Raw genomic sequence first — 57,671 nt, 5'->3', positions numbered from 1 at the left:
TCTCCTCGATCGCCGGCATCGCGGGCAACCGTGGGCAGACCAACTACGGCGCCTCCAAGGCCGGCGTCATCGGCCTGGTCGATGCCTACAAGTCGATCCTCGGCGAGAAGGGCATCACCATCAACGCCGTCGCCCCGGGCTTCATCGAGACCAAGATGACCGCGGCGATCCCTCTCGCCACCCGCGAGGCGGGCCGTCTGATGAGCTCGCTTCAGCAGGGTGGACAGACCGTCGACGTCGCCGAAACCGTTGCCTACTTTGCCAATCCGGCCAGCAACGCCATCACCGGCAACGTGGTGCGGGTGTGCGGCCAGGGCTTCCTGGGGGCGTGATGACCAAGACCATCACGCTGCCTGCGGCGCCGTCGACCGCCGACATCTACTCCAAGGCCGTGACCGCGATGCTCCCGGTGATCGGGAAGTCCGGGTCGGTACGACCCGACGCACCACTGCCCGATCGCCGCTACCGGCTGGAGAACGTCCGCGTCGACGCCGAGCGCCTGCTCGCCTACACGCGGGCCACCGGCCAGCAGTTCGGGCCGACCCTGCCGATCACCTACCCGTTCGTGCTGCAGTTCCCGCTCGCCATGAAGATCATGACCGACGGTGACTTCCCGTTCGGCGCAGTCGGTTCGGTACATCTGGAGAACAGCATCCACCGGCTGCGCCCGATCGGCATCGACGAGCCGCTCACCATCGAGAACCACGCCGAGAACCTGCGCGAGCATCGCAAAGGCCTTCTCGTCGACATGATCTCGGAGATCAGCGTCGGCTCCGAACTGGTGACCCGGCAGGTCGCGACCTTCCTCAAGCAGCAGCGCACCAGCCTGTCCGACGATCCACGTGGACCGGCACCTCGGGAGCAGGCGCCACCCCCGCCGGATGCGGTGCTGTCGGTGGATCTCGGTAAGATCCGCGAGTACGCGGCCGCCTCGGGGGATCGCAACCCGATCCATATGGGCGATCTCACGGCCAAGGCGTTCGGGTTCCCGAAGGCGATCGCACACGGAATGTGGAGTGCCGCAGCCGCAGTCGCCAACGTGGAGGCACAGCTTCCCGACGACGTCGCCTATGCGGTGCGGTGGGGCAAGCCGATTCTGTTGCCCGCCAAGGTGAATCTTTATGTTCACCGCCTCGACGGCGCCGGCGCGGGCAGCGGGCAGAGCCTGCCGGGCAACTTCGATCTGTCGATCCTCAACCGGCGCAAGGGATATCCACATCTGACCGCGACGACGCGACACGAGTGAGGGGTTCCCGCGTGCCGACATGCGGGGGATGTCGGCACGCGGTGTTCGCCCCCGCAGAAGCACTCGAGAGACATGGGACACAATGAATTTTGACACCACACGCGGAACCCGAGGCCGTCGCCAACCGACCGGCCCGCTGTTCCGGCTGATGAATTTCGTGGTGGGCAAACGAATCCGTAAGACGGGCGAACTCGGCGGCAGCAAGGCACTGATCCTGTCCACCGTCGGCGCCAAGACCGGCAAGGAACGCACCAACCCGTTGAGCTGGTTCGACGACGGCAGTGGCGGGTGGCTGATCATCGCATCGGCCGCAGGCGCCACCGGAAACCCCGGCTGGTATCACAACATTCGGCAGAATCCGGACCGGATCCGCATCGAGGTCGACGGCCGCACCGTTGCGGTGGATGCCGAGCAACTCACCGGCGAGGAACGCGCACTCGCCTGGAAGGTCATCGGCGCCAGTCCGCGGTTCGCGGGCTATCAGGCCAAGACCGACCGCGTGATGCCGATCATCCGCCTTACCGAGAAGAACTGATCGGACTCACTGCAGCGGCGTGTGCACGCCGACGCCCTTGAGGCCGCGCCAGGTGATGCCGACCAGCAGGTCGGTGGCGGTCTCGAGGTCGACGTCACCCTCGCTCATCCGGTCGGCGACGGCCTCGCCGGCGCCGACCAGTGCGACGGCGGTGAGTTCGAAATCGATGTCCTTGGCGCCCTCGACGGTGGTACCGCGACGGATCAGTTCGGCGACCATCTCGACGACCTGACGGCGGCTGGTGCTGACCGTGTCGGCGAAGGTCGCACTGCCGACGGCCACGCGGTAGAGGACGCGCCAGGATTCGCGGTGCTGGTCAACAAACCGGAGGAATTCGCGGACCACTGTGCGGGCCTGTTCGCTTTGCCTCAGCTTGGGGTCGAAGCCCGCCGACATCGCGTCGATGAAGCGTCCGGATTCGCGGGCGATACATGCACTGAACAGCTCTTCCTTCGAGCCGTAGTAGAGGTACAGCATGGGTTTGCTGATCTGCGCGTGCGCCGCGATGGAATCCATCGACGTGTCGCGATAGCCGTTCTCCGCGAATACCGTCACCGCGGCGTCGAGCATCTGCTGCTCCCGCACCGCACGTGGCAGCCGCTTTGTACCGCCGGCCATGCTGGTCACTCCTCTACTTCGATCACACCACCCGGATGGCGGATCGAACCATCTTACCGCTCGGTAAGATCACGTGTGACCGGCATCCCGCTTTCGGGGCCCAATTCCACAACCCGTACCAGGTTAAGGCACGCGGGATGGGCCCTGGGGGCGCCCCACCGATGGCATCCGATCTACGTCGGCCCGACGGCTACTCAGCAAGACAATTGGCCCTTGGCCCGCAGGATCCGCACGACCGATGCGTTGACCTTCTGCTCGGAAAGACGTCCGGATTTCACCGCGGCCTCGAGGTGATCGAGCACGCTCGGAACCGCGTCGGTGGTGATCCAGAGCGCGATGTCGCCACCGGCCGCGAGGAAACGTTGCACTGCGACATTGATCGGGAATTGCTGGTTGATGGCGCCCATGCCGGACAGGTCGTCGGAGAACACGACGCCGTTGAACGGCGGACCGCCATAGGGCTGTCCGGTCCGCAGCATGCCGATCGCCTTGGCGCTCAGGCTGGCGGGGGTGTCACCGACAGTCAGTCCGGACACGATGAGATGCCCCACCATCACTCCGGCATTGCCGGGATTGCGCAGCAGCGTCTTGTACGGGACGAGGTCGCTGGTCTCGAGTTGCGACAGCGGCGGGGTGCGTACCACACCCAGGTGGGAGTCACCGGAGCCGTGGCCGTGGCCGGGAAAGTGCTTGTACACCGGCATGATTCCGACGGATTCGAGTCCTTCGGCGAAGGCCTGACCGTAGGTCGTCACCGTCTCCGGATCATTGGAGAACGAACGATCGCCGATCACCTCGTCGTCGCTCTCGTCGCTGACGTCGACGTCGGGGGCGAAGTCGACGGTGATGCCCTTGGCCTTGAGCTGGCGGCCGATCCGGGCGGCGAGCTCACGAACCTGCTCGGGGGTCTGCGACGCGGCGAGCTCACGTGCCGACGGTGAGTCGATGCCCAGCGACGACAGCCGCGACACCCGGCCGCCTTCCTGGTCGACGGTGACCATCAGCGGAATCCGCGACGCGTCGTTGACCCGTTTCAGGTTGGCCGGATCGGTGAGGATCGACTTGTCGGTCCAGCTGCCGATGAAGATGCCGCCGACGGGCTCATTGGACACCAGTGAGTAGGCGTCCTCGGTGCCGGTGACGCCGACGACGATCGACTGGCCGAGTTTCTGACGCAGCGTCATCCCGGCGACGATGTCGGACCCGCACCCGACTGGGACGATCGAGGTGGGCGCCGCCGACGCCGAACTCGACGAATACGCCGATGAGGACGTGGCCGAGGTCGCCGCGGCCGAGCCGGCGGCGGTCGAATCGGAGTCGGTGTCACATGCGGTGATCGTCATCCCGGCGGTCGCGGCGACCGCGAGCAGGCACATCAACTCGCGAAAACGGCGAACACGACGTCGGTGAGGTCGTTGACCAGAGCCCATGGCACGAGTCTGGCATGTACGCTTGGCCAATGGACGCGCGGTCCATTTCCGACAGCCACGGCCCCGTCGATTCCGACACGGGCCGGCCCGACGAGAGCGCGGGGGCCGCCAGATCCCAACCCGCCACACCCCAATCGGTGATGATCGCCTTCGACGGCGGCGCCAATTCCGAGCGGGCGATCTCCTATGCGGGACATTTCCTCAAGGCCTCGGTGGCTCACGTCGTCACCGCGTGGCAGCCGGGAACCCTCAATCCGGCACGTTTGTCGAGCCTGTCGGCCGGTATTCAGCCGTTCGTCGACACCACGCCGTTGGAGATGGATGTCGACGACGCGGTGCGGGACGAGGCCGTGCGGGTCAACGCCCTCGGAGTGGAGATGGCCCGGCGGGCGGGGCTCGAGGCGCACGGAACCCTCGTCGAGGTCGAGTCCACCGTGTGGGGCGCGCTCGTAGCGGCCGCCGACACCCTCGATGTCGACCTGCTGGTCACCGGGACCCGCGGCGACTCGGGACTCAAGGCCTTGCTGCGTTCAAGTGTCGCCGGGCGCGTTCTGAAGCATTGCCATCGGCCGGTGTTCGTGGTGCCCGCCACCTGCGACAAGCAACCACCGGTGATGCCCTGACACGTCGTCGCCGCCTGGTATCCGCGAAGCGAACGCCTACCAGCCCCGTGTGTGCGCCACCGCGGCGATGCAGGAGAAGAGCGAGGAACGTAGCCGCCGGGCTGAGTAGCACCTCTTGCGCGGTGCGTAGCGAAGTCGACGATGCGATCACGGCGACGAGCGGTGCAGGCGGGCGCACACACGCCGCGTCGCCGGAGGCGACGCAGACAACACTGGTACTTTCGTGATCATGCGCAATAACCGCCTGGCCGCCGGAGCGATCTCCGTGGGAGTGGCCGTCGCCGGCATTCTGGTCGGTTTGGGTGCGGTGTTCCTCGGTGGGTTGTTGGCGGCGGAGACGAGTCCGTCGACGGATCTGAACAACGTCAATCCGAATAGTGGCTTTGTGCAGGGTTCGGTGGATTACGGATCCCGGGGTGGCGCCGGCGCCAATCAGTGAGTGGTAGCCGATCGCGGTGGGTGACCGGTTGGGGCGTCGTGGGATCGGTGTGGCCGCGGTGGTGGCCCTGCTGGTCTCGTTTCTGCAGTCGCCGGGTCTGATTGCGGCCGACACCAAACTCGACCTCACTGCCGATCCGCTGGGCTTTCTGGGCCGTGCGACTCATCTGTGGACGCCGCAGGCCCCGATGGGTCAGGTGCAGAATCAGGCGTACGGCTATTTCTTCCCGCATGGCGCGTTCTTTGCTCTCGGTGATCTGGCGCATCTGCCGCCGTGGGTGACGCAGCGTCTGTGGTGGGCGTTGCTGCTGGTCGTCGGCTTTGTCGGGGTGGTTCGGCTGGCCGAAGCGGTCGGGGTGGGTTCGTCGGCGTCCCGGGTGCTGGCCGGGGTGATCTTCGTGCTGAGTCCGCGCGTGTTGACGACGTTGGGGTCGATCTCGTCGGAGACGTTGCCGATGATGCTCGCGCCGTGGGTGCTGGTCCCGGTGATCCGCGCGCTGGACCATCGGGATGGTGTGCCGGTGTGGCGGCACGCTGTGGCGTCGGCGGTGGCGGTGGCGCTGATGGGTGCTGTCAACGCGGTGGCGACGCTCGCCGCCGTGGGCGTGGCGCTGGTGTGGTTCTGTTTGTGTGCGCGCACCGATGTCCGCCGATGGGCGCGGTTCGGCACTGCGTGGGCGCTGGCGTGCGTGTGCGCCTGCGCGTGGTGGATCGTGCCGTTGCTGATCCTGTCGCGAGTGTCACCGCCGTTCCTCGACTTCATCGAGTCGTCACGGGTGACCACCGAGTGGGCCTCGCTGGCCGAGGTGTTGCGGGGGACGAGTTCGTGGACGCCGTTCGTCTCCGATGAGCGGGTTGCCGGCGCGGTGCTGGTGACGCAGCCGGCCGCAGTGCTGGCCACGGGTACGCTCGCGGCCGCCGGGCTGGCCGGATTGTGCATGCGGCACATGCCGTTTCGACGTCGCTGGGTGATCGTGCTCGGTGTCGGCCTGGTGCTGATGTGCGCAGGATACGCCGGTGGACTCGGTTCCCCGATCGCGGAGCCGGTGCGGGTCTTCCTCGACGGCCCCGGAGCGTTCCTGCGCAACATCCACAAGGTCGAGCCGTTCGTGCGTCTGCCGCTGGTGCTGGGTGTCGCGCATCTGCTGGCACGCGTTCCGTTGCCGGGAGCGGTGGGGCTGCGGGAGTCGTTGTCGGCATTCGCGAATCCGCAGCGTTCGAAGGCGGTGGCCGCGGCGGTGGCCGTCGTGGTCGCGCTGATCGGCGCCGGTTCGTTGATGTGGACCGGCAGCCTCGCACCGGAGGGGGCGTACCGGGCGATTCCGAATTATTGGCAGCAGACGGCGACCTGGCTGCAGGAGCACGGTGCGTCTGCAGACGGCACCGACCGGCGGGCGTTGGTGGTGCCGGGCGCTCCGTCAGCCGATCAGCTCTGGGGCCTGACCCGTGATGAGCCGATTCAGCCGTCGGCGCAGACGCCGTGGGCGGTGCGGGACGCGATTCCGTTGACGCCGCCGGGTGCGATCCGGGCCCTCGATTCGGTGCAGCGCGATCTCGCCGACGGGCGAGCCTCACCGGGGTTGGCGGCGACGCTGGCCGGGCAGGGCATCGCCTACGTGGTATTGCGCGCCGACCTGAATCCGGACACGTCGCGGTCGGCGCGGCCGCTGCTCGCACGCCACGCCCTCGACGGTTCGCCGGGTCTGGCGCGCGCGGCGGAGTTCGGGCCGATGGTGAGTCCGCCGACGGTCGACGGCGTGGTGCGCGACGGCGGCCTGCTGCCGCCGATGCGGGCGATCACGATCTACCAGGTCACCCCGATCACCGACACCGGCCCGACGCTGACCGCCACCGACGCGATGCCACGGATCGCCGGAGGACCGGAATCGATTGCGGTGCTGAATGATCTGCGCGCCCGTCTGGGTGAGGCACCGTTGGGTCCGGTGCTGTTGGAGGCCGATGCCGAGCGGGCCGGTGTGCCGCGTGGCCCGGTGATCATCACCGACACTCCCGCCGATCGCGAGGTCGACTTCGGCCGCGTCGACGATCACAGTTCGGCCATTCGTGCCGCGGGTGATCCGCGTCGGACCCAGAACGCCGCGCCCGACTACCCGGTGGAGGGGCAGCCGCTGACCCGCGGGCAGTGGCTTCTCGACAATCAACCGGATCAGGTGCAGGTGACGACGTCGTCGTCGGCCGCCGACGCCACTCAGCCGGGACGGACGTCACCGGCCAGTTCCGCGGCCGCCGCCTTCGACTCCGACGCCGGGACCGCCTGGGTGTCCGGTGGTTTGACGTCGGCCGTCGGCCAGTGGATGCGACTCGATTTCGCCACTCCGCGAACCGATCTCGCGCTACGTATCACCACCGCGAAGGCACTCGGCCCGGATGTGTCGTCGGTGGTGGTGACCACCGAGTCCGGCTCCACGGTTACCTCGGGGCTGGAACCGGGCAAGGAGGTGACGGTCACCGCACCGAGCGGCCCCACCCGATGGGTGCAGATCCGTGCGGCCTCGACCGATGACGGCACCGCCGGCAACCAGTTCGCGCTCGGTGAGGTCGACGTCCTCGATCTGGCCTCCGGCCTGCCGCATTCCATCCGGCACCGGGTGGTGCTGCCGGAGGTGCCGGCGGACACGGATGTCGCGGGTTGGATTCTCACACAGGAACTCCCGGGACGGTCGGCATGCGTGGGGCAAGACCGCGAGGATGCGACACCACTGGTGCGGTGCTCGGCGGACCTGGGTGTGTCCCCTGAGACGCCGACCGTGCTGACGCGGGCGTTGTCGGTGCCGAGTCCGACCGATGTGGCGCCGGTGATGGTGCTGCGTCCCCGGCCGGGTAACGCCCTGGACGCGCTGATCACTGCGGCCGGCACCATCCGAGCGTCGGGGGCCTCCGAGGTCAACGATCCGCGGGGTTCGGCGCAGGCCGCCGTCGATGGCGATCCGGGCACCGTGTGGACCGCCGCGGAACCCGAGAAGAAACGTGATCGACCCACCCTCACCCTCACCCTTCCTGCCCCGCAGGATATTTCGTCACTGCGCATCGTTCGACCCGCCGATTATCCGGCGGCGCCGACGGAGATCACGGTGGATCTGGGTACCGGCCCGCAGCGGGTCCGGGTCGGCGCCGACGGCGTGGTGCGGCTGCGCCCGGCGGTCACCGACCGCATTTCGATCCGCATCGAGAAACGCACCGACATCCTCGACGTCAACAGCCTCGGGTTCTCCAGCCCGGCACCGGTCGGCATTGCCGAGGTCGAGATCAATCCCGATGCGCCCGCCTCCAATTCGACCACCGCCAGTTCGACCGATACCGACCGGCCGATCGACATCGGCTGCGACGCCGGCGTCGGGATCACGGTGTCGGGTCAGGTGATACCGATGTCGGTGCACACCACCACCGCCGCACTGCGTGCCGGCGACCCGGTGATCGCCCGTCCGTGCGCCCAGACGCCGGTGCGCCTGGGTTCCGGTGAACAGGAGCTCTCCGCCAACCCCGGGGCGGCGTTCTCGGTGGCGACCGTGTGGCTCGGCCGCTCGGCCGCGTCCACCACGCCTGCCCCGTCGGCGCAGCAGCCCGAGATCACCGAACCCGAGGTGACCCAATGGCAGGCGACCGCACGGTCGATCGAGGTCAATTCCGCGCCCAGTCAACGTGTTCTGCGGGTTCCGGAGAGCACCAATCCCGGCTGGGTGGCTCAGCTCGACGGCCGGACACTCACACCGATCGTCGTCGACGGCTGGCAGCAGGGTTGGATCATGCCGGCCGGCGCGTCGGGTACCGTCACCCTGTCGTTCCGCTACGACAGCCTGTACCGGTGGTCTCTGGTCGTCGGATTCGCGCTGCTGGCAGCACTTCTGGTGGTCGCGATGGTGTGGCGACGGCGTGGCGATCCGTCGGCGCGCGATGCGCCAGTGGCTGCAGCAATGCCGGGCACCTGGCCAGCCGCAGTACTCGGTGCGCTGAGTTGGCTTGGTGCGTCCTGGATTCTGGCCGGGTGGTGGGGTGTGCTGGTCGCCACCCTCGCCGGGCTGGTCGTCGTGCTCACGCGTCCCGGTGCGGTGGTCGGCGGCACCGTCATCGCGATGATGGCCGCCACCGTCGGATTGGCTTCGGGCCCATGGCATTCACCCACCGGCTATCACGGTTTCGGGTGGTGGGTTCAGCTGCCGGCGTTGGTCTCGGTGTCGTTGGTGATGGCGTCGGCGGTGGTCTCGGCCGTACCCGCCGACGCCCGCGTCGACTCGATCGGCGCCCGCCTGCGAGCACTCTCGCGGCGGCGCAACCAGTCTCGGGCGGGTTCTTCGACGAAGGCGTAACTGACGGCCGAGATCCCCACCGACAGCACCACGGTGAGGCACCAGACCAGGAGGGTGTGGCCGGAGAACGGCACGATACCGAACAGCCCGAACACCACCGCGAGCACCGCCACATGCCAGATGAAGATGCCGTAGGACCACCGTCCCAACGCCAGCATCATCGGTGCGGTCAGGAATCGGAAGCGACGACGCACCGCCGGCGTGCGGCCCGAGGGAGCCTCACACACCAACGGTGCGAGGATCGCGAATCCGCACGCCGCGCCCAGGACCATCTTGACGGCGAACTGCCACGGCGCGAGGTCACCGAGGCCGGTCGGCCCGGCCAGCGGCGTGCACGCCAGCCCGTAGGCCACCACCAGCAACACCAGCATCGGGATGCGCCGCGATCCGAGTGCACTGATCCGGCGGGACAGCCGCGTCGTGCCGCCGAGGTCGTCGGCGCCGGTGACCTCGGCCAGGATCAGCCCGGCGGCGAACCACGGCAGGTGCCCGATCACCCAGTTGGTGGGTTCCACCCCGCCGGGCAGCGCCAGCGCCTCGACCGCCCACGCCCAGCCGAGGCTCAGTAGTCCCAGGGCGCACAGGACCGGCAGGCGCGCGCTACTGCGGCGGCCGCGCAGCCGCATCAGTGCCAGACCGAGGATCGGCAGCAGCAGATAGAAACTCACCTCCACCGACAGACTCCACATCTGCGTCATCCCGGCGGTCAACGACAGCGGCACGTACACCTGGGTGAGGGTGAGGTTGGCCAGCCACACCGTGAGGTCGGCGCCACGCGCCTCCGGCAGCATCGTCAGCACCACCACGACGACGACGACATATGCGGGCCAGATGCGGACGACGCGGTGGCGCAGGTAGCGACGCACCGACGGGGTGACGGCGGCACCGTGCGCGGCGGCGACCCAGTTGCGCCACAGCAGGAAACCCGACAGGGCGAAGAACAACGCCACCGCGAGGTCGAGGCGACCGAGGATCGGACCGAGCACCGGCAGGCGCACCGCCCCGGTCTGGAATGCGACGTGGGTGGTCAGCACACCCAGCGCGGCGACGGCCCGCATCCCCTCGAGTTGCGGGAAGAATCGCCGGTATTCGGGGGCGTCGACGGCGGTCACGGTCTCCGCACCGGCGCCGGCACCGTCGTGGACCCGGACACCGTCAGACATCGCACCAGGTTACCGGCGACGACCGGCGATCCACGTCGACCGGGCCCCGGGGCGCATCAGTACCCTCGCCGGTATGTCGTCGACGCCATCACCCGACCCGTCGACGACGGCCCCGGACCACACCGCCGAACCGGCGGCATCCCTGTCGGGTCCGCAGCGATGGTCGACCCGCGATCTGATCGGGCCCACCCTCATCTTCGTCGGCGGATTCCTGCTCGCGGCGGCGATCGCCTTGCCCACGCTGCTGGTCGGGCAGCTCCGGCAGATCCCGCTGTCCACCGACATCACCACCGTCGCCACCAGCGTCCCCGCCGACGACGCGCCGGCGGGCGGTGACGGCCCCGTCCCGTCGGCGACGATCCTCGATCGGTGTTCGCTCAACACGCCGACGGCCCGCACGCTGGATGCGACCCTGGTCCGTCAGCAACGCGTGGTCGCGGTGCAGCCGTCGGACCGGCATGTCGTGACGCTGCAGGCGGGGACGTCGGTGCAAGCCGACCGCATCTGGCTGGACGGCCGCATCACCGACGCCGACGCCGCACGTGCCGGCTCCGAGCAGGCCCCGGCACAGGGCCGACCGGCGTGTACCGATCCGACGCTGTCGGCGATCCGGGATCGCGTGACGCTCGATCGGCGTTCGGCGTTACCGGATCTGGGCGCCACCGAATCCGGGGGCACCGGCAGCTCGGAGGTCCAGTACGACAGCACCGCCGCACCGGTCGCCGCCCCCGACCGGCGGGGATACACGTATGTGTTGCCCTTCGGGGTGAGTGACGCCGGAGGCACCTACTTCGACCCGACCACCCGACGATCGGTGCCGCTGACCGCGCAGGGCGAGACCCAGGTCAACGGCCGCAGCGCGACCCGCTTCGTCGCCGACGTCGCCGACACCGACCTCGACGCCGTGCACGCCGGCCTGCCCGACGGCATCCCGGCCACCCGGATCACGCGCCCGGCGTCGTGGTTCGGTGTCGGCGGGAATCCCGCGCGGGAGCTCACCGCCACGTTGCACCAGACGTCGCGGTGGGAACTGGCCGTCGACGACGCGACCGGCATCATCCTGGACGAGCGGATCACCGTCGACCAGGCCTATCGCCTCACCGACCCGGCCTTCGCCGACTTCCGGTTGACCAATCTGAGCGCGACGTTCACCTACGACCGCGACACCCGCAACCGGCTCGCCGATCTCGCCGGTGACCTCGGGACGCCGGTGGTGATCTGGGGTCGCGTCGTCCCGATCGCGGCCGGTGTCCTCGGAGTCGTGGCGATGATCGGTGGGATCGTGCTGTTCGTTCGGCGCTGACGCGAGGTCATTGCCGGCTGCGGTGTTCCTGCCCGGTGACGAAGCGGCCGGTCACCGCGACGGCCACCGTCACCGTCACCGCGGCGGTGAGAACCAGCGCCGGGACCGATCGCACGACGGTGAGGATGACCACGGCCTCGATCAGCACCGCCACCCAGGTGAGCAGTGCGACGCGGGTGCGGTCGGCGGCGATCGCGGAGAGCAGCAGCACCTGCAGGATCGCCATCGCGGAGCCGGTGTAGGCGAACACCCACAGCAGCGGAACCAGCGGGCGGTAGGCCTCGCCGATGACGATCGGCACGAGCGGCCCGACCGCCCCGGCGCCGACGGTCAGGGCGGCGCCGATGACCGCGACGACGGCGACCGCGTGCCGCAACGATTCCCGCGAGCGGGCCGGGTCGGCCAACCGCGGATAGAACACGACGCCGATGGCCTGCGGCAGCCAGAAGGCGGCCTTGGTGGCCACCGCACCCAGCGCGTACACGCCGGCGTCGTCGGCACTCAGCACTGTCCCGGACAGCAGTAGATCCACCGACATCGCCACCACGAGCACCAGTTGCACCTGCGAGGCGCGCAGTACCCCGGCCACGTCGGCATCGGTGCGGTTCGGTGACGCCACCTCGCGGTGGCCTCCGGTGTCCCCGACCGGGCCGCCCGCCCATCGGACCGCCGACCAGATCAGCGCCGCCGCGGCGAGGGCGCCGAGGGTTCCGGCGAGTAGTCCGGCGAGCGGTGATCCGCCGAGGGCGAAGGTCACCAACGTCGGCACCGACCGGAGCAGACCGACGGCGCCGAGCACCCACGCCAGCGCCCGGAACTCGCCTCGTCCCTGCAGAACGCCCTGACCTGCGGCGATGATGACCAAGACGGGGGCGGTGGCCAGGGCGGCGGCAGTCGCGGCGGTGTCCGTGTGCGCGAGGGCGGCGACGATCGGCACGCCGATCGCCGCCAGCACGGCCACACCGCCCGCCGTCCGCCAGGTCAAGGATCGCAGCGCCGTCGGGAACTCCCCGACGGCGTGCCCCGCGGGTCCTCGACGTACGACGTCACGCGCGATCACCGCCTGCAACGCCAGCGCGGGCACACCGAGGACCAGCATCGCCGAGAGGAGTCGCGCGAACTGTCCGTAGTCGCCGGGCGTCAGCCACCGGCCGGCACCGAGGTAGACGACGTAGGCGGCGGCGTTGGCGACCATCGATCCGATGGCCACCCAGCCGAGTGCGCCCACGACCCCCGACCCGGCCGCCGCACGGGCCGAGCGGCCACGCACCCGGGACGGACTCACCATGCACAACAGTGTGCCCGACGGGAAAAGGCGCCCCGCGGCACATGTGAAACGATGGTGGGCGATCCTTGCGCAGTTCCAAGACCCGAAGGCGACGAGTAGCCACGATGTACGACCAGCAGAACACCTCCGCGGAGACCGACCCGAGCGACATCGGTTCACGTATCGATCCCGTTCTCGCCCGCAGTTGGCTACTGGTCAACGGCGCACAGTACGAGCGTTTCGCGCCGGCGGCCCGTTCGCGTGCCGACATCGTCGTCCTCGACATCGAGGATGCCGTCGCCCCGAAGGACAAACTGGCCGCGCGGGAGAATGTGGTGCGCTGGCTCGGCGAGACCTCCGACGATCATCCCGGCGGCGCCGGCGACTGGGTGCGCATCAACGGATTCGGCACCCCGTGGTGGGCCGACGACCTCGACGCGTTGGCGCCGACCTCGATCGGTGGGGTGATGCTGGCGATGGTCGAGTCCGTCGACCATGTCACCGAGACCGCCAAACGCCTGCCGAATGTGCCGATCGTCGCGCTGGTGGAGACCGCTCGCGGGTTGGAGCGGATCAGCGAGATCGCCACGGCCAAGGGCACCTTCCGGCTCGCCTTCGGCATCGGCGACTTCCGTCGTGACACCGGTTTCGGTGGCAATCCCCTGACGCTGGCGTATGCCCGGTCCCGATTCACCATCGCCGCCAAGGCCGCTCATCTGCCGAGCGCGATCGACGGGCCGACAGTCGGGTCGGGCGCACTGAAGTTGACCGAGGCCACCGCGGTCAGCGTCGAGTTCGGCATGACCGGCAAGATCTGCCTGACGCCCGATCAGTGCGCCCCGGTCAACGAGGGACTGTCGCCGTCGCCGGATGACATCAGTTGGGCGCGTGAGTTCTTCGAGGATTTCGAGAAGGCGGGCGGCGAGATCCGCAACGGGTCGGATCTGCCGCGGATCGCTCGTGCCACCAAGATCCTGGAGCTCGCCCGCGCCTATGCGGTGACCGAATCCGACTATGTGGTCGATCCCGGCCACGCGGCGGCCCCGTCGGACACCTATCACTACTGAGCGTCCGAAGTCGTCTGTCGTCGTGACCGATACCGCGGTCCAGACAAGGTCCGTGGCACGTCCGCGGTCGCTGCCCTGGCTGTATCTGGTGGGCGTCGTGGCGGCCGTGGTGATTCTCGGGCCCGCACTGGGCCCGGGGTATCTGCTGTATCGGGATGCGGTGTCCACTCCGCAGTCGTTCGTCACCGACGCCACGCTCGGCATCGGTGATGTGGCACCGCGCGCAGTGCCGCAGGATTGGTTTGTGGCGCTGGCGAGTTCGGTTGTCGACGGCGGAACCGTGGTGTGTGTCCTGCTCTTCGGCGCGCTGGTGGCCGCGGCGGTCGGTTACGGTCGGCTGGCACTGCGGTTGGTGCCCGCGGCCAGTCGTTCCGGCGCCGTCGCGGCGGCAGTCGTCGGGGTGTGGAATCCCTTTGTCGCCGAACGTCTTCTGCAGGGGCACTGGTCTCTGCTGACCGGATTCGCGGCGTTGGGCTGGCTGGTCGTGGCCGTCCTCGACCTCGCCGACCGCCCGCGTTCGACGGCGCGGTGGCTGCAGACGGGCGGGTTGCTGGCGGCGGCCGGGCTGACACCGACCGGGTCGGTGCTGGCGGTGATCGTCGTGATCGTCACCGCCGTCGCGACGCGACCCCGACTCCTCCCCGGATATCTGGTGCTGTGGTGCTGTTCGGCGTTGCCGTGGCTGGTGGCGACGGCCGTCGGCGGTGCGGGTGTGGATTCGGACGGTGCACTGGGCGTTCGGGCCTTCGGACTACGTTCGGAACCCTTTCTCGGTTCGGTCGGCACGGCCCTGGGGCTGGGTGGCATCTGGAATGCCGACGCGGTACCGACGAGCCGCACCATCTGGTGGGCCGCGGTGGCGACGGTGTGCCTGTTGGTGGTGATCGTGGCAGGCTCGGTGATGTTGTGGCGGGGTCGCGCCGGGCTGCCCGCCCTGGATCGCAGCGTGGTGGGCGCGTTGGGCGGACTGGCTGCGGTCGTGGTGATCGTGGTGGCGGTGACCGCCGTCGGGCCCGGTCGGGACGCGTTCGGCTGGGTGGTGGGCGCCGTCCCCGGCGGCGGGCTGCTGCGGGACAGCCAGAAGTTCCTCGCTTTGGCGGTGCCGTTTGTCGCGGTGGCGTGCGCGGCCATGGTGAGCGGTCTTCGGCGTTATGTGCCTGCGGGTTTCGCGTTGACGGCTGTGGGTCTACTGGTGGTGGCGCCGCTCCCCGATCTCGCGTGGGGTGTCGGTGGTCGGGTGATGCCGGTGACGTATCCGGCGGACTGGTCGGCTGTGGCGGCGATTGTCGGGCCCGACGACGGTGCGGTGGCGTTGTGGCCGCCGGGAACGGTGCGGCATTATCCGTATGTCGATGGGGCGTCGCTGGATCCGGCGTCCCGGATGCTGCGTGCACCGGTCGTGGAATCCGGGGAGTTGCGGGTCGACGCCAGGGTGATCGACCCGCGATCATCGGCGGCGGGCGAGGTGGAGTCGGCGTTGCAGTCGGGCGACGTCGATCGCCTCCGATCCCTGAGGGTCGGCTGGGTGCTGGTGGAACACAACGTGTCCGGCGATCCGTTGCCACCCGCGGTTGATTTGATGACGCCGACGTTCAGTGGGGATGCCCTCACCCTGTTCCGGATCGAGGGAGCGCAATCGCCGAGCGCGTCGACGGCGGCGCGGGTGGCGGCCTGGTCGGCACACCTGATGTGGGCGGCCATGCTGATCGGCGGGATCGTGGCGGTCGCGTATTCGACAGTCAGCGGGATTCGCGCGCAGCGTCGAGGACGCTGACCATTCCATCGCAGGTCTTCTGCCAGGAGTAGCCCCGCGCCTTGGCCGCGGCCGCGGCTCCCAGCCTCCGTGCCAGATCGGGGTCGTCGACGAGTTTGCGTGTGGCGGAGATCAGTTCGTCGATGCCGTCGACCAGTAGTCCGGTGTGCCCGTCGTCGATCGATTCGGCGAGCCCGCCGGCCGCGCGGTAGCCTACGGTGGGCGTGTGGTGTTGGGCGGCCTCGATCACGGCCAGTCCCCAGCCCTCCTTGGCCGAAGGCATCAGGTGCACCGCCGATCCGGCGAGCAGTCGGTGTTTCTCGGGGTCGTCGACGTGCCCGTGGAAAGTCACCGCGTCGGCGATGCCGAGCTCGGACACCTTCTCGTGCAGGCGATCCGACCACCATCCGTCGCCGATGACGTCGAGGTGCAGGTCGGGATGTTCGCGCCGCAACGCGGCAACCACTGTCAGTGCGTCCTCCACCTGCTTGTGCGGGACGAGCCTGCTCAGGACGCAGAGGTGGGTCGCATTCGGTGCCGCAACGTCGGCGTGCTCCTTCGGGATCGGGTCGATCCCGTTGTGGACAACCGAGATTCGGTGACGGTCGACTCCGAGCGCGACGAGCTCATCGGCCGACGGTGTCGACACGGTGACGTAGCGGTTGCGTCGGTGCACTCGTGGCGAGAGCACGGATTCGATGAACCAGCCGAGCCGGCCGAGGAGGCGTCCGGCGACCGGCCACTGCTCACGATGGCAGTGATGCACCAGCATCGCGGTGGGAGCCGCGCTGACGACGGAGGCGAAGAACGGCACACCGTTCTGGGTGTCGACGATGAGATCGGGTGGGGCGTCGGCCAGCGGGCCCCGGCCCAGGCGGCCCGCGAGCAGGATCGCCATAACGCGCGGGTAGACGGAGATCCGGCCACCGACCCGGAGGAATCGCATCCCATCGCGCCACTCTTCGGCCGCCGCCCCCGGATACGACGCGGTCAGGTAGGTGACGCGGTGACCTCGCCGGACGAGTTCGGCACCCACGTGCTCGAGGTAGGTCTCGCTGCCGCCGCCCTGCGGGTGACGTGTATCGCGCCAGCAGAGCAGCAGAACGTGGGTGGGTGTGGTCATCGTCTTCCCACGGTACCGGTTCGTGCAGGTCGAGTGCGCCGGTAGCATCTCTGCGTGCCCCGGCAGACCCGAACCCGCCCTGTCCCGGCCATGCGCGGCCTCGCCACCCTTCGCCGCGCCGCCGGTCTGCTGAACGACTTCCGCTTCGAGCAGAGCGACCCGGCCCGTTTCTACGGCTCCCTGGCACGTGACACCGCGGACATGGTCGAGGCACTCACCCCCGACGGGCTCGACAGAGCGGTGATCCTCGACGTCGGCGGCGGGCCCGGATACTTCGCCGACGCCTTCGACTCCCGGGGCGCCCATTACCTCGCCGTCGAACCCGACCCGACGGAGATGCACGCCGGCGGCCTCGAGCACCGCGGAACCGTGCGGGCGTCCGGACAGAACCTGCCGTTCGCGGATGGGTCGATGGACGTGACCCTCTCCTCGAATGTCGTCGAGCACACCTCCGCCCCCTGGGAGATGTGCGATGAGATGGTGCGGGTGACGCGCCCCGGCGGCATCGTGATCGTCAGCTACACCCTGTGGTGGGGGCCGTTCGGCGGCCACGAGATGGGGCTGACGCATTACTTCGGTGGCCACCGCGCCGCGCGCTGGTACACCCGGCGCCACGGCCATCCACCCAAGAACCTCTACGGCACTTCCCTGTTCGCGGTCACCGCAACCCGGGGTCTGCGTTGGGTCGAGTCCCGCAGGGACACAACAACATTGATCGCCGCGTTTCCCCGGTACCTACCGTCCTGGATGTGGTGGGTCCTGCGCGTCCCGGCGCTGAGAGAAGTCCTGGCCACGAATCTCGTGGTGGTACTGCAGAAGCGGTAGGTTCGCGGGTTCCCGAAACCCATCGACAGCGCCCGGTACTCCGTTGACAGCGCCCTGTTCTGCGTCGACAGCGCCCTGTTCTGCGTCGACAGCGCTCCGAGTTCCGTTGACAGCGCTTTGATCAGGGTCCAGCCTGACCCCATCCCGCCGGCCGAGCCGGACGGGACGCCAGCAGGGTCCGAGTCCGCCGGGCCGATATGCCCTCGTTCCTCGGGCTACTCGACCAGCGGTCGGGCACCTTGAGAGCTCCACAGTGACAACCCATGCGGACCGGAATCCGACGATGAGCAGGAACTCACGCACTGCGGCAATCGGATTCGCTCCGCGCCACCCCGGCCCGAAATATCGCAGCCCGGGGATCTCAGTTGGGAAGGTCTGCGACGCAACGGAGTAGGCCACCGTTGCTGGTGTTCGAGGTCAACAACTCCTCGCCCTGGAGGATCGTGCACGTCACCGGGCCGCGGAGAACGACCGCGGTGAGTTCGGCGGTGCCGCCGCCCACCCGCGTGGCCTTGCTCCACGGTGCCGCCGTCACCGGGTCGATGGCGAAGTCGGTGCCCGCGCGATAACGGACACCGGCGACGTCACCGCTGCCGGTGAGCTGATACACCACCGACCCCGAGGGCGCTTCCGTGGTCGTCGTGGTCTCCTCGGTCGTGGTCTCCTCCGTCGTGGTGGTCGTCGTCGACGACGACGACGACGACGGACGTTCGCTGGACACCGTCGTCGTGCTCGACGCAGCGGCGGATGATTCATCGCCACCCGAACTCCGCACGATCAGAACGGCCGCCAGCACGATGACGACGAGCGCCGCAACGACCGCCAACGCCAGATACAGCGTGCGACGACCACCGCCACCCGAGCCATCGGGATCGGCGGGCCCACCGGGATCGGCAGGTCCACCAGGTCCCCCCGCATACGGCCCCGCCGTGTAGGAGCCCTGCGTATAGGCCGGCTGCGTGTATGCCGGTTGTCCCGCGCCCACATAGCCCGACTCGGGATACTCGGCTGGGTTCTGGTCAGGCTCGAAGGCGCGTGTCTGCGGTGGTATGCGCGGATCGTGCGGTTCTCCGGGTGGCTGGCTCATGGGCCGATTGTGCCAAACCCCCGGCAGCCAATCCGGCACCCGTGTCGATCACCCGAACGCCTCACCCCCGACCCGCAGGGAATCACCGACGGTCAGCCCTCCGCGATCGCCTCCAGCGGCCGCGTGCGGGCCGCCCGGACCGCCGGCCACAGGGCGGCCAACACGCCGACGACGGCCGACGCCAGTAACGTCCATCCCATCAAGGACCACGGCAACACCGGGTCGCCGAGACCCCAGCGAGCCAGGGTGCGCACCAACGCCCACCCGATGACCGACCCCAGCACCACACCGAGAACGGCGCCGTAAATCGCGATGAGGACCGACTCGATATAGATCGTCCGCCGGATCTGACTACGGAGAGTGCCGATGGCCCGGAGCATGCCGATCTCACGTTTCCGTTCGACCACCGACAGGGCCAGCGTGTTCACGATCCCGAGCACCGCGATCAACAACGCCAACCCGAGCATCCCGTACAGCGTCGCGAGCATCTGGTCGATCTGCGTGGAGATACTGCTCTTGTACTGCTCACGACTCTGTACCTGCACGGTCAGATAATCCTTCGTGGCCGCCTCCAGGTCGCGGCGCAGCGTGTCGAGGTTTGTGCCCGGCGCCGCGGTGATGAACACCACGATGCTGGTGCGACTCGCCGGGGGCATGACCTCGTCGTACACCTTCTCGCCGACGATCCACGGCTGCAAGCCTTCGTTGTCCTGATAGACCCCGGCGATCGTGACCGGGACATCGGCGCCGGTCGCGGAGGTGAAGGTGAGGGTCTGCCCGCGCTTCCAACCCCGTTCGAGGGCGGTCCGCTCACTGATGAACATGCCGTCGGCGGGTAGTTGATCCGACGCCCCGTCGAGCATGTTCACCACCGACACCGCGGCGAGATCACCGCCGACGGCCGCGTACCCCGACCGCCGTTCCCCGTCGACGCGGGCGGTCACGATCCCGAACGACACCTCCTCCGCGATGCCCGGAACGTTCTTGACCGCAGCACTGACCGACTCCGGAACGGGCAGGTTGTTGCTGCCCACCAGGATGTAGTCGGCGCGCACACCGTTGTCGACGGCCTCGTCGACGGTGCCCTTGAACGAACTCCCGAGAGTGCCGATCACCGCAACCAGCATCAGACCCAGCGTGAGCGCGAAGGCGGTCGCCGCCGATCGACGCGGATTGCGCACCGCATTCGTCCGGGCCAGGCGTCCGACCGTGCCGAACGGCGCGCCGATGACCCGGCCGAGGGCGCCGACGATCGGCCGCGACAGCGCCGGCCCGGCCAGTACCGTGGCGATGATCGCCGCACCCGCGCCGACGCCCACCACCACGGCCCGCAGCAGGCCTTCACCAAGCGCACCCCAGGTGATCGTGCCGATGGCGACGAGTAGGAAGAAGATCCCGACCAGCGTCCGATTGCGCAGTGGCGCAGACCCTTCGGTGACGCCGGCGCGCATCGCCTCCACTGGCGACACCCGCGACGCGCGCACCGCAGGCACCCACGCACTGATCATCGTCACCACGACGCCGACGAACATCGCCGCGACCACCGCCCACACCCCGACCTGCAGTGAGCCACTGGGCAATCCGGATGTCGAGGTGATGATGGCCTTCAGAATCGCGGCCAACCCGATGCCGACGCCGAGCCCGACCACCCCGCCGATGATCCCGACGATGAACGCCTCGAACAGCACCGATCGCGACACCTGCGGGCGACTCGCGCCGATGGCGCGCAGCAAGGCGAGCTCCCGGTTGCGTTGGGCGACGATCATCGAGAAGGTGTTGTAGATGATGAACGTGCCGACGATGAGTCCGATCGCGGCAAATGCCAACAGGATTCCGGTGAAAATCGTCAGGAACTCGTTGACCTGATCCTTCTGGTCCTGTCGCACCTGGGCGCCGGTCCGCACCTTGTACTCGTCGGCCGGCAGGACCGCCCGCACCCGGTCGGCGAGTTCGTCATCGGACACTCCGGGCGCCGCGGCCATGTCGACCAGGGAGACGTGAGAACCGTCGGAGAACAGTCTCGCGGCGGTGGCCTGATCGAACTGGACGTTGACGTATCCGCCGGTGGCGGTGGGTAGATCGAGCAGACCGACGACCGTCACGTCCATCGGCCCGGAATTTCCCTGTCCGACAACGACCTTGGTCTTGGACCCGACCTTGAGCCCACCGGTGTCGGCGGCCGAGGAGTTGACGACGATCTCGTTCGGCCCCGACGGCGCCCGACCACCCGGCAACAGGGTCTCCGGCGAGATCGCCTGTCCCGGAGGGATGTAGGCCGTACCGACACTCGGCGCCCCACCCGACTGGATGGCCGTGCCGTCGGATCCCGCGAGCGTGACCAGCCCGGACTGGTTGGTCACCAGCTTGCCGATCCCGAGTTCCTCCCGGCGGTTATCCAGGTCGGTGACCACGCTGTCGGGGACGCCGGCCGACGTCGACGACTCCGGGGTCACCTGAACGGAAACGCCGGGGGCGGCGTTGTCGAAGATCGAGTTGAAGGCGTGGGAGATGGTCGAGGTGAACACGATCGACCCCGCGACGAACGAGGTACCCAGCACGATCGAGAACACCGTGAGGACCAGACGGAGCTTGTGGGCGCGTAGATTTCGCAGGGAAACCCTGCGCATCACCGATGATGAGGCCATCGGATCAGCGGGCCTCGTGCCGGCCGCTCGGCGCGGCGGTGTCCGGGCCGGTGTCCGGATCGGAGTCACCGGAATCCGGGTCACCGGAATCCGAGCCCTGATCCGCGGCCTGATGCCGACCCACCCCGGCGTCGGCCGCCGGCGCCCCAGAGCGAGTCTTGGAGAGGATCGATCGGGGCCGGTCGTCGTCGTCGGTCGTGGACGGCGACTCCGGCGTCACGAAGTGATCGTCGTCGAGGTGCCGCATCACCTCGAACACGTCGTCGGCGGTGGGCCGGGTGAGCTCTCGCACGATGTTGCCGTCGGCGAGGAACACGACGCGATCGGCGTAGGACGCGGCCCGCGGGTCGTGGGTGACGATGACGACGGTCTGGCCGAATTCGTCGGTGGCGGCACGCAGGATCGACAACACCTCGCCGGAGGAACGCGAATCGAGGTTGCCCGTCGGCTCGTCGCCGAAGATGATGTCCGGTCGCCCGACGAGCGCACGCGCACAGGCGACGCGCTGCTGCTGCCCGCCGGACAGTTCGGTGGGCAGGTGCCCGAGCCGATCGCCGATGCCGAGCCGGCCGACGACGGTCTCGAACCATTCGCGGTCGACGTCGCGGCCGGCGATGTCGAGGGGCAGGGTGATGTTCTCGGCCGCGGTCAGGGTCGGCACCAGATTGAAGGACTGGAAGACGAATCCGATGCGGTCACGCCGCAGCTTGGTCATCTCCTTGTCGGAGAGTCCGGTGAGCGCGACGTCTCCGATGTAGGCCCGGCCACCCGACGCCTCGTCGAGTCCGGCGAGGCAGTGCATCAGCGTCGACTTGCCGGAACCCGAGGGGCCCATGATGGCGGTGAACTCGCCCTTGGCGAACTCGATCGTCACACCCCGCAACGCGTGCACCGCGGTGTCGCCCGTCCCGTAGACCTTGGTGAGGTCCTCCGCCCCGGCGGCCACCGCGGTGCCACTCGGCTGCGTCAATTCTGCGTGCGCTGATGTCATGGCCACCACGGTGCCAGGTTGCGCCCGCAATGGCCATCAGGGGATTCCCCCAACTGGACGTCCGGGTACACCATTTGTCTCCGCCGACGGCGGTATCAGCGACGCGGGAAGCGGACCTCGATGGCGTGCACACGCGTCGGTCCGTTGAACATGTTGTTGGTGACGACGTAGAGCATCCGCGCCCGGTAGTTCTGGCCTCGGACGTCGGGAAGCCAGTTACCCCAAGCCATTCCCGACATGTTGCCGGTCACCAGGCCGGGTACGGGATCGGTGGAGAAGATCAGCGTCTTGGGCATGGCCTTCTCGTTGCCGGCCAGCTTCGCCTTGTTGGTCACCGCGTCGGCGCCACGAGTGGTGGTCCAGTAGATACGTGTCACACGCCCGCGACCGCGCTCGAGCACCAGGAAATCGGTGTCGTTGACGGCGATCACGTCGGCGGCGACCTTGTCGCCGTCGGTGCGGTAGACGAATTCCCGTTGCGGCACCGCACGGCCGGCGCCGAAGGTCAACAGCCGAGCGGCGTTCGCGGGATCCTGGCGCAGTCCGCCGGCGGTGAGGACGCTGATCTGGCCGCGTGGGCCGACCGCGACCCCGGTGAGGCCACGCTGTCCGTTGACCCCGGCCTTGCTGGTGGGCCGCCACGCCGACGGCAGCGGCAGGTCTCGGACGAACGTACCGATCGGTCCGATCTGACGGACGAATTCCTGGTTCCCGCCGCTGACCACCACATAGTCGCCACCGAGTTTGCGGATGCCCTCGAACTGCGCGGCACCGGGCAGGAGCGGGAGGTTACCCGGCCCCAGCACGGTGCCGCCGCCGGTGAGTGGCGGAACCCCGAGTTGGCCGAGTGCCGCCGAGAAATTGATGTGCGTGGTGTAGAACCGGGCCGGGCCCGCTCGTCCTACGTCGGTGGAGATCATTGCGTAGTCACCGTTGCCGATCCGGTCCATTCCCGAGATGGCACCGAAAGTCGGTATCCCAGGCGCGATCTCGGTATCGACGTACCGTGACGTGACCGAGGATCCCGGCGCGGGTGCGGCATCGGCCACACCAGCATTCAGTGACACCGCGATTGCGGTTGCCGAAACGAACGCTGCCCCCCACGAGCGAATCCTCATAGGGGGCAACGATACCGCAGAGTCAGGCAGTCAGCTCAACCTACTCTTGAGAGTTTGATGAGAGTCAAGCCGACACGCGGTGTGATCAGGCGAGACGCTGCTTGAGCTGATCGAGTTCGTCCTGCAGGCTCGTGGGCAGCTTCTCACCGACGAACTCGAAGAGCTCCTCGATAAGCGGCAGCTCGCGACGCCACTCGTCCTCGTCGAAGTTCAGTGCCGCCTCGACGTCGGCGGCCGGCACGTCCAGTCCGGTGACGTCGATCTCGTCGGGCTTGGCGACGATGCCGATCGGGGTGTGCACACCCTCGTTCTCACCCTCGATCCGGCCGATGATCCACTTCAGCACGCGGCTGTTCTCGCCGAATCCGGGCCACAGGAAGCGGCCGTCGTCACCGCGACGGAACCAGTTGACGTAGAACACCTTCGGCAGTTTCGAGGCGTCCGCGTTCTTGCCCAGGTCGATCCAGTGCTGGAAGTAGTCACCGACGTGGTACCCCATGAACGGCAGCATCGCCATCGGGTCGCGGCGCACGGCGCCGACCTTGCCCTCGGCGGCGGCGGTCTGCTCGGAGCCGACGGTGGCGCCCATGAAGACACCGTTCTGCCAGTCACGTGCCTCGGTCACCAGCGGCACCGTGGTCTTGCGGCGACCGCCGAACAGGATCGCCGAGATCGGCACGCCCTTCGGGTCATCCCACTCCGCGGCCAGCGACGGGCACTGCGAGATCGGGGTGCAGTACCGCGAATTCGGGTGTGCGGCAGGATGATCGGAATCCGGGGTCCAGTCCTGACCCAGCCAGTCGGTGAGGTGGGCGGGTGCGTCGGTACCGATTCCCTCCCACCAGATGTCACCGTCGTCGGTCTCGGCGACGTTGGTGTACAGGGTGTTTCCGGCCTCGATGGTCTTCATCGCGTTCGGGTTGGAGCCGTCGCTGGTTCCCGGTGCGACACCGAAGAATCCGAACTCCGGGTTGATGGCGTAGAGCCGGCCGTCCTCGCCGAAGTGCATCCAGGCGATGTCGTCGCCGACGGTCTCGGCCTTCCACCCGGGGATGGTCGGCTGGATCATCGCGAGGTTGGTCTTGCCGCAGGCGCTCGGGAAGGCGGCCGCGACGAAGTAGACCTTGTTCTCCGGGCTGGTCAGCTTGAGGATCAGCATGTGCTCGGCCATCCAGCCCTCGTCGCGGGCCATCACCGAGGCGATCCGCAGCGCGTAGCACTTCTTGCCGAGCAACGCGTTGCCGCCGTAGCCCGATCCGTAGGACCAGATCTCGCGGGTCTCCGGGAAGTGGGTGATGTACTTGTCGGCGTTGCACGGCCACGGCACGTCGGCCTGACCGGGCTCCAGCGGTGCGCCCACCGAGTGCAGCGCCTTGACGAAGAAGCCGTCGTCTCCGAGGATGTCGAGGACCTGCGAGCCGACACGCGCCATGATCCGCATGGACAGCACCACGTACTCGGAGTCGGTCAGCTCGACACCGAGCTTCGGCGACGCCGAACCGAGCGGACCCATGCAGAACGGGATCACGAACATCGTCCGGCCGCGCATCGAACCGCGGTACAACTCAGTCATGGTGGCGCGCATCTCGGCGGGCGCCACCCAGTTGTTGGTGGGGCCGGCGTCGGCCTCGTCTTCGGAGCAGATGAACGTGCGCGATTCGACACGCGCGACGTCGGCCGGGTCGGACTTGGCCAGGAACGAGTTCGGCTTCTTCTCCTCGTTCAACTTGACCAGGGTGCCGGCCTCCACGAGTTGGCTGCTGAGGCGATCCCACTCCTCGTCACTGCCGTCGGACCACACCACCCGGTCGGGCTGGGTCAACTCGGCGACTTCGGCGACCCACGCCAGTAGTCCCGCATGTTTGGTGGGCGCTTCACTCGGGTTCAGCCCGGGAATGGTTGCTGCGGTCATGGGCTCCTCCTCGGAGTTGGCCACCATGGTCGGCGGCCGGGTGGTACGACGGCTTATTCCCAGGATACGACGACCGAACGGCCGCTAGGTCCCGGGTCGAGCAGATGCGTTCTACGCCACATTTCCGTATGTTCACTTATCCCGCAAGCCGTCCGGAAAAGCTCCTGATCTGCGAAACTCGGTCAATCAGCGACTTTAGGCCCTGGCGAATTCCGGAGATGTCGGGGACACTCGAGGTCGTTTCATTCCAGCCTACCGACGTCGGTGGGAACCCAGTTCCCGGAGTCGTCGAGGGTGTGCGCCTGGTAGCTCCCGTCCGAGCCGATGCGCGTCACGGTGTCGACGCGGCCGTCGTTGTCACGGTCTGTGTACACGCTCAACCCGTCCGGACCGGCACGGGTCAGCGAGTCCTTCACACCATCGTCGTCGGTGTCGACGTCGGCCGGCCCGAGATCCCAGATGCGTCCGTCGTCGTACATCCACAGGTGATCGTCGGCGGGGGCGCCGAGATCGTCGAGCCCCGGGATCGATCCGCCCACCCCGACGGAGTGGGCGACGGGATCCACCCCGCCGTCGAGCGCACCATCTCCCAGGACATCGCCCGCGGACAGCGGATTGATCTGCTCGGCGCCTCCATCGGATTCCTCGCCCTCACCCGGTACGAACGGGTCCATCGCGTCTCTCCTCTCCGACGTCGGACGCTGCGGCGCCGTCCATCCACAGTTCCTGCATACGCGCCGCCGCCGACGCTCGCAGCCGACGCAGCTCGTCGACGCGCGCCTCGCGCTGCCGGTCTGCGCCCGCCCGCTCGGCGCGAATCCCCCGGAGTTGCTCATCGATTGCGGCGACATCGGCGGACACCTGCCGCACCCGACGCTCGTGATGCCGGATGATCTGCCCGGTCAGCCACGATTCGGTGTCGGTGACGGCCACCGCCACACCTCGTTCGATCGTGGCGCGGGCCTCGGCCAGCACCTCCGCCGACCAGGCGCGCAGCTCGGCCCGGCGGGCACCGGCGCGGCGCACCCCGACCACCCAGAACGCCACCGCGACCCCGATCACCAGGGTCAGCGGCATCGACACCCACTGCAGCGTGTGCACCGACGCCATCGGCGCCACCACCAACCGTCCGAGTCCGATGCCGGTGGACGCACCGAGCAGCACCACCAGCGCATCCTCGGCACCGCGACGACCACTCGGAGGCTGCTGCCGCCCGGCCGCGGGCGACGGGCCGTATCCGGGGCCGGCGGGTGGGCGCGCGCGGTCCGACGGCCCGCCGGGTCGGCGTGGATCACCCCCGTCGATTCCCAGCAGCGCGGTCACCGCGACCTCGTCGAGCCGGTCGTCGGTGACGGCGCCGACGTGGGCGCTCAGTCGCCTGACCTCCTCGTCGAGCCACGCCGCGTGATCATCGAGTTGCCGGGGGCCGGCCTGCGCGATCCGTTGCGTGGCCGCGTGCGCCAGGGCCCGTGCCCCGGTCTGCGCGTCGGCCAGCGACGCCGCGCGCACTCCGGCGAGTCCGGCGCGAACCGCGGCCAGGCGGTCGGTGCGTCCCCGGTCGCGGGAGGCGACGAGGAGTCGGCGTCGGTGCATGAGCGTGTCGGCGTCGTCGCCGGGGGCGGGGGGCGCCGACATCTCCGCCAGAAGTGCCGCGTCGAGCGCCCCGAGGCAGGCCCCGGTGCGCATCCGTTCCCATCGCTCGGCCGACGGTGCCGAACCGGCCGTGACGATCCAGGAGACCAGATCGTCGAGACCCGATTCGTCGACCGCACCGGCGAGCGCAGCGGCCGCGGAGACCGCGAACAATGGAAGCTCCTCGTCGGGGTCGAGGTGCCGACGATGTTCCCGCAACCGCCGCGGCCATTCCCAGAAGGCATCGATCTTGGCGCAGACCAGCACCACCGTGCCGATCTCGGTGCGCAGCCGGGTGACGAGATCGACATCGGCCGATTCCGGCGCCGACGACGGATCGATCACCAGCACGCCGACGCCATCGCATGCGGCCACCGGCAGGGACTCGCCCGGCCGGTGGCGGGTGACCTCGAGATCCGGGGCCACCCCGGTGATCGCGCCGATCAGCTCACCCACCCCCGCACCGGGTGCCCCGGCGACCACCATGCGAACCCGCGCCCGCCCGCCGGAACCCTCGCAGCCGGTGACATCCCGTTCGGCGACATCCCGACCGGTGACATCCCGTTCGGCGACATCCCGAACGGTGACATCGCATCCGGTGGCCGCACGGACGCGGAGATAGAGGTCGCTCACAGTTTCACCTGCGGTACACGGAGGAGACGTTCGAGGACGTCGCGGTCGGCGCCCGCGGCGGCGAGATCGTCGACCTCGGCTCGGGCTTGCCGGGCGCGTCGTCGACGAACACCGTCGACGAGGGCACCGATGGCCGGCACCAGCGCGTCGATCCCGCTGAGCCGATGCAGCACGGCGTTCAGCGCCGCGGCGTCGCCCGGAACGTCCTCAACGAGAAGCTTCAGCGCGGTCTCGATGCCGTATCGGTCCAGTCGCTGCAGCAGAGTGCGACGCATGACGCGTTCGGCACTGCCCGGTGCGCCGCGCAGATACTTCGCCGACATCGACGGCATCTGCTCACCGGCGAGCGCACTCGAACGCAGGAAGGCAACCTCGTCGGCGGTCAGATCGGCGCAGGCCAGTAGCTGCGACACCGCGATCACCGGCCGCCCGAGCTCCGCGGCCATATGCTCGGCCCGATGCGCGGCGGCATCCGGGTCGTCGTGGGTGTCGGCCTTGCCGAGCACGACGATGCCGCGGTCGGGCATCAGAGTCCCGAGAGCGGCCCGGTCGGTGTCACGCACACCCGCCACCAGCACATACACGGTCAGATCGGCGTCGGCGACGGCCATCGGATCCTCACCCGGTCCGAGCGCGGAAATGGCCAGTCGCTCCCGCAGTGCGCGGGCCATGGTGTCGCGGCCGGTCCCGGCACGACCGGCGACCGCGATCGTCAACGGGCGGAGGTAGTCGGCACACAGTTCGGCGAACACCGCGCGGACGCGGGGCCCGAGACCGTCGACGAGCGTGGGATCGCCATTCAACGCGCGCACAAATGCGTCGTCACCGTCGACCATGTCACCTCCCCCGCCGGTCTGCGCTGCTCGCAGCCTAACCCGAGAACGCCCGGTCCGAGACGGAAGAATTCACAGGCCAGGGGTGTCGAGGATGATCTGGTCGGGGCGATAAGCGACGATGGACCGGTGAACAACACCGTCGATCCACCGCCGGGCGAGGCACTCGACCCTTCCCGCGAGCAGGTTGATCGCTCCCGGCTGTACCCGCGCGTGACCAGTTTCCGGTTCCGCCGGGGCACGCTCACCGCCAATCAGCAGCGCAACTGGGACGCCCTGTGGCCGACCCTGGGGCGCGATCTGTCCACCGACACCGAACGCCGGCCGGAACCCCCGCTGGACTTCGGCCCGCTGTTCGGGCGCACCGCGCCGCGGGTGCTGGAGGTCGGCAGCGGCACCGGGATATCGACCGCGGCGATGGCCGCCGAGGAGCCCGACGTCGACGTGCTGGCAGTCGAGGTCTACAAACCGGGACTGGCGCAACTGCTCGGTCTGATCGACCGCAACGGGCTCACCAATGTCCGGATGATCCGCGGCGACGCCGTCGTCGTGCTGCGTGAGCTGGTCGAACCGGCGAGCCTCACCGGCATCCGGGTGTTCTTCCCCGACCCGTGGCCCAAGTCCCGTCACCACAAGCGCCGGTTCATCCAGCGCGGCACCGTCGAACTGATGGCCGATCGCCTCGTCGACGGCGGTGTCCTGCACATCGCGACCGATCACGCCGATTACGCCCGATGGATCGCCGAGATCCTCGCCACCCAGAATCCAAACGCGCCGCATGTGGTGCCGGCGACCGATCCGGTGCCGATCTCGTTGCGGCGTCCGACGACGAAGTTCGAGGGCCGCGCCGAGGTCGAGGGCCGTTCGGTCAACGAGTTCGTCTACGTCAAGCCGGCTCCGCGCGGATCCGCCGCCGATCACTCCGCACGCACATCCCCCGAGGAGACGCGATGAACGACGCCACCACGGCTTCCCGCGCCCGATTCGCCGACACCATCTCCGGGCAGACCTCGGCCCCGCGGGTGTTGCTGGTCTGGGACGCACCGAACATGGACATGGGTCTCGGCGCGATCCTCGGCGGACGCCCCACCGCCGCACACCGACCACGCTTCGACGCGCTGGGCCGCTGGATGCTCGCGCAGACGGCGGAGATCTCCGATGCGGCCGCCGCGGCCGCCACCGGCGAGACCGACGGCGCATACCGCGACACGGATGTGGGCGAGCCAGACGTGGAACGCGACACATCCGCCGACGGTGACGGCGAGGCCGCACCACGAGGTGCCGCGGCGGTCCTCGTCGAACCCGAGGCGACCGTCTTCACCAACATCGTGCCTGGTAGCGCCGATGTGGTGCGTCCCTGGGTGGAGGCCCTGCGCAACGTCGGCTACGCCGTCTTCGCCAAACCGAAGATCGCCGAGGACAGCGACGTCGACGCCGACATGCTCGACCACATCGAGTTGCGCAGGCACACTGTGGGACTGGCCGGGCTGATCGTTGCGTCGGCGGACGGTCAGGCCTTCCGCGAACCGTTGCTCGATATCGTGGCCGAGGGCATCCCGGTGACGGTCATCGGCTTCCGGGAGCACGCCAGCTGGGCATTGACCACCGAGGGGTTGACGTTCGTCGACCTCGAGGACATCCCCGGGGTGTTCCGTGAACCGTTGCCGCGGATCGGTCTGGATTCACTGCCCGACGACGGCGCCTGGCTGGCACCGTTCCGGCCGCTCAGCGCGCTCCTGCGCTGAGCCGGGCCGGTCGACGAGCCGGAGGGGAAACCGGCACGACGGCGGTATCGCCGCCCGAGTACCTCAGCAGGTACTCAGGCGGCGCTGCGACAATCTTTCCCCGGACTTCACGAAAGGACTCGGCGTGTTCGGAGCCATCGGCACATTCGTCTATCGGATGCGCTTCGCCGTCATCGCCGTCATGGTCGCCCTGATGGCCGGTCTGGGCCTGTACGGCATGGACCTCGGCAAGTATCTGAGCCAGAGCGGCTGGTTCGATCCGACCTCACAGTCGTCGAAGGGGTCGGTCGTCGCCGACACCGCACTCGGCCGCGATCACCGATCCGATGTCATCGTGCTGATCACCCCGGCACAGGGCACCAGCGTCGACGATCCGCAGTTCGGGGCGAAGGTCGAGCGGTTCGTCACCGACCTCATCGACAAGCACCCGACGATCGTGCAGCGCGCCTTCAACGGCGACACCTCCACCCCGGAGGGTCAACAGCAGGCGCTGTTGAACAACCAGCAGGTCATCGACCCCTTCTATCAGCCGACCGACGCCGCCGGGCAGGCCGCGCAGGACATCGTCCGGTCGCGCACCTTCACCGAGGACCGCAAACACGCCTTCATCAGCATCGGGGTCGCCGGCAACGACGACACGACGGTGCTGGAGAACTACAAGACGCTCGAACCCGACCTGACCAACATCGCCGAGCGCTACGACCTGCCGGGCACCACCTTCCAGCTCGCCGGCCTGCAACCGGTGGCCGGGGCCATGGCCCGCGGCATGGACGCCGACATCCACCGCGCCGAGATCATCGCCCTGCCGCTCGTCGCGCTGATGTTGTTCTTCATCTTCGGTGGCGTCGTCGCGGCCTGTCTGCCCGTCCTGATCGGTGGCCTCACCATCGCCGGGTCCCTGGGCATCATGAAGATGATCGCGCAGGCCACCGAGCTCAACATCTTCGCCCAATCGGTGGTCACGCTGATCGGCTTGGGCATCGCCATCGACTACGGCCTGTTCATCGTCAGCCGTTTCCGTGAGGAACTCGCCGAAGGCTATTCGACGAAGGCCGCGGTGCGAAGAACCGTGATGACCTCCGGGCAGACGGTGGTCTTCTCCGCGACCATCATCGTCGCCGCCATCGCATGCCTGCTGATCATGCCGCAGGGATTCCTCAAGTCGGTGGCCTACGGGGCGATCGCCTCGGTGTCGCTGGCCGCGATCCTGTCGATCACCGTCCTCCCGGCGCTGCTCGGCATCCTCGGACCGCGCGTCGACGCGCTGTCGCTGCGCTGGATGCTGTCCTACACGCTCTTCCCTATCGTGCGGTCGTTCTCGCCGCCGGCCGCCGAACGTCTCGACCGCAAGGTCGGCGACCTGACCGGGCGCACCAAGTCCCGCGACGAGATCATCAACGGTTTCTGGGGCCGCCTGTCCGGCTGGGTGATGAAACACCCGGTGGCCACCGCGGTCCCGACGGTCCTGTTGCTGCTGGTGTTGACCATTCCGTTCGGTGGCATCAAATTCGGTGGCATCAGCGAGCAGTATCTGCCGCCGGACAATCCCAGCCGCATCGCGCAGGAGAACTTCGACAGGTACTTCCCGACCGAGCGGACCGAGGAGATCAAGCTCGTCATCATGTACGACGAGAACGACTCGTCGGCAGGTAACAAGATCGCCCAGATCGCCGACGAGGCCAACAAGATCCCCGGCTTCACCAAGCAGTTCAGTGCATCGGCGAATGACGGCGCGCTGGCCGGCAACTACGGCCCGGGTGGTCCCGCGATCATCCAGATGTCGGCCGGTCTGGTCGACCGGGACACCGCCGGTGAGGCCATCAAGGACCTGCGGGCCATCCAGAAACCGGACGGCATCCGCATGTGGGTGGCCGGCACCCCGACACTCACCCAGGACTCCATCGACGCACTGCTGCAGCGGCTACCGCTGATGGCGTTGCTGCTGGTGCTGGTGACCGGTCTGCTGATGTTCCTGGCGTTCGGCTCGGTGGTGCTGCCGATCAAGGCCGCCCTGATGTCGGCGCTGGGACTCGGTGCGACGCTGGGCATCCTGACGTGGATCTTCGTCGACGGCCACGGCGCCTCCCTGGCCAACTTCACGCCGGGACCGCTGTTCGCGGCCGTGCTGGTGTTGATCATCGCCATCGTCTTCGGCCTGTCCACCGACTACGAGATATTCCTGTTGTCCCGCATGGTCGAGGCCAGACAGAAGGGTGCGAGCACCACCGAGGCCATCCGCACCGGAACGGCCCTGACCGGCCGCATCATCACCGCCGCGGCCGCCATTCTCGTGGTGGTGACCGGCGCCTTCGGCCTGTCGGACATCGTGATGATGAAGTACATCGCCTACGGCATGATCGCGGCACTGATCCTCGACGCCACCATCATCCGCATGCTGCTGGTGCCGTCGGTGATGAAGCTGCTCGGTGACGACTGCTGGTGGGCGCCGCGCTGGATGCGGATCGTGCAGCGCAAGATCGGTCTCGGCGAGACCGTCCTGGACGATGAACCCGACGAGAAACGTGACGGTGTGGGCGCTCCCCGCGCCATCAGCGCGGGCACCCTGATCTCGGAGGTGCCGACCTCGGTGATGGCCGCGGCGCCCGGCGGCGCGGCGGGTCGACGTCGTCGACGTGGCGCACGATCGGTGCCCGCCGAGCCGACGCCGGACGCCGGATCGCGTCGGGACGCCGCCGCACCGGAACCGCGACCGGGGGCCGGTGAACCGGCCGCGCCGCGACCCCGACCGATGCCTGTTCGGGTCGGTCCGTCCGCACCGCCGTCGGGAGAGCAGCCGATCAACCGTCGGGCCACGACGACCGGTCCGCGCCCCGTGCCCACCGCGCGCCCGGAATCCGACCAGCGCCCCATGCCACCGCGGCCGTACTCGCTGCGCAAGACCGACGGCCCCGATACCGGGAGCTGGAAGCTCGGTGCCGGCGGCATCCGTCTCGGCGGCGAACCCACGGGAAGCGAACCTGCAAGCGGCGGCGGACCTGCGGGCGGCCGACGCGTGGGTACCAAAAATCCAACTGCGGCAGCGACTCCCCCGCAGGACCGCACTCCGTTGCCGCCGCAGCGACCCACGGCGCGCCCGGCCGACGGCCCACCCGCCCCGCAACCGGGCGGCGTCGTTTCCCCGCCCGCCCAGCAGCCGGGCGGCACCGGCCGACGGCCCACCCCGCCGACACAGACGACCCCGCCGTCCCAGCCCGCGCCGCAGCGACCCACGGGAGCTGCACCGTCACCGCTGTCGCGCCGACCTGATCTCGACGGCACCGGCAAGCGGCCGCTAGCGGCATCGTTGAGTCCCGAGGACCGCGCCCGGGCCACCGGGCAGCCGCGTCCGCCGCGGCGCGCGGCGCAGGACGGGCCGTCACCGATGGATCGTGGCCTGACCCAGGATGATTCGCGGACACCTCCGCCGCGGACCCCGGTCGGTACATCACGCCCGCCGGCACCACGCCCGCCGGCATCCGAGACCGCCGCATCTCCGGCGACACCATCGACCAGCACCGGCGAGACCGCGACCACCGGTCCGGACTCCCCCGCGGATCGGCACGCCGCCCCCACCGGCGCCGACGATCGGAACTCGGGTGAACGGAACTCGGATGAACGGATCAGCGTGCACGACCTGATCCGACGAAGCCGAGGCGGCGATCAGTCCTGACGTGACGGGGAGTCACCGGCATCCGGGTCGTCGGTGACTCCCTGCTCGTCGGCCGCATCTCCTTGCGCCGATTCTTCTTTCGGCGATTCTTCTTTCGGCGATTCCGCGTCCGCCGGGGCATCTTCGGAGCCATCGAGCCGTTCGGCGACGTGCTCGGCGTCGGCGATCGCGGTCTCGAGCTGCAGGCGATCCCAGACCGGTGGATCGGGTGACGCCTCGAAACCGTCCGTGCCGCCGAGGATCGCCGACGCGGGGTGTCCGACGAGGTATCGGATCGCGGTGTTGCAGAACGCGATCAGCGGCACCGCCAACAGACCACCGACGATGCCGGCCGCGACGATCCCGGCGGCGATCGCCAGGACCACCGCCACCGGATGCAGTCGCACCGAGCGTCCCATCAGGAACGGTTGCAGCACATGGCCTTCCAACTGCATCACGCCGATGAGGATGGCCAGCACGATCACCGCGGTGACCCAGCCCTGGGTGACCAGCGCGATCATCACCGCCACCGTTCCGCTGATCAGGGCACCGACGATGGGGATGAAGGAGAACAGGAAGATGAGCGTCGCCAGCGGAAGTGCCAGGGGCACACGCAGAATCGCCAATCCGACACCGATGCAGACCGCGTCGACCAGCGCCACGACCACCGTCGCCCGGACGTAGGCGACCAGCGTGCCGAATCCGGCGATCCCGGCTGCGGCAACACGATCGCGGGAACCCCGGGGAATCAGCCGGGTGGTGAACGCCCAGATCTGCCCTCCGCCGTAGAGGAAGAAGATGATCAGGAACAGCATCAGCAGCAGGCCGGTCACGAGTTCGGTGGCGGTCGTGGCCGTGGCCAGTGCCCCGCTGGCCAGCTTCTCCTGATTGTGCTGCATCAGGGTGACGATGTTGTCGCCGAGGTGACTGACCTGCGACCGGTCGATCTTCAGCGGCCCCTCCACCAGCCAGTCCTGGGTCTGTTTGACCGTGGAGACCACTTCGTTGGTCAACTCGGGGAATCCGCTGACGAAGGCGCGCCCCACAAAGGTCAGCACGCCGGCGACCACACCTAGCGCGACCAGCATGACCGCCACGACTGCCAGCGACCGCGGCCACCGACGACGATCCAGGTAATCGACGGCCGGAACGAGGAACGCCGTGAACAGAACCGCGAGACTCAGCGGGACGGTCACCTCGTCGAACTTCTGGAAGATCCGTCCGAGGACGTACACCGCGGCCAGGATCAGCAGCAGTCGCCAACTCCACTCGGCGGCCGCCCGCACCGTGGGATGGACCGCCGAACGGTCCAGTTCCGCGAGGGATCGGGCCGCACGATTGCGGCTCACACCCGCACTCCCACCATCACTCGATTCGACCCCCGGGCCGCTGTCATTCACGGATGCCAGCGTAGCGGTGGTTAGGGTGAGGTCTATGTCATCGGACCGTCCGGCTGCCCGAGCCCAGCCGCGTCACCGTCTGTGGTGGTGGCTGCGGTGGCTGTTGCTGGCGGTCGTGCTGGTCATCCTGGCGGTCGAGATCGTTCTGATCTGGCCGAAACTCGAGGAGGCCTGGCGTCAGGCCGGCGATCTGGACTGGGTGTGGCTGGTGGCCTGTGCCGTGGCCGCCCTGTTGTCGATGGACAGCTTCGCGCAGGTGCAACGGGCCCTGCTGCGCTCGGCCGGCGTGGGGGTGAAGCAGTGGAAGTCGCTGTCGGTGGTGTTGGCCGCCAACTCGTTGTCGCAGACGATGCCGGGCGGTCAGGTCCTCGCCCCGGCCTTCACCTACCGCGAGACCCGCAAATGGGGTGCCACACCGGTGGTCGCGTCCTGGCAGGTGGTGATGTCGGGCCTGCTCGCCGGTGTCGGGCTCGCCGTCCTCGGCTTCGGTGGCGCCGTACTCGCCGGCGCCCGCACCAGCCCGTTCTCGGTGATCTTCTCGGTGGTCGGGTTCATCGCGGTGGCGGTGGTCCTGCAATACCTGGCAACCCATCCGGAATCGCTGCGGTCGACCGGGGAACGGGCCCTGAGCTGGTTCAACCATCTGCGCAACCGGCCGGTCGACCAGGGCGTCGATCGGTTGAACGAGATCCTCGAACAGTTGCGGGCGGTGCAGCTGACCCAGCGCGACACCGCGATCGCGTTCACCTGGAGCCTCTTCAACTGGATCACCGACATCGGATGCCTGCTGTTCGCCTGCTGGGCGGTCGGGGTGCATCCCACGATCTCGGGCGTAATGGTGGCCTACGCGGCCGGCAAGGCCGTGGGCACCGCGGTTCCCCTGCTGCCCGGCGGAATCGGGGTGGTGGACGCCGTGCTGGTTCCCGCCCTGACCACCGCGGGAATTCCCGCAGCGGATGCGCTGACCGCGGTGCTGGTGTACCGGATCGTGAGTTACGTCTTGGTCGCGGCGATCGGGTGGGTGGTGATCATCGCCAAGTTCCGGTCCGGCATCCGCGAGCAGGACACCATCGAGGCCGAGTACGACCGGGACCGCGAACTCGTGCAACAGGAGTTCGCACACCCTTCGACCCACGAGGAATCCCCGACGCCGCCGGGAGAACGCAGCGATGCCCCACTCGCCGAGGTGGACTCCGACGAACCGGGCGGATCGACGCCCACGACACCGCCGCCCGACGGGACCGATGAGGGCACCAATTCGGGTTGACGCCCGAAAAGCGCTACCGTGATGGACCATGCCGAGTTCTGACATGGCTACCCGGGGGAATGCCAAGGCGCCGTCATCGCTGCGATGGCCGGTCACCGGTGCCGCCGACGCCGTTGCCGTCACCGTCTTCGTGCTGATCGGACGGGCGTCACACCACCACGGATACGAGTTCCTGGGGCTCATGCAGGCGCTGTGGCCGTTCCTGGCCGGCGCCGCCGTCGGGTGGTCGATCGTCTACGTGTACTCCCATGTCCGGTCCAGCGATTGGTTCGGGCACGACTTCCGACCCGAACGCGTCCTCCCCGCCGGTGTGGCGATCTGGTTCTGCACGGTGACGGTGGGCATGATCCTGCGCTACCTGTTCCACGAGGGTGTCGCATTCAGCTTCGTCATCGTCGCGACGGTGACCCTGGGACTGTTCCTGCTCGGCTGGCGGGGCGTCGCCGCCTACGCACTTCGGCGCAGCGATTCACACTGCCCCACCACCGACGCCGCCTGACATCGGCCGGTCACCGACACCGGGCGGCCACCTGGTGCGGAGCGGTCATTTGATGCGGAAGTACTTCTGCGCCACCTGAAGTGCCGCGGTCCCCGATTTCGGGCCCTCGGTGTAGATCACGATGACCTTCCCGCCCTGTACGCCGACGAACCATCCGGGTCCCTCGGGACCGTTGGTTCCGACCAGAGCGCGCAGGCCGGGCGCCCCGGTGAGATCGCTGGCGTCGCCGGTCTTGGCCGTGGTGGTCATGGCCTGCCAGATCGGCTTCGTCAGGTCGGCACCGAGGTCACCGAGCGCGCCACCGACGACCTTCGTCGGAACACCCTTGATGACGAACGGTGCGACCGAACTCCGCGTTCCGGTGGAACTACGCGCCATCGCCACGCCGAGCGCCGCCATGTTGGTCATCGACATCTTGGACGTCTCGGACTGCAGGTCGATGGTCGCGACACCCGGCCCGGAGGTCGGCGTACTTGCTCCCGGCACGGTGAACTGCACACCGAGGCCGAGCCGGTCGAGGACCGCCTGCGGGGTCTCCTGCGCGTCGCGGGCCGAACGGTCGACGGCCGTGAGCACCGGATCGAGTGTCGTACCGACCGGGTATGCGGTGTCGAGGGTGATCGCCCGGTCTGCTGCGTAGGAGTTTTGCGCCACGCCGAGGATGCCACCGGTGGTCGCATCGAGCGCCATGATGGTGGCAGGCTGTCCCACCTCGACCGCGGCGTCGCCCAGTGACAGCTGCACCCCCTGATCGACGGTGGTCTCGACGTCCGCGCCGGGCGGCCCCTGCTCGCCGTCGAGGCGTCGCGGCGCCATCCCCGGCCCGACCATCTGGACCTGCCATCCGGCGGTGGCGTCCCGGATCGCCTGCCAGTAGTTGGTGAGGCCGGCCTCCAGCGGAGAGTTGAGACGACGGTCGGCCATCACGAGCATGCCCGCCTTGCGGACGGTCACGCCGGGCACCGACGACGGGTTCCGGGTCATCACACCCATATCCGAGTCACGCAGGGTGACGGCGGTGATGGCCTTGCCCGGCGTCTCGGCCAGCTTCTGGTTGATCACATCCGCGGTGACCAGCGGCGCGATCGGTTGGAGGGTGACCGCCAACTGCCGCGCGGAGGCCGCGACATTTCGTGTCTGGGTGGGATCGAGAATGATCTCGTTGACCGGCTGCAGGTAGAGCAATGTCTTGCCCGAGCGGCTGTTGACCGTGGGAGCCGGAGTCGCCTCGGTACGGACCTCCCGAATCGACCCGCCGATGGGCAGGCCGGGGGCGATCACCGCCGGCTCCCAGGTGATCTTCCAGCCGGTCGACAGGTTCCGGGCGCCGGCGTTGCTGGTCGAGGTGAAGGTGTGGTCCTTGTCGAAGGTCCAGGTGGTGCGCAGGGAGAACGACGCGGTGCCGTCGCTGTACTCGACGGGCTTCTCGACGACCACGTCGACCTGCCGGGCGTTCATCCCCTGGAAGGTCTGGGTCAACGCCTCACTCGCCTGTCCCGGTGCGGTGGTGTAGGACGCCGCGGTCGCGGCGTCCTGCTTGCTCCACGCTGCCGCGAACGCATTCATCGCGGCCGTCGAACCGGTATCGGGATGGTTGGACACCAACTGTTTGATCCCGAACGCGGCGGCACACGCCACCACCACGCACGCGGCGAGTGCCGCCCATTTCACCCGAGAACCCATAGTCACAATTTTCACTCTAGTCACACGCGATTTCGATCCCGAACGCTTGCGGTCGGGATTCAGACCGGTCACGATCTCATCTCGCGCCGACGAATCGTCGGCTGTGACGTCGGTGTCGGGGTCGGTGACACCCGAATCGGCGGCGGGCTCCGGGTTGTCGGCGTCTGCCGGTTGCGACGCGGCCGCGTGCCTGGGCTTGCCCGAGGCGCCGGACTTGGACTTGCCCGAGGCGCCGGACTTGGACTTGCCCGGGGTGGCGGACTTGGCCGCTGCGGCGGCCCCGGCTTTGCCGGACGCGCCAAGTGTGGGCTTGCCCGACGCGGCGACCTCGGTCGTGCCCGATGCGGTGGTCTCGGCGTCGTCGGCGGCGGCAGGTCCTGGCCCGGTGACCGCGGGTTCGTCCGAACCCACCGGGCGTCGACCCGGCCGCACTGCGGGTCGGACGGTCGGTCGCTGGACGTCACCGGCGCGGACACGCGTTCTCACCACGCGTGGTCCCTGCGGGGTGGCCGGGATCGCGTCGGCCTCGCCGGTGCGCGAAGGGACCCACGGTGGGATCGACCCCGTGCGGGGTTGCGGCGCTTGCCCACCCCGGTTCGCCTGGCCTCGGTTCCGCTGCTCTCGACTCAGCGGAGCTCGATCGACCTCGGCGGGTCCTGGTTGTGGACGCGGCGCTTCTCGGTGTGGCGCTTCTCGGTGTGGCGCTTCTCGTCGTGGGGGTTGTCGGCGCGGCGGCGGGAACGTCGCGTCGGGCGGCTGCGGGCGTCCTCGGACCGGGGATCCTGGAAGGTCGCCGCGGGGACCCATCTGCGTTCTCGGCGTCTCGCGTCGGGCGGGGTCGGCGCGCCGTCCGAGACCGCGGGGGCGCGGCGGTAGGGTCGGCGGGGTGTTGCCGGCGGCACGTGGCGTCGGCGACGAAGATGGCGCCGGTGGCGGCCGTTCGGCCTCGTCGTCACGTGCACGATGTCGCCCTGAACTGGGATTTTGCACAGCAGAAGACCGGCCCGAAACCTCACCGTCCGCCGATGGCCATAATGGGTCATGGGCTTTTCGGTTACCCGGGCCGGAGACAGGAGCCTGACGACGACGGCCTGGCTCACCTCCTACCATTGCTTCTCCTTCGGCGATCACTACGATCCAGCCAACACCCATCATGGTGCATTAATTGCATCGAATGAGGAATTTCTTCCACCGAACTGTGGATTCGAATCACATCATCACCAGGAATCCGAGATCGTCACATGGGTGAGTTCGGGGACTCTCGTCCACCGCGATTCGTCCGGACACGCCGGAGTCGTCTACCCGGGACTGGCACAACGCATGAGCGCCGGCAGCGGTATCGACCATTCCGAGCGCAACGATCCGTGGCCCGACCTGCCCGGTTCCGGTACCGAGACCGTCCACTACGTGCAGATGTGGGTACTCCCCGATCGTCACGGAACCGAACCCTCCTACGCGCAGTGCGACATCTCGACGGAGCTGGCCGCCGGTTCACTCGTCACGGTCGCCTCCGGCGACCCGGATCGTCATGCCGCGATATCCATCGCCAATTCCGGGGCCACGCTGTATGCCGCGCGACCCTCTGGCAAGCAGACGCTGACGATGCCGTCGGCGCGCTTCACTCATCTCTTCGTCGTCCATGGCGCGGTGGTCGTTACCGATGACGAGGGCAATCGCCTCGAACTGGCCGCCGGCGACGCGGCTCGTGGCGTCGACACCGGCGGCGAAAGCCTCACCGCCCGGGAACCGTCGGAGATCCTGATCTGGGCGATGGAGCGCGCGCTGGGCGAGTTCTGACGCGGGATTGCCACAGGCCAACGCAGCGGAGGTCAGTAGCGGAGGATGCCTGCCCGAAGTCGATTGTTGTGTTCACTCGCCGCATTGCACGACCACACGATGCACCCGATCCAGATGAGGAACGAGGGGACCCCGAGAAGGAAGAAGGACAGGAACAGCCCGACCAGGCTGACGCCGAGCATCACCAGCGCACCGGTCACCGTGGAGTAGAACATCCCCAGCGGGCCGAAGAAGAAGGCGAACACGAATGCCAACCCGACACTCTTCTCGCTGCCGACCACGACCACCGGCGGATACACCACACCGGGTTGCGCGACACCGGGCTGCGCGACGGGGTAGGGCCATGACGGCTGGGGTACCGGAAGCGGTGGTTGCTGCTGGTAGGGAGCACCGAACGGCGCCGACGACGGCTGCGACCACTGCTGCTGCGGCGGCCACTGCTGCTGCGCAGGCGGACGACGATCGGGCGTCTCGGGGTACATGGCCGGGAATGTACCCGTCCGCGCCACCGGTGTCCCCGGCATTCGCCGACAACTCCTCCGACAACGTTCCGCGGGAGACACCGGCCGGCTGACGGATCGCTCCGGCGATGACAGGATGGACGACGTGACCGTGTCGAATACCGCAACGTCGAATACCGCAACACCCGCCTCCGGACTCGACCTCGACTGGGTCGATGATGCCGTCCGCATCCAGGATGACCTGTTCAGCCACGTCAACGGCAAATGGCTGGCCTCGCACGTCATTCCCGAGGACCGCTCGGTCGACGGCGCCTTCCACGTCCTGCGCGACCGCGCCGAGGAGAACGTCCGCGACCTCATCGCCGAGGCGGCCGCGGCGACGCCGCCGAGCGGCAGCGACGCCGCCAAGATCGGTGATCTGTACGGATCGTTCATGGACACCGACCACGTCGAGGCCCTCGGCATCGGGCCGATCACCGGCGAGTTGGAGAAGATCGCCGCCATCGCCGACACCACCGGGCTCGCGACCCGGATCGGACGGTTGCAGCGCCACGGCGTCGGTGGACTGTTCGGTTTCTACGTCGACACCGATGCCCGGGCGTCGGATCGCTACCTCGTGCACGTGATGCAGTCCGGCCTGGGACTGCCCGACGAGTCGTATTACCGCGACGACAAGCACGCCGAAACACGGCACGCATACCTCGCCCACATGGCACGGATGTTCACCCTGGCCGGCGTCGACGACCCCGAGGGCCGCGCGGCCACGGTCCTGCGGTTGGAGACGGCGATCGCCGGCCATCACTGGGATGTGGTGCGCCGCCGCGACGCGGAGTTGACCTACAACCTGATGACCCTCGACGAGTTTGGGGCGGCGGCGGCCGGATTCGACCTGCATGCGTGGTTCGGCGGACTCGGCACCGTGGGTGAAACCACCTTCGCCGAGGTCGTCGTCGGGCAGCCGTCGTTCATCACCGACGTCTCGACCCTGGTCACCGAGTCTCCCCTGGAGGATTGGAAGACCTGGCTGACCTGGCGTCTGCTGCGCAGCGCGGCACCGTATCTGTCGTCGGCCTTCGTGGAGGAGAACTTCGACTTCTACGGCCGCACACTGACCGGAGCCGAGACCAACCGGGACCGCTGGAAGCGGGCGGTGGGTTTCGTCGAGGGCGCGATGGGGTTCGCCGTCGGAAAGCTCTACGTCGACAAGCACTTTCCGCCCGAGGCCAAGGCCCGGATGGACGAACTCATCGCCAATCTCGTCGAGGCGTACCGCCGCAACATCTCCGATCTGGAGTGGATGACCCCGGAGACCCGGCGCAAGGCACTGACCAAACTCGACAAGTTCACCCCGAAGATCGGGTACCCGGCCCGCTGGCGTGACTACAGCGCGCTGGCGGTCGATCGTGGTGATCTGATCGGCAATGTGGCCCGCGCGTCGTCGTTCGAGCAGGACCGCGAGTTCGCCAAGATCGGCGCGCCGGTCGACCGGGACGAGTGGTTCATGACCCCGCAGACCGTGAACGCCTACTACAACCCCGGCATGAACGAGATCGTCTTCCCGGCGGCGATCCTGCAGCCCCCGTTCTTCGACCCGGACGCCGACGACGCGGCCAACTACGGCGGCATCGGCGCGGTGATCGGTCACGAGATCGGACACGGCTTCGACGATCAGGGCGCCAAGTACGACGGCGACGGCAACCTCGTCAACTGGTGGAGCGACGACGATCGCAGTGAATTCTCGTCCCGGACACGCAAACTCATCGAGCAGTACAACGAGTTCACCCCCGACGGACTGGATGAGCAGTACAAGGTCAACGGCGAGTTCACCATCGGGGAGAACATCGGCGATCTCGGCGGCCTGTCGATCGCACTGGTCGCCTACCGACTCGCCACCGAGGGCACCGAGCCGCCGGTGATCGACGGCCTGACCGGCATCCAGCGGGTGTTCTTCAGCTGGGCGCAGATCTGGCGCACCAAAACCCGTGACGCCGAGGCGATCCGACGCCTGTCGATCGACCCGCATTCGCCGCCGGAGTTCCGGTGCAACGGCGTCATCCGCAACATCGACGCCTTCTACGAGGCGTTCGGCGTCTCCGCCGGGGACGACCTCTATCTGCCGGACGACGAGCGTGTCCGAATCTGGTGAGCACACCCGGCGGATGGTGGGAGGCGTAGAGGTCTCCACCCGGGAGATGGTCACCGCGCTGCTGCGCCCGATTGCGGCCGGAACCATTCTCCTGGTGGGCTACTTCCTGCTGCCGATCAACGCCGACAGCGACTTCAAGATGATCGGGTTCCTCTGCGGCTCACTGCTTCTCGTCGCATTCGTGGGTTACGAGATCCGGCACTTCATGCACTCGAAGTACCCGGTGCCCACCGCCCTGGAGATGCTCGTCGCGGTCGCGACCTTCTACATCGTCGCCTTCGCGACGCTGTACTTCATGTTCTCCGACTACGACCACGGGAGCATGAACGAGAGGCTGAGCCGCGTCGACGCCCTCTACTTCAGCCTGACCGTGTTCACCACAACGGGTTTCGGGGACATCGCACCCGACTCCCAAGGTGCCCGGGTCGCCGTGTCGGTCCAGATGATCAGCAGTTTCATCCTGCTGGGCCTCGGCATCCGCTTCCTCACCCTGCTCGTCGACCTCCGGCGCAAGCAGGTCTAGAACCGCGAGAACACATCGAGACCCTTTCCGGCGGAAAGGGTCTCGATGTGTTCAGCGATGGTCGCGAACGGCCGCGGCTCAGTAGTCGTCGTCGCCGTAAACGATCATGCCGCGAATGTTGCGGCCGACCAGCATATCGTCGTAGGCCTCGTTGATCTGATCGTGACGGTAGGTGGTGGTGATCAGATCCGACAGGTTGAGCCGCCCGGAACGATACTCGCGCAACAGGTTCGGAATCTGGATGCGCGGTCCGGTACCGCCGAAGATCGCACCCTGGACCCGCTTCTGCAGCAGGGTGAGTTCGAACAAGTTGAGCTTGACGTCCATGGACGAGAAGTTGCCCATGCCAGTGACGACGACCTGTCCCCCCTTGCCGGTGAGGCTCAGCGCGGGAGCAATGATGTCGCCGAAGATCTCACCGACGGTGATCACGGTGGTGTTGGCCATCTTGCCCCAGGTGATCTCGCCGATCACCGGTAACGCCTCGTCGATCGAGGCGAAGGTGTGTGTGGCACCGAGCTTTTCGGCCATCTGCAGCTTGAACGGCACCGGATCGATCGCGATGACGTGGCGCGCGCCGGCGGCCGCGGCACCCTGCACCGAGTTGATGCCGACGCCGCCGATGCCGATCACCACGACGGTGTCGCCGGTGTGGGTGTCACCGATCTCGACGGCCGATCCCCAGCCCGTCGCGACACCACAGCCGAGCAGCGCGGCCTCGCGCAGCGGGATGTCGTCCTCGATCTTCACCAGCGACGCCTCGTTGACGGTGATGTACGGGGCGAACGTACCCAGCAGGCACATGGTGGTCAGTGGCGTGCCGTCGGAGGTGTGCACCCGGTGGGTGTCGTCGGCGATGGACAGCCCGGTCAGCAGGCGGGCACCCTCGTCGCAGATGTTCTGCAGGCCCGACGAGCAGGGTTCACACACACCACACGCCGGGATGAAGGCGGTGACGACATGATCACCCTCCTTGAGGCGGGTGACGCCCGGTCCCACCTTGGTGACGACACCGGCACCCTCATGGCCACCGAGAACCGGCATCGGTGCGGGAGAGTCGCCGGTACGGAGATGATGGTCGGAGTGACACAGCCCGGATGCGGCCAGGCGGACCTGCACCTCGCCGGCCACCGGATCGCCGACCTCGATCTCCTCGATCTGCCACGGCTGTCCGGGCTCGCGCAGGATTGCACCTTTGGTCTTCATGGAGAGATACACCTTTCTCGGCACACCGCGTGCCCCCACGACCCATCGTGGAACATCCATGCGGCCGACCGCATGGAAATGCGCATCTTCCTTCTGGCACAACATCTTCGAGATCCTGGCAACACCCTCGCCCTGTCGCCATCCGCCGGCGCCGACGGCCGCGGCGTGCTGCTCACCGGCGACACCATCTTGCCCATTCCCGATCGCCGCTCGGTGGCATACATGCGCAGTTATCCCAATCATCTGCCCCCCAATCATCTGCCGCTGTCGGCCGCCGTCGTCGCCCGGATCGCCGACGATGACGGCACCCTGCACCTCGACCGCATCGTCGGCAACTTCGCGAACACGATCGACACCGACGGCGCGCGCGTCGTCGCCGACTCGGCCCGCCTGCACATAGCCTGGTCCGCGGAGACCACGACGATCAGACCTGAACCATCCGATCATCGGACGGCTACGAAGTGCCCGCGAGCCTCGGCACGCCGCTGGACGAAACCGGTTGGAGACAACCGGTTGGAGACAACCGTCTGGAGACCACACCGCCACCGACGACACGCCCCACCCGGCGAAGAATCAGGAAAGGAACCCACCAATGGCGACGCCCGCGCCGTCTCACCCGTCCCCCACTCGGCGCCGGCTCCGCTGGTTGATCCCCGCGCTGTTGTTGCTGGCCTGGGTGATCATCGGCGGGATCACCGGGCCGTTCGCCGGCAAACTGTCGTCGGTCTCCACCAACGACAACAGCGCGTTCCTTCCCGCCTCCGCGGAGTCCACCCAGGTCAACGACGTCCTCGGTCAGTTCCAGGATACCAGTGAGGTGCCGGCGATCGTCGTCGCCGAACGCCGGTCGGGTGTCACCGACGCCGACCGCGAGTACCTCGCCTCGGCCACCGGGGCGTTCGCCGGCAAGCCCGGATTCGGTGCGGCGATGTCCCCCGCCATTCCGTCGCAGGACGGCCAAGCCCTCGTCGTGTACATGCCGATCTCCACCGCGGGCGAACCCGGCGACACCGTCGAGACCCTGCGCGACGGCCTGGAGAATCCACCGGCGGGGCTGACGGTCAAGGTCACCGGGCCGGCCGGACAGATCGCCGACCTGAGCGAGGCCTTCGCCGGCATCGACGGTTTGCTGCTCGTCGTCGCCGGGTCGGTGGTGATCCTGATCCTGATCGTCGTTTACCGCAGTCCGATCCTGCCGTTCGTCGTCGTCATCTCCGCAGTGTTCGCCCTCGCTCTGGCCTCCGGTGCGGTCTACCTGTTGGCCGAGAACGACATCCTGGAACTCAACGGTCAGAGTCAGGGCATCCTGTTCATCCTGGTCTTCGGCGCCGCCACCGACTACGCACTGCTGTTGGTGTCCCGTTTCCGGGAGGAACTGACCCACACCGAAGACAAATATCTCGCGATCCGGCGGGCCAGGCGGGCCACCATCGAACCGGTCGGTGCGTCTGCCGGAACAGTCATCCTGGGCGTGCTGTGCCTGCTGTTCAGTGACCTCAACTCCAACCGCAGCCTCGGACCGGTCGCGGCGCTGGGTATCGTCGCATCCTTCCTCGCGTCGATGACCTTCCTTCCCGCGGTCCTCGCCCTGCTCGGCCGGGCTGCGTTCTGGCCGTACCGGCCGGCGCTGTCGACCACGAGCGCCGAGGACGACGACGAGTCCGGGGCGACGCATCGCCTCTGGCACACGATCGCCGAGAAGGTCGCCGCCCGGCCCCGCGCGATCTGGATCGGCACCCTCGTGGTGCTCTTGATCGGCGCGTCGTTCGCACCGCTGTTCCGCTCCGACGGCATCGCCCAGACCGACTACTTCCTCGGCACCGTCGACTCGGTGACCGGTGCCCAGATCCAGGCCCGCCACTTCGACGCCGGTAGCGGCACCCCCACCTGGGTCATCACCGACGCCGATCGGGCCGACGAGGTACTCGCGGCGGTCACCTCCACCGACGGTGTGGCCTCGGCCGGTGTGCTCACCGCCGACGGTGCACCCGTCGTCCGGGACCGCCGGGTGGCCGTGCAGGCGACGCTGTCGGACAACGCCGAATCGCTCGCCGCGCAGGACACCGTGCAACGTATCCGGGACAAGGTGCATGCGATACCCGACGCGGATGCCGAGGTCGGCGGGACGACGGCGATCGACCTGGACACCCGCACCACCGCCATTCACGATCGCAACCTGATCATCCCGATCGTGTTGGTCGTCGTCTTCGCGGTCCTGGTGTTGCTGCTGCGCAGCCTGCTCGCCCCCGCACTGCTGCTGGCCACCACGGTGGTGTCGTTCGCCGCCACGCTCGGCGTCGCGGCACTGCTGTTCAACGGGCCCTTCGGTTTTGCCGGCGCCGACCCGGTGGTGCCGTTGTTCGCCTTCGTCTTCCTGGTGGCCCTGGGAATCGACTACAACATCTTCCTGATGACGCGTGTGCGCGAGGAATCGATCCGCCACGGCACCCGTGCCGGCGTAATCCGAGGGCTGACCTCCACCGGTGGCGTCATCACCTCGGCCGGCGTGGTCCTCGCGGCCACCTTCGCCGCGCTCGCGGTGATCCCACTGCTGTTCCTGGCCCAGGTCGCCTTCCTCGTCGCCTTCGGTGTCCTGCTGGACACCCTGGTCGTGCGGACGTTGCTGGTGCCGGCCCTCACCCTCGACATCGGCCGGCGCATCTGGTGGCCAAGTGCGTTGTCGCGCAAGAATACTGGCTCCGACGGCACCGACGAGATCACCGATCGACCCGCCGCAGACGTTTGATGTTTCCTGTGCGTTACGCCGATCGGGCCACAACCGACGGGTAACCGGATAGCGTCACCATCACCTGAGAAGGGACGGGTGGCCGACATGACTCTAGCCGAACACCGCCCGACGATCCGCGAGGATTTCTCCTCGCTGCGTCGCGGCGGATTGAACTGGAACGCACTTCCGTTGCGCCTCTTCGTCAAAGGCAACTCCCGATTCTGGGATCCGGCCGCCATCGACTTTCGCACGGACGCTCAGGACTGGGCCGAGCTGACCGACGAGCAACGACGGTCGGCGACCTTCCTGGTCTCCCAATTCGTCGCCGGCGAGGAGGCCGTCACCTCCGACATCCAGCCGTTCATGTCGGCGATGGCGGCCGAGGGGCGCTTCGGCGACGAGATGTATCTGACGCAGTTCTGCTTCGAGGAGGCCAAGCACACCCAGGTCTTCCGGATGTGGATGGACGCGGTCGGCCTGACCGCCGACCTCAACTCCTTCGTCTCCGAGAACCCCTACTACCGGCAACTGTTCTACGAGGAGTTGCCGCATTCCCTGCACCTGCTCGACTCCGATCCGTCACCGCTCAATCAGATCCGGGCCAGCGTCACCTACAACCACGTCGTCGAGGGGTCGCTGGCGCTGACCGGCTACTACGCGTGGCACACCGTGTGCACGATCCACGACATCCTGCCCGGAATGCGCCGGCTCATCGGGTTCATCAGCGACGACGAGCGACGTCATATGGCGTGGGGCACCTTCACGTGTCGTCGTCATGTGGCCGCCGACGATTCCCTGTGGGAGGCCGTCACCACCCGCATGGGCGAGTTGATGCCCCTGGCCCTGGGCCTGATCTCGTGGGTCAACGAACAGTTCGACGAACAGCCCTTCGGCCTCGACAACGACATGTTCCTCTCCTACGCCGCCGACCGCGCCACCCGACGACTCAACGCGATCGAGTCCGCCCGTGGCCGCGACGTCGCCGAGATCGATCTGGACTACTCCACCGCCGAACTCGAGGAGCGGTTCGGCGAGGAGGATGCGGCGTCGATGGGGGCGTGAGCGCCGGTTCAGGCAATCCCGACACCGACGCCGAGCTCGACGACATCGGCACAGCGTGCCTCGATCAGGGCGCGCTGATGACTCACCAGCACCATCGCCGCGCCCCGGTCGACGATCGACGCCAGGATCTCGATGACCACCCGTGCGGCCACCGGATCGAGCATGGCGGTCGGCTCATCGCAGAGAACGATGCTCGGCGACCCCACCACGAGCCGGCCCAGGCACGCCCGCTGGAGTTGCCCGTCGCTGACCTCGGCGGGAAACCGATCGAGCAGCTCCCGATCGAGGCCCACCTCGTCGGCGACCTCCGACACATCGATGTCCCGACCGGCGATGGTTGCCGGTTCGGCGACGATCCGCCGCAATGTCCAGCGCGGGTTGGCGACAAGGCGAGGATGCTGCGCGAGCATCCCGATCTCGCCGGGACGCCGATTCGGTTGTCCCCCATGGTCGATGGTCCCGGCGCACAGCGGTACCAGCCCGGCCAGAGCCCGAAGCAGGGTGGTCTTTCCCGCTCCGGACGGTCCGCTGACCCCGGTCATCCGGCCCGAGCGCGCCGTCAACGACACATCGTCGAGTACTCGTACACCCGCGAGTTCGACGCCGATACCGCTGGCACGCAACATGATCGGTGCAGTCACATCCTGGGCCACCGGGTCACCGCCTTCCTCATCGGACCGGCTCGAAGAAGGCACGAACGTAGGCGTCGTCGGCGGTCATGCAGTCGTCGGGTGACCCGTGGGCCACCAACGCACCTCGTCGCATCACCACGATGGACGAACACCTCTCGGCCCGGCGCAGGGCATCCATGTCGTGGGTGATCACCAGCACCGCGGCACCGTCGTCGGCGAGCTCACCCAGCAGATCCCAGATCCCCTGCGCCAGATCCGGATCGAGGGCGGAGGTGGGTTCGTCGGCGACGATCACCCTGGGGCTGCCGGTGATCGCTGCGGCGAGGGCCGCACGTTGCGCCATCCCGCCGGACAACTCGTGCGGATAGCATCCCAGCGCGTCGGCGGGCAATCGGACGCGGTCACACAGCTGCGCCGGGGTGCAGGTCGCGCGGTGGACCGAGATCACCTCGGCCAGTTGCGATTCGAGTGTTCTGACCGGGGTGAAGGAGGTGGCCGGGGATTGCGGAACCAGCCCGACGTGCCGACCGCGGAGATCCCGCCATCGCGGGTCACGCACCGACAGGACCTGATCGCCCACCCGGACCGTCCCGGTCACCGCCGAGCCCGGTGGGAGCAAACCCACCAGTGCGGAGGCAAGCATCGATTTGCCGCAACCGGACTCGCCGATCAGCGCGGTGATCTCGCCCTGCCGCAGCTCGAGGGTCACCTCGTCGAGAACCCGCACCACGTGGGGTTGCCACCGCCGGCGTCCGGCGATGTCCACGGTGAGACCGTCGACCGCAGCCGCGGATACACTACTGCGCGTATATGATTCGCGGGTATCCATCACCACACCTGCCCGGTCGGCGGTCTCGAGACGCGGCGCAGCGACGAGCCGGCCGCGGCACACGCGAGTGCCGTGACGATCAGCGCCAGGCCGGGAACCACCAGTGTCCACCACGCGCCGGTCAAAACGTCACCCCGCGCCTGCCCGAGCAGTGTCCCGAGACTGGCCTGGTCCGGCGACAGACCGACGCCCAGGAACGACAGGGTCGTCTCGTGCCAGACCGCGTGGGGCAACAGGATGGTCATGGCCACCAGCGCCTGACCGGTCACCGCGGGCAACAGGTGGCGTCGGGCGATGAACCAGCGGGAGGCGCCGGCCAGACGGGCGGTCTCGATCCAACCGGCCCGCACATTGTCGAGGAGTTCGGCCCGGACCACACGTGCCACCGCGGGCCAGTGGGTGAGTCCGATCGAGGCGATGATCGCCACCGGGTCACCGCGCCACATCGCGGCGATCACCACCCCCACCACCAGATGCGGCAGCGCATTGACGCCATCGACGACCCGCATCACCAGGGCGTCGAACCACCCACCGATGGTCGCGGCGGCAAGCCCGACGACAAGTCCGATCACCGTGGAGACCACCGCGCAGATCGCCGCGATCACCAGTGAGATCCGCAGCCCCTGGGCGGTCCGTACGCCGAGGTCGTAGCCGGAGTGATCACTGCCGAACAGAAAGCCGTCGCCGGGTGCGCGGAGTGCCGAGGCGAAGTCGGCCGACTGGGGACCGGCGACGATCGGGACGAGAACTGCGCCGAGCGCTATCACCCCGAGAACAATCCACGGCCACGCGAACCCGAGGATGGCGGCGACTCGCGCCCATCGGGCCGCCGACGCAATGGGCATCGATACCGTACCGGTGGTGCTCAGGTCGGCGCTCATGCGGTCATTCCGATCCGCGGGTCGATCCACACCGCGGCCGCATCGGACAGCGCCGAACCGGCAAGCACCAGGGCGGCCGATCCCACCGACAACGCGGCCAGCAACGAGAAGTCCAGTGCCACCGCCGAATCCACCAGTGCTTGTGCCAGACCCGGCCAGCCGAAGACGGTTTCGACGATCGCCGCGCCGGCGATGAGTTCGGGAAGGCGCGTGCCGAGTAGCGCGAGCGTCGGCAGCACCGACATCGGCGCCACGTGTCCACGCATCAGACGAGCGCCGCCGATGCCGCGCGCCCGGGCCGCCCGGACCGCGTCGGAGTCGACCGCCTCGATCACCGAGGCTCGCATCGACAGCAGAAGCCACGGAATCAACGACACGGTCAACGCGATGAACGGGAGCACCGCGTGCGTGGCGATGCCCTCGAGGGTGTAGGGGTCACCGGGCCGGCGTGCGCCCGACGTCGGGAACCAGCCGAGCCCTACCGCGACCACACTCACCAGCAGCAGCGAGACCACGAAGGGCGGGGTCGAGGCGAGAACCGCTGCCAGCGCCGCACATCCGCGATCGAGGATTCCGCCGCGACGCATACCGATGATGGCGCCCAACACAATTGAGATCAGTGCCGCGGCCACCAGCGCCGCGAGTGACATCAGCAATGTGAACGGCATCCGTGCGGCGAGCACGTCGACGACCGGCTGGGTCTGGGTCGACGACCAGCCCAGGTCACCGTGGAACATCTCGCGCCACCATCCCCACCACGCCGAGATCCAACTCTGGTCGAGCCCATAGGCGTCGGTCACGGCGTCTCGCTGCGATTGCGTCGCCGACTGGAATCGGTCACCCAGGTGGGCGGTGAGCGGATCGAACGGCGACAGTGCCGCTATCCCGAAGATGCCCAACGACACCAGGATCAGGGTCGGGATCGCGATCAGCAGACGTCGTCCCAGCAGAGTGAGGGCCGCTCGGCCGCGAGATCGTTCCCGGCGTCGGACACGGGTCGCCCGCGCCGGTTGTGGGGCCGCGACGGCAGTCCGGTCGTCGACCGAGGTCATGACGTCGGCGCCTCGCCACCTGACCTCCAGGACGGCAGATTCCACCACGGCCCCCATGACACGCCGTGTGAGTGCGGTTCGAGGATTGGGGCGTCGTGTGTCCACTCGGCGCCACCCGGGTTACGGGAGGCGTAGGTGTGATGCAGGAAGGTCAAGAACACCGACGACGGCTGCGCCGCGTAGACGCGCTGGATCTCGCGGTAGCGCTCGGTGTTCTCCGGCGACGGTGCGCTCGCCCGGGTTTCGTCGAGCAGCTGATCGAGTCCGGGAGCAGTGAAGTTACCCGGGTTGGAGTACGGCGACGAGTCGGCCACCCGGGTGTGCAGGGTGTCATAGACCTGAGAATCGATGCTGTATGGCGTCGATCCGCCGCCGAGCAGTACGGCGTCCTGACCAAGTCTGGAGTCGATGTCGTCCCAGCTCGTCCCGCGTGTGTTCACCTCGATACCAAGGCTTTTCATCTCTGTCGCGAAGGCCACCGCCAGGTCCCTGCGCAACGTGTCGGCGGCGTTGTAGAGCAGGGCGAACGACGCCCGGTTGCCGTCCTTGACACGAATCCCGTCGGCGCCGGGCACCCATCCGGCGCGGTCGAGAATGGCCGCGGCCGCACCGGCGTCGAAGGTGAACGAGGCCGCGGCGTCGTAGGCGTCGCCGTAGACCGGAGCGATCGGGGTGCTCGCCGGTTCGCCGTTGCCCGCGAGAACGTCGGTGACCATGGCTTCGCGATCGACGCCGCGGTTCATCGCCAGGCGCGCCTGCGGATCCGAGGTGAAGGCATTGGCCGCCGGCAGTGACACCCCACGCCAGTCCGCCGATCGCACCGCAACCACCTCGACACCATCACGATCACGCAGTGAATTGGCCAGCCGGGGAGGTAGATTTGCTCCGTCGACCTCATCGGCGGTGACCCGCTGCGCACGGGTGTTGTCGTCGGGCACATAGCTGTAGACGATGCGCCTCAGTTGCGGCGTGCCACCCCAATAGTCGTCACGGGCCACCAGGACCGCCTGATCCGGGGAGAGCGTGTCCAGTCGATACGGACCGGTGCCCACCGGCTCGGTGTTGAGCGTCCATTCCGCGGCCGGGGCGTCCTGCACCTTCTCCGAGGGCACGATGCCCAGCAGCAGATAGGGCGAGGGGTCGGCGGCCGTGTTCATCTGCACGGTCACCGCGAGCGGTCCGTCTTCGGTCATCTCGGCGATCGGGGCGGTGTCGGTGGAGATCTCGGAGGCCACCCGGGGATCACTCACCGCCCGGTAGGTGGCAACCACATCGGCGGAATCGAAGGCGGTGCCATCGGAGAAGGTGACGCCCTCGCGCAGGGTGACCCGCCAACGGTTGGACCCGTCGATGCGTACCGGTTCCGAATCTGCCAGCGAGGGAACGAGATCGGGAACCCGATCATCCGAATCGGCCTGCGGCCGGAGCAGGCCCTCATAAATCGGCGAGACACCGAGCTGCCCGTAACCCATCATCGGGCTGAAGTCGCCGAGCTCCTGACCTTCGGCCAGCACCAACTGGTCGTCGGCCTGCTCCGAACCGCCCGCACAACCGGCAAGCACCAGCGCGGCCGTCACGGTCACTGCGACCACCGGCGTCACACGACGCAACATCTCACACCCCTGCCCCTGGTTTCGTGGACCATTTAGCTGATTACCTGAACATATGACTAGGCAATCAGCACAGTCTCCAATCCTCGCAATTCGGGCACCAGATGGGAAGGTCGACGGCTCAAAACTGCCCACCCGGACAGGCCCTGGCCAAGAATTAGAACAGGTTCTAATCTGATGGGGTGGATGTCACCTTCGATGCGACCCGACGAGAACTCGCCACCGAGCAGGGCGTGCTGCGCTATCACTTCGCCGCACCCGGTGGTGACGACGACACGACCTCACCACCGCTGATCCTGCTACACGGTTCCGGCCCCGGGGTCACCGGCTGGCGTAATTACCGCGGCAACCTGGGCTTCTTCGCGCAGACGCACCGCTGCTACGTCGTCGACTTCCCCGGTTTTGGCGTCAGCGATCCGGTCGAGGGCCACCCAGTCCTGACTGCAGGCTCGTCGGTGATCCGCTTCATGGACGCCCTCGGCATCGAGCGGGCACCGATGATCGGCAACTCGATGGGCGGTGTCGTCGGCGTCAATCTCGCGATCAAGAAACCCGACCGCGTCGAGAAACTCGTGACCATCGGCGGCGTCGGACCCAACGTCTTCAGCCCCAACCCGAGCGAGGGTCTGCGCCTGCTGCAGGAGTTCACCGACGACCCCGACCGCGACAAGCTGATCCGCTGGCTGAACTCGATGGTCTTCGACCGCTCACTGATCACCGAGGAACTGATCGAGGAACGATGGGAGGCCGCGATCCACCCGGACGCTCAGAAGACCGCCCAGATGATGTATGGCTCGGCGGCTTTCGAGATGCAGCAGAAGTTCCTGGCCGCCTCCGACACGCCGCCGTACTGGTCGATGATGCACAAGATCTCCTGCCCCACCCTGCTCACCTGGGGCCGCGACGACCGCGTCAGCCCACCGGATATGGCAATGGTCCCGATGCGCCTCATCCCCGACGCACAGCTGCACATCTTCCCGCGGTGCGGACATTGGGTGATGATCGAGGCCAAGGCGGCCTTCGAGGCGACGGTGGCGGCGTTCTTGGCGGAGTGATCTGGCGCGGCGGCGGAATCGCGTTGCCTACCCGACCTGCCGCTCCGTACCGTGACCCAGTATCGCGCGGACGTTCCGGCATGTCACCATTGCCTCGATCCAGCCCGGTCGCAACGCTCTGCAACCCTGTCGCTCGATGTGACCCACGCCATACTCTGCGGTCGTACCCACCCGCCTGGGCACATCCCCTGGGCACGTCCAAGGAGTTCATTCATGAGCAACGACAACACGATTCGCCCTCTCGACGGAAAGGTCGCCCTGATCACCGGAGCCGGCCGCGGGATCGGCCGAGGGATCGCGCTACGCCTGGCCCACGACGGCGCAGACGTCTGTCTCGTCGACCTCGGTGCGGACGGCATCGATTCGGTCGCCGCGGAGGTCGGCGAGATCGGTTCCAAAGCAACCACGTTCGTCGCCGACGTCAGCAAGCGCGACGAGGTGTTCGCGGCTGTGGAGCACGCGTCCTCGGCGTTGAGCGGTCTCGACATCATGGTGAACAACGCCGGCATCGCGTTGGTGGCACCAATCGCCGAGTCGACCGAAGACCAGGTCACCACACTGTGGAACGTCAATGTCAACGGGGTGCTGTGGGGAATCCAGGCGGCCGCCGCCAAGTTCCTCGAACTCGACCGGCCCGGCAAGATCATCAACGCCTCCTCCATCGCCGGCCACGACGGCTTCCCGATGCTCGGCGTATACAGCGCAAGCAAATTCGCGGTCCGGGCGCTGACACAGGCGGCCGCCCGGGAACTCGCCGACAAGCAGATCACCGTCAACGCCTACTGCCCCGGCGTCGTCGGCACCGACATGTGGGTGGAGATCGATCAACGTTTCGCCGACCTGACCGGCGCCGAGGTGGGCGCGACCTACGACAAGTTCGTCTCCGGTATCGCACTCGGCCGCGCCGAAACCCCGGATGACGTCGCGGGTTTCGTCTCGTATCTCGCCGGGCCGGATTCCGACTACATGACCGGTCAGGCCGGCCTGATCGACGGCGGTCTGGTGTTCCGCTGAACGCCGGGATCACCTCCCGTTCAACCAAATTGGCTCCCGGGCACTCATATGAGTACGCGGGAAGCAAACGAGTACGCAGAAAATCCATTGCGCGATCCGCCCCGGCCTGGCAGAGTCGGTCCTCGCACGAGGAAGCAGCCGGTCGCGGGGTACCCGCTGATCATGTTCTGCGCGTTGTATTCTCGTGCATCCATTTCAGGTATGGCTGCTGCTAACGGCTGAGGTTCGACTCCTCGACAAGGCACCGCCCCCGGGATCACGGGTGGCGTCGGTCTTGCGGACATGCGTGCGGTCAACCGCGCGTGTGACCCCACCGGCGCGCCCGCCCGCGGGCGGTGTCAGCGGAGCCATCGACGAAGTGGGAGAACCGAACACGCCATCGACATGTGCACCCACGACCGGAAGGAGGTTCGCCATGTCCCTGATTCCCAAGCTCGAGAAGATCGTCGTTCCCGTCGGCAACTGTGCCCTCGAATACCGCAGCGGGCAACTGACGCGGACCCTCTCGCCCGGCAAGCACCTGCGGCGTCGTCACGCGACCTACAGCTGGGTCGATCTGCGTGAACAGGTGATCGCGGTGGCGACACAGGAGATCCTGACCGCCGACACCGTCTCGGTGCGCGTCACGATGGCGTTGCGTGTCAACGTCGTCGACGCGGTCGCCTTCGTCGAGCGCAGCCGCGATCCGTGGTCGGCGATCTACCTCGCGGCCCAGGTCGCATTGCGTGAGGTGTGCGCGTCGATCACCGTCGAGGACCTCCTGCGTCGCGGCGGGGTCATCGACGTCGAGGCCATCCTCGGTGCGACGCGGGCGGTCGCCGACGGCGTCGGCGTGACGGTGCACGAGGTGTTCGTCAAGGACATCATCGCACCATCCGAGATTCGCTCGGCGGCAACCGAGTTGGTCACGGCGAAGGCGCGTGGTCTGGCGAAGTTGGAGACCGCCCGCGCCGAGACCGCGGCACTGCGTTCGTTGGCGAACGCCGGCCGGCTGCTCGACGCCCACCCGGCGTTGGCGCAGCTGCGTCTGGTGCAGGAGGCGCCGTACGGCACGAAGGTGGTGCTGTCGGTGGGCGACTTGGCCGCGTCGTCCACCGTGCCGGCCGCGTCGGACTGATGAAACCGGGGGAAGAGTGGTTCTTCCCCCGGTTCTCGGTTCGCTCACCAGAAGATTCCGGGGAGCGAAAAGGAAAGTGGGGGAGGAATATTCCTCCCCCACTTTCAGTAGGTCAGCAACTCAGCAGACTCAGTACTTCTCGCCCTTGGCGGCCTTCTCGACGAGCGAGGCCGGCGGCTCGAACTGCGGGCCGTACTTCGAGGCCAGATCCTTCGAGCGGTCGACGAAGCCCTGCAGGCCACCCTCGTACTGGTTGATGTACTGGATGACACCACCGGTCCAGGCCGGGAAGCCGATACCGAAGATCGAACCGATGTTGGCGTCGGGCACGGAGGTGAGCACACCCTCGTCGAAGCACTTCACGGTTTCGAGGGCCTCGGCGAAGAGCATGCGCTCCTTCATGTCCTCGAGCGGGATCTTCTTGCTGCCCGACTTGAACTGCTCACGCAGACCCGGCCACAGCTCGGTGCGCTTGCCGTCGGCGTCGTAATCGTAGAAGCCGGAGCCCTCCTTCTTGCCCGGACGGCCCGAGTCCACCAGAAAGTCGATGACGTCGAAGGAACCGTGGTGCGGGAACTCCGAGCCCTCGGCGGCGGCGGCATCCTGGCCCGACTTGCGAATCTTCTGCATCAGCACGAGATTCAGCTCGTCGGACAGCTGCAGCGGCGCGGCCGGGTAACCGGCCTGGGTGCCCGCGTGCTCGATGAACGCCGGCTCGATACCCTCACCGACGGCCGCGATGGCCTCG

The 57,671-nt window shown here is 68.0% G+C and carries 47 protein-coding genes and 1 pseudogene (2 of these 48 running past the window's edge); 25 read left to right on the top strand and 23 right to left on the bottom strand.

Features of this window, described 5'->3' with window-relative positions; translation table 11 throughout:
- From ACWETB_RS07530 to ACWETB_RS07520, 3 genes are all read left to right on the top strand, one after another.
- A protein-coding gene (locus ACWETB_RS07530) for a 3-oxoacyl-ACP reductase (RefSeq protein WP_452210302.1) crosses the window boundary here: on the top strand, nucleotides 1-332 show its end. Its footprint begins 1,024 nt before the window's first position; only the last 332 of its 1,356 coding nucleotides appear in the window; its start codon lies beyond the left edge, outside the window; the stop codon is at nucleotides 330-332.
- Nucleotides 332-1,246, top strand: a complete 915-nt coding sequence (locus tag ACWETB_RS07525; protein WP_452210300.1) for a MaoC family dehydratase — start codon at nucleotides 332-334, stop codon at nucleotides 1,244-1,246. The genes ACWETB_RS07530 and ACWETB_RS07525 overlap by 1 nt, the downstream gene beginning before the upstream one ends.
- Nucleotides 1,247-1,328: 82 nt before the next feature.
- Complete coding sequence (locus tag ACWETB_RS07520) at nucleotides 1,329-1,781, top strand: nitroreductase/quinone reductase family protein (RefSeq protein WP_449742715.1); 453 nt, start codon at nucleotides 1,329-1,331, stop codon at nucleotides 1,779-1,781.
- Between the two features lie 6 nt (nucleotides 1,782-1,787).
- Here the strand turns inward: ACWETB_RS07520 and ACWETB_RS07515 are convergent, their stop codons facing one another.
- Nucleotides 1,788-2,399 (bottom strand): TetR/AcrR family transcriptional regulator, encoded by a 612-nt coding sequence (locus ACWETB_RS07515; protein ID WP_348806206.1) that lies wholly within the window; start codon nucleotides 2,397-2,399, stop codon nucleotides 1,788-1,790.
- Between the two features lie 194 nt (nucleotides 2,400-2,593).
- Entirely contained in the window at nucleotides 2,594-3,583 is a 990-nt protein-coding gene (locus ACWETB_RS07510) for a glycoside hydrolase family 3 N-terminal domain-containing protein (protein WP_449742713.1), read from the bottom strand.
- Nucleotides 3,584-3,593: 10 nt separating this feature from the next.
- Between ACWETB_RS07510 and ACWETB_RS07505 the strand changes: the two genes are divergently transcribed.
- The 4 genes and pseudogenes from ACWETB_RS07505 to ACWETB_RS07490 form a co-directional block, all read left to right on the top strand.
- Entirely contained in the window at nucleotides 3,594-3,809 is a 216-nt protein-coding gene (locus ACWETB_RS07505; protein WP_449742712.1) for a hypothetical protein, read from the top strand.
- A 49-nt stretch (nucleotides 3,810-3,858) separates the two neighbouring features.
- Nucleotides 3,859-4,452 carry a universal stress protein gene (locus ACWETB_RS07500; protein WP_452210296.1) on the top strand — a complete coding sequence of 198 codons (594 nt, stop codon included), beginning with the start codon at nucleotides 3,859-3,861 and terminating at the stop codon, nucleotides 4,450-4,452.
- 229 nt (nucleotides 4,453-4,681) lie between these two features.
- Nucleotides 4,682-4,891, top strand: coding sequence for a DUF2613 domain-containing protein (locus ACWETB_RS07495; RefSeq protein WP_348806209.1), 210 nt, complete (start codon nucleotides 4,682-4,684; stop codon nucleotides 4,889-4,891).
- 16 nt (nucleotides 4,892-4,907) lie between these two features.
- Nucleotides 4,908-8,156, top strand: a pseudogene (locus ACWETB_RS07490) (alpha-(1->3)-arabinofuranosyltransferase); the annotation flags it as partial.
- Between the two features lie 902 nt (nucleotides 8,157-9,058).
- Here ACWETB_RS07490 and ACWETB_RS07485 read toward each other — a convergent pair.
- Nucleotides 9,059-10,378, bottom strand: a complete 1,320-nt coding sequence (locus tag ACWETB_RS07485; protein WP_452210294.1) for an acyltransferase family protein — start codon at nucleotides 10,376-10,378, stop codon at nucleotides 9,059-9,061.
- A 73-nt stretch (nucleotides 10,379-10,451) separates the two neighbouring features.
- Here ACWETB_RS07485 and ACWETB_RS07480 point away from each other — a divergent pair, with 73 nt between their 5' ends.
- On the top strand, nucleotides 10,452-11,681 hold the full coding sequence (locus ACWETB_RS07480) for a DUF3068 domain-containing protein (RefSeq protein WP_452210292.1): 1,230 nt from the start codon (nucleotides 10,452-10,454) through the stop codon (nucleotides 11,679-11,681).
- Nucleotides 11,682-11,688: 7 nt separating this feature from the next.
- Here ACWETB_RS07480 and ACWETB_RS07475 read toward each other — a convergent pair whose 3' ends face one another.
- Nucleotides 11,689-12,969 (bottom strand): lipopolysaccharide biosynthesis protein, encoded by a 1,281-nt coding sequence (locus tag ACWETB_RS07475; protein ID WP_452210290.1) that lies wholly within the window; start codon nucleotides 12,967-12,969, stop codon nucleotides 11,689-11,691.
- Nucleotides 12,970-13,073: 104 nt separating this feature from the next.
- Here ACWETB_RS07475 and ACWETB_RS07470 point away from each other — a divergent pair, with 104 nt between their 5' ends.
- Nucleotides 13,074-14,015, top strand: a complete 942-nt coding sequence (locus tag ACWETB_RS07470) for an HpcH/HpaI aldolase/citrate lyase family protein (protein WP_449742707.1) — start codon at nucleotides 13,074-13,076, stop codon at nucleotides 14,013-14,015.
- Nucleotides 14,016-14,067: 52 nt separating this feature from the next.
- Complete coding sequence (locus ACWETB_RS07465; protein ID WP_452210288.1) at nucleotides 14,068-15,789, top strand: hypothetical protein; 1,722 nt, start codon at nucleotides 14,068-14,070, stop codon at nucleotides 15,787-15,789.
- Here the strand turns inward: ACWETB_RS07465 and ACWETB_RS07460 are convergent.
- Entirely contained in the window at nucleotides 15,755-16,891 is a 1,137-nt protein-coding gene (locus tag ACWETB_RS07460) for a glycosyltransferase family 4 protein (protein WP_449742705.1), read from the bottom strand. The genes ACWETB_RS07465 and ACWETB_RS07460 overlap by 35 nt on opposite strands.
- 90 nt (nucleotides 16,892-16,981) lie before the next feature.
- Here ACWETB_RS07460 and ACWETB_RS07455 point away from each other — a divergent pair, with 90 nt between their 5' ends.
- On the top strand, nucleotides 16,982-17,716 hold the full coding sequence (locus tag ACWETB_RS07455; RefSeq protein ID WP_452210327.1) for a class I SAM-dependent methyltransferase: 735 nt from the start codon (nucleotides 16,982-16,984) through the stop codon (nucleotides 17,714-17,716).
- 361 nt (nucleotides 17,717-18,077) lie between these two features.
- Here ACWETB_RS07455 and ACWETB_RS07450 read toward each other — a convergent pair whose 3' ends face one another.
- The 8 genes from ACWETB_RS07450 to ACWETB_RS07415 all read right to left on the bottom strand — a co-directional run bounded on the left by ACWETB_RS07450 (nucleotide 18,078) and on the right by ACWETB_RS07415 (nucleotide 28,570).
- Nucleotides 18,078-18,803, bottom strand: coding sequence for a hypothetical protein (locus ACWETB_RS07450; protein ID WP_452210286.1), 726 nt, complete (start codon nucleotides 18,801-18,803; stop codon nucleotides 18,078-18,080).
- 92 nt (nucleotides 18,804-18,895) lie between these two features.
- Nucleotides 18,896-21,448 carry an ABC transporter permease gene (locus ACWETB_RS07445; protein WP_452210284.1) on the bottom strand — a complete coding sequence of 851 codons (2,553 nt, stop codon included), beginning with the start codon at nucleotides 21,446-21,448 and terminating at the stop codon, nucleotides 18,896-18,898.
- Between the two features lie 4 nt (nucleotides 21,449-21,452).
- On the bottom strand, nucleotides 21,453-22,439 hold the full coding sequence (locus ACWETB_RS07440; RefSeq protein ID WP_449742702.1) for an ABC transporter ATP-binding protein: 987 nt from the start codon (nucleotides 22,437-22,439) through the stop codon (nucleotides 21,453-21,455).
- A gap of 95 nt (nucleotides 22,440-22,534) precedes the next feature.
- Entirely contained in the window at nucleotides 22,535-23,557 is a 1,023-nt protein-coding gene (locus ACWETB_RS07435) for an esterase-like activity of phytase family protein (protein WP_452210281.1), read from the bottom strand.
- An 85-nt stretch (nucleotides 23,558-23,642) separates the two neighbouring features.
- On the bottom strand, nucleotides 23,643-25,469 hold the full coding sequence (locus ACWETB_RS07430) for a phosphoenolpyruvate carboxykinase (GTP) (RefSeq protein ID WP_452210279.1): 1,827 nt from the start codon (nucleotides 25,467-25,469) through the stop codon (nucleotides 23,643-23,645).
- A 242-nt stretch (nucleotides 25,470-25,711) separates the two neighbouring features.
- Nucleotides 25,712-26,143, bottom strand: a complete 432-nt coding sequence (locus ACWETB_RS07425; RefSeq protein ID WP_449742699.1) for a DUF6802 family protein — start codon at nucleotides 26,141-26,143, stop codon at nucleotides 25,712-25,714.
- Nucleotides 26,121-27,734, bottom strand: coding sequence for a hypothetical protein (locus ACWETB_RS07420; protein WP_452210277.1), 1,614 nt, complete (start codon nucleotides 27,732-27,734; stop codon nucleotides 26,121-26,123). Before ACWETB_RS07420 ends, ACWETB_RS07425 begins: the two co-directional genes overlap by 23 nt.
- A complete protein-coding gene (locus ACWETB_RS07415) occupies nucleotides 27,731-28,570 on the bottom strand; it encodes a hypothetical protein (RefSeq protein WP_449742697.1) in 840 nt (279 codons plus the stop codon). Before ACWETB_RS07415 ends, ACWETB_RS07420 begins: the two co-directional genes overlap by 4 nt.
- 108 nt (nucleotides 28,571-28,678) lie before the next feature.
- On the opposite strand from ACWETB_RS07415, the gene trmB reads away from it, so the two are divergent.
- The 3 genes from trmB to ACWETB_RS07400 all read left to right on the top strand — a co-directional run bounded on the left by trmB (nucleotide 28,679) and on the right by ACWETB_RS07400 (nucleotide 33,982).
- Entirely contained in the window at nucleotides 28,679-29,521 is an 843-nt protein-coding gene (trmB, locus tag ACWETB_RS07410) for a tRNA (guanosine(46)-N7)-methyltransferase TrmB (RefSeq protein ID WP_449742740.1), read from the top strand.
- Nucleotides 29,518-30,312, top strand: a complete 795-nt coding sequence (locus ACWETB_RS07405; protein WP_449742696.1) for an NYN domain-containing protein — start codon at nucleotides 29,518-29,520, stop codon at nucleotides 30,310-30,312. Before trmB ends, ACWETB_RS07405 begins: the two co-directional genes overlap by 4 nt.
- 124 nt (nucleotides 30,313-30,436) lie before the next feature.
- On the top strand, nucleotides 30,437-33,982 hold the full coding sequence (locus ACWETB_RS07400; protein ID WP_452210275.1) for an MMPL family transporter: 3,546 nt from the start codon (nucleotides 30,437-30,439) through the stop codon (nucleotides 33,980-33,982).
- On the opposite strand, the gene ACWETB_RS07395 is transcribed toward ACWETB_RS07400, so the two are convergent.
- Nucleotides 33,973-35,310, bottom strand: a complete 1,338-nt coding sequence (locus ACWETB_RS07395) for an AI-2E family transporter (protein WP_449742694.1) — start codon at nucleotides 35,308-35,310, stop codon at nucleotides 33,973-33,975. The two genes, ACWETB_RS07400 and ACWETB_RS07395, sit on opposite strands and share 10 nt — an antisense overlap.
- Nucleotides 35,311-35,395: 85 nt before the next feature.
- Here ACWETB_RS07395 and ACWETB_RS07390 point away from each other — a divergent pair, with 85 nt between their 5' ends.
- Nucleotides 35,396-36,628 (top strand): lysylphosphatidylglycerol synthase transmembrane domain-containing protein, encoded by a 1,233-nt coding sequence (locus ACWETB_RS07390; RefSeq protein WP_452210272.1) that lies wholly within the window; start codon nucleotides 35,396-35,398, stop codon nucleotides 36,626-36,628.
- A 43-nt stretch (nucleotides 36,629-36,671) separates the two neighbouring features.
- On the top strand, nucleotides 36,672-37,127 hold the full coding sequence (locus ACWETB_RS07385) for a DUF3054 domain-containing protein (RefSeq protein ID WP_449742739.1): 456 nt from the start codon (nucleotides 36,672-36,674) through the stop codon (nucleotides 37,125-37,127).
- Nucleotides 37,128-37,172: 45 nt separating this feature from the next.
- Here ACWETB_RS07385 and ACWETB_RS07380 read toward each other — a convergent pair whose 3' ends face one another.
- Nucleotides 37,173-38,810, bottom strand: coding sequence for an NTF2-like N-terminal transpeptidase domain-containing protein (locus ACWETB_RS07380; RefSeq protein ID WP_449742738.1), 1,638 nt, complete (start codon nucleotides 38,808-38,810; stop codon nucleotides 37,173-37,175).
- Nucleotides 38,811-39,392: 582 nt separating this feature from the next.
- On the opposite strand from ACWETB_RS07380, the gene ACWETB_RS07375 reads away from it, so the two are divergent.
- Nucleotides 39,393-39,686, top strand: a complete 294-nt coding sequence (locus ACWETB_RS07375) for a hypothetical protein (RefSeq protein ID WP_449742692.1) — start codon at nucleotides 39,393-39,395, stop codon at nucleotides 39,684-39,686.
- A gap of 165 nt (nucleotides 39,687-39,851) precedes the next feature.
- Nucleotides 39,852-40,607, top strand: coding sequence for a pirin family protein (locus ACWETB_RS07370; RefSeq protein WP_452210270.1), 756 nt, complete (start codon nucleotides 39,852-39,854; stop codon nucleotides 40,605-40,607).
- A 32-nt stretch (nucleotides 40,608-40,639) separates the two neighbouring features.
- Here ACWETB_RS07370 and ACWETB_RS07365 read toward each other — a convergent pair whose 3' ends face one another.
- Nucleotides 40,640-41,089, bottom strand: coding sequence for a hypothetical protein (locus ACWETB_RS07365; protein ID WP_452210268.1), 450 nt, complete (start codon nucleotides 41,087-41,089; stop codon nucleotides 40,640-40,642).
- A gap of 115 nt (nucleotides 41,090-41,204) precedes the next feature.
- Here ACWETB_RS07365 and ACWETB_RS07360 point away from each other — a divergent pair, with 115 nt between their 5' ends.
- Nucleotides 41,205-43,214, top strand: a complete 2,010-nt coding sequence (locus tag ACWETB_RS07360) for a M13 family metallopeptidase (RefSeq protein WP_449742689.1) — start codon at nucleotides 41,205-41,207, stop codon at nucleotides 43,212-43,214.
- Nucleotides 43,215-43,227: 13 nt separating this feature from the next.
- Nucleotides 43,228-43,737 (top strand): potassium channel family protein, encoded by a 510-nt coding sequence (locus tag ACWETB_RS07355; RefSeq protein ID WP_449742688.1) that lies wholly within the window; start codon nucleotides 43,228-43,230, stop codon nucleotides 43,735-43,737.
- A gap of 78 nt (nucleotides 43,738-43,815) precedes the next feature.
- Here the strand turns inward: ACWETB_RS07355 and ACWETB_RS07350 are convergent, their stop codons facing one another.
- A complete protein-coding gene (locus ACWETB_RS07350; protein WP_452210265.1) occupies nucleotides 43,816-44,943 on the bottom strand; it encodes an NDMA-dependent alcohol dehydrogenase in 1,128 nt (375 codons plus the stop codon).
- A 592-nt stretch (nucleotides 44,944-45,535) separates the two neighbouring features.
- Between ACWETB_RS07350 and ACWETB_RS07345 the strand changes: the two genes are divergently transcribed.
- Together ACWETB_RS07345 and ACWETB_RS07340 are read left to right on the top strand one after the other, a co-directional pair.
- Nucleotides 45,536-47,689, top strand: coding sequence for an MMPL family transporter (locus ACWETB_RS07345; RefSeq protein ID WP_452210263.1), 2,154 nt, complete (start codon nucleotides 45,536-45,538; stop codon nucleotides 47,687-47,689).
- Between the two features lie 87 nt (nucleotides 47,690-47,776).
- Nucleotides 47,777-48,733: a R2-like ligand-binding oxidase gene (locus ACWETB_RS07340; RefSeq protein WP_449742685.1), complete on the top strand. Its 957-nt coding sequence runs from the start codon at nucleotides 47,777-47,779 to the stop codon at nucleotides 48,731-48,733.
- Between the two features lie 8 nt (nucleotides 48,734-48,741).
- Here ACWETB_RS07340 and ACWETB_RS07335 read toward each other — a convergent pair whose 3' ends face one another.
- From ACWETB_RS07335 to ACWETB_RS07315, 5 genes are read right to left on the bottom strand one after another with little or no spacing between them, the layout of a single operon-like run.
- Entirely contained in the window at nucleotides 48,742-49,374 is a 633-nt protein-coding gene (locus ACWETB_RS07335; RefSeq protein WP_452210261.1) for an ABC transporter ATP-binding protein, read from the bottom strand.
- 28 nt (nucleotides 49,375-49,402) lie between these two features.
- A complete protein-coding gene (locus ACWETB_RS07330) occupies nucleotides 49,403-50,194 on the bottom strand; it encodes an ATP-binding cassette domain-containing protein (RefSeq protein ID WP_449742683.1) in 792 nt (263 codons plus the stop codon).
- The gene (locus tag ACWETB_RS07325) at nucleotides 50,194-51,039 is read right to left on the bottom strand and encodes an ABC transporter permease (RefSeq protein ID WP_449742737.1); all 846 of its coding nucleotides are present in this window, start codon (nucleotides 51,037-51,039) and stop codon (nucleotides 50,194-50,196) included. Before ACWETB_RS07325 ends, ACWETB_RS07330 begins: the two co-directional genes overlap by 1 nt.
- Before the next feature lie 32 nt (nucleotides 51,040-51,071).
- A complete protein-coding gene (locus ACWETB_RS07320) occupies nucleotides 51,072-52,127 on the bottom strand; it encodes an ABC transporter permease (RefSeq protein WP_452210258.1) in 1,056 nt (351 codons plus the stop codon).
- On the bottom strand, nucleotides 52,124-53,740 hold the full coding sequence (locus ACWETB_RS07315) for an ABC transporter substrate-binding protein (protein WP_452210256.1): 1,617 nt from the start codon (nucleotides 53,738-53,740) through the stop codon (nucleotides 52,124-52,126). The genes ACWETB_RS07320 and ACWETB_RS07315 overlap by 4 nt, the downstream gene beginning before the upstream one ends.
- A gap of 179 nt (nucleotides 53,741-53,919) precedes the next feature.
- Between ACWETB_RS07315 and ACWETB_RS07310 the strand changes: the two genes are divergently transcribed.
- From ACWETB_RS07310 to ACWETB_RS07300, 3 genes are all read left to right on the top strand, one after another.
- A complete protein-coding gene (locus ACWETB_RS07310) occupies nucleotides 53,920-54,792 on the top strand; it encodes an alpha/beta fold hydrolase (protein WP_452210254.1) in 873 nt (290 codons plus the stop codon).
- A 213-nt stretch (nucleotides 54,793-55,005) separates the two neighbouring features.
- Nucleotides 55,006-55,806 carry an acetoin reductase gene (locus tag ACWETB_RS07305; RefSeq protein ID WP_452210252.1) on the top strand — a complete coding sequence of 267 codons (801 nt, stop codon included), beginning with the start codon at nucleotides 55,006-55,008 and terminating at the stop codon, nucleotides 55,804-55,806.
- Nucleotides 55,807-56,221: 415 nt separating this feature from the next.
- Entirely contained in the window at nucleotides 56,222-56,923 is a 702-nt protein-coding gene (locus ACWETB_RS07300) for a slipin family protein (protein ID WP_452210250.1), read from the top strand.
- Nucleotides 56,924-57,052: 129 nt separating this feature from the next.
- Here ACWETB_RS07300 and ACWETB_RS07295 read toward each other — a convergent pair whose 3' ends face one another.
- Nucleotides 57,053-57,671 carry the end of a 3-hydroxyacyl-CoA dehydrogenase NAD-binding domain-containing protein gene (locus ACWETB_RS07295; protein WP_449742676.1) on the bottom strand. It continues 1,553 nt past the right edge of the window, so 619 of the gene's 2,172 nt are visible here — the last part of the coding sequence; its start codon lies beyond the right edge, outside the window; its stop codon occupies nucleotides 57,053-57,055.

The sequence above is a fragment of the Gordonia sp. NPDC003950 genome (genome assembly GCF_053605205.1).
This window is presented reverse-complemented; position numbering and strand designations above follow the sequence as displayed.

Bases quoted from the DNA above. Each gene is read 5' to 3' on its own strand.
- ACWETB_RS07475 (WP_452210290.1), bottom strand. From the start codon at position 12,969: ATGGTGAGTCCGTCCCGGGTGCGTGGCCGCTCGGCCCGTGCGGCGGCC.
- ACWETB_RS07300 (WP_452210250.1), top strand. From the start codon at position 56,222: ATGTCCCTGATTCCCAAGCTCGAGAAGATCGTCGTTCCCGTCGGCAAC.
- ACWETB_RS07415 (WP_449742697.1), bottom strand. From the start codon at position 28,570: ATGGTCGACGGTGACGACGCATTTGTGCGCGCGTTGAATGGCGATCCC.
- ACWETB_RS07370 (WP_452210270.1), top strand. From the start codon at position 39,852: ATGGGCTTTTCGGTTACCCGGGCCGGAGACAGGAGCCTGACGACGACG.
- ACWETB_RS07405 (WP_449742696.1), top strand. From the start codon at position 29,518: ATGAACGACGCCACCACGGCTTCCCGCGCCCGATTCGCCGACACCATC.
- ACWETB_RS07355 (WP_449742688.1), top strand. From the start codon at position 43,228: ATGGTGGGAGGCGTAGAGGTCTCCACCCGGGAGATGGTCACCGCGCTG.
- ACWETB_RS07360 (WP_449742689.1), top strand. From the start codon at position 41,205: ATGGACGACGTGACCGTGTCGAATACCGCAACGTCGAATACCGCAACA.
- ACWETB_RS07515 (WP_348806206.1), bottom strand. From the start codon at position 2,399: ATGGCCGGCGGTACAAAGCGGCTGCCACGTGCGGTGCGGGAGCAGCAG.
- ACWETB_RS07510 (WP_449742713.1), bottom strand. From the start codon at position 3,583: ATGACGCTGCGTCAGAAACTCGGCCAGTCGATCGTCGTCGGCGTCACC.
- ACWETB_RS07345 (WP_452210263.1), top strand. From the start codon at position 45,536: ATGGCGACGCCCGCGCCGTCTCACCCGTCCCCCACTCGGCGCCGGCTC.
- ACWETB_RS07330 (WP_449742683.1), bottom strand. From the start codon at position 50,194: ATGGATACCCGCGAATCATATACGCGCAGTAGTGTATCCGCGGCTGCG.
- ACWETB_RS07390 (WP_452210272.1), top strand. From the start codon at position 35,396: ATGTCATCGGACCGTCCGGCTGCCCGAGCCCAGCCGCGTCACCGTCTG.
- ACWETB_RS07325 (WP_449742737.1), bottom strand. From the start codon at position 51,039: ATGCCCATTGCGTCGGCGGCCCGATGGGCGCGAGTCGCCGCCATCCTC.
- ACWETB_RS07470 (WP_449742707.1), top strand. From the start codon at position 13,074: ATGTACGACCAGCAGAACACCTCCGCGGAGACCGACCCGAGCGACATC.
- ACWETB_RS07455 (WP_452210327.1), top strand. From the start codon at position 16,982: ATGCGCGGCCTCGCCACCCTTCGCCGCGCCGCCGGTCTGCTGAACGAC.
- ACWETB_RS07525 (WP_452210300.1), top strand. From the start codon at position 332: ATGACCAAGACCATCACGCTGCCTGCGGCGCCGTCGACCGCCGACATC.
- ACWETB_RS07340 (WP_449742685.1), top strand. From the start codon at position 47,777: ATGACTCTAGCCGAACACCGCCCGACGATCCGCGAGGATTTCTCCTCG.
- ACWETB_RS07495 (WP_348806209.1), top strand. From the start codon at position 4,682: ATGCGCAATAACCGCCTGGCCGCCGGAGCGATCTCCGTGGGAGTGGCC.
- ACWETB_RS07305 (WP_452210252.1), top strand. From the start codon at position 55,006: ATGAGCAACGACAACACGATTCGCCCTCTCGACGGAAAGGTCGCCCTG.
- ACWETB_RS07450 (WP_452210286.1), bottom strand. From the start codon at position 18,803: ATGAGCCAGCCACCCGGAGAACCGCACGATCCGCGCATACCACCGCAG.
- ACWETB_RS07320 (WP_452210258.1), bottom strand. From the start codon at position 52,127: ATGACCTCGGTCGACGACCGGACTGCCGTCGCGGCCCCACAACCGGCG.
- ACWETB_RS07500 (WP_452210296.1), top strand. From the start codon at position 3,859: ATGGACGCGCGGTCCATTTCCGACAGCCACGGCCCCGTCGATTCCGAC.
- ACWETB_RS07440 (WP_449742702.1), bottom strand. From the start codon at position 22,439: ATGACATCAGCGCACGCAGAATTGACGCAGCCGAGTGGCACCGCGGTG.
- ACWETB_RS07350 (WP_452210265.1), bottom strand. From the start codon at position 44,943: ATGAAGACCAAAGGTGCAATCCTGCGCGAGCCCGGACAGCCGTGGCAG.
- ACWETB_RS07480 (WP_452210292.1), top strand. From the start codon at position 10,452: ATGTCGTCGACGCCATCACCCGACCCGTCGACGACGGCCCCGGACCAC.
- ACWETB_RS07505 (WP_449742712.1), top strand. From the start codon at position 3,594: ATGTCGGACCCGCACCCGACTGGGACGATCGAGGTGGGCGCCGCCGAC.
- ACWETB_RS07315 (WP_452210256.1), bottom strand. From the start codon at position 53,740: ATGTTGCGTCGTGTGACGCCGGTGGTCGCAGTGACCGTGACGGCCGCG.
- ACWETB_RS07460 (WP_449742705.1), bottom strand. From the start codon at position 16,891: ATGACCACACCCACCCACGTTCTGCTGCTCTGCTGGCGCGATACACGT.
- ACWETB_RS07425 (WP_449742699.1), bottom strand. From the start codon at position 26,143: ATGGACCCGTTCGTACCGGGTGAGGGCGAGGAATCCGATGGAGGCGCC.
- ACWETB_RS07520 (WP_449742715.1), top strand. From the start codon at position 1,329: ATGAATTTTGACACCACACGCGGAACCCGAGGCCGTCGCCAACCGACC.
- ACWETB_RS07430 (WP_452210279.1), bottom strand. From the start codon at position 25,469: ATGACCGCAGCAACCATTCCCGGGCTGAACCCGAGTGAAGCGCCCACC.
- ACWETB_RS07385 (WP_449742739.1), top strand. From the start codon at position 36,672: ATGGCTACCCGGGGGAATGCCAAGGCGCCGTCATCGCTGCGATGGCCG.
- ACWETB_RS07445 (WP_452210284.1), bottom strand. From the start codon at position 21,448: ATGGCCTCATCATCGGTGATGCGCAGGGTTTCCCTGCGAAATCTACGC.
- ACWETB_RS07485 (WP_452210294.1), bottom strand. From the start codon at position 10,378: ATGTCTGACGGTGTCCGGGTCCACGACGGTGCCGGCGCCGGTGCGGAG.
- ACWETB_RS07365 (WP_452210268.1), bottom strand. From the start codon at position 41,089: ATGTACCCCGAGACGCCCGATCGTCGTCCGCCTGCGCAGCAGCAGTGG.
- ACWETB_RS07380 (WP_449742738.1), bottom strand. From the start codon at position 38,810: ATGGGTTCTCGGGTGAAATGGGCGGCACTCGCCGCGTGCGTGGTGGTG.
- ACWETB_RS07435 (WP_452210281.1), bottom strand. From the start codon at position 23,557: ATGAGGATTCGCTCGTGGGGGGCAGCGTTCGTTTCGGCAACCGCAATC.